Annotated in this window: 52 protein-coding genes, 1 tRNA gene, 1 other RNA gene and 1 riboswitch (1 of these 55 cut by a window edge); of the genes, 27 read left to right on the forward strand and 27 right to left on the reverse strand. The window is 64.9% G+C overall.

Annotation, left to right across the window (positions count from 1 at the left end; all coding sequences use genetic code 11):
• Positions 1–374: 374 nt before the first annotated feature.
• Both F1609_RS31000 and F1609_RS31005 read left to right on the forward strand, forming a co-directional pair.
• A complete protein-coding gene (locus tag F1609_RS31000; protein ID WP_167081272.1) occupies positions 375–3284 on the forward strand; it encodes a response regulator in 2910 nt (969 codons plus the stop codon).
• 2 nt (positions 3285–3286) lie between these two features.
• Positions 3287–5392: a putative bifunctional diguanylate cyclase/phosphodiesterase gene (locus tag F1609_RS31005; RefSeq protein WP_167081274.1), complete on the forward strand. Its 2106-nt coding sequence runs from the start codon at positions 3287–3289 to the stop codon at positions 5390–5392.
• A 63-nt stretch (positions 5393–5455) separates the two neighbouring features.
• Here F1609_RS31005 and F1609_RS31010 read toward each other — a convergent pair whose 3' ends face one another.
• Positions 5456–7855, reverse strand: a complete 2400-nt coding sequence (locus F1609_RS31010; protein ID WP_167081276.1) for a penicillin acylase family protein — start codon at positions 7853–7855, stop codon at positions 5456–5458.
• A 216-nt stretch (positions 7856–8071) separates the two neighbouring features.
• Here F1609_RS31010 and F1609_RS31015 point away from each other — a divergent pair, with 216 nt between their 5' ends.
• Positions 8072–8356, forward strand: coding sequence for a hypothetical protein (locus F1609_RS31015; protein WP_167081278.1), 285 nt, complete (start codon positions 8072–8074; stop codon positions 8354–8356).
• Here the strand turns inward: F1609_RS31015 and F1609_RS31020 are convergent.
• From F1609_RS31020 to ffs, 7 genes are all read right to left on the reverse strand, one after another.
• A complete protein-coding gene (locus F1609_RS31020; RefSeq protein WP_370661694.1) occupies positions 8253–9176 on the reverse strand; it encodes a DUF2334 domain-containing protein in 924 nt (307 codons plus the stop codon). The two genes, F1609_RS31015 and F1609_RS31020, sit on opposite strands and share 104 nt — an antisense overlap.
• The gene (locus F1609_RS31025; RefSeq protein ID WP_167081280.1) at positions 9157–10293 is read right to left on the reverse strand and encodes a glycosyltransferase; all 1137 of its coding nucleotides are present in this window, start codon (positions 10291–10293) and stop codon (positions 9157–9159) included. The genes F1609_RS31020 and F1609_RS31025 overlap by 20 nt, the downstream gene beginning before the upstream one ends.
• A gap of 109 nt (positions 10294–10402) precedes the next feature.
• Entirely contained in the window at positions 10403–11623 is a 1221-nt protein-coding gene (locus tag F1609_RS31030; protein ID WP_167081282.1) for a CaiB/BaiF CoA transferase family protein, read from the reverse strand.
• On the reverse strand, positions 11623–12213 hold the full coding sequence (recR, locus tag F1609_RS31035; RefSeq protein WP_167081284.1) for a recombination mediator RecR: 591 nt from the start codon (positions 12211–12213) through the stop codon (positions 11623–11625). The genes F1609_RS31030 and recR overlap by 1 nt, the downstream gene beginning before the upstream one ends.
• Before the next feature lie 17 nt (positions 12214–12230).
• Positions 12231–12557: a YbaB/EbfC family nucleoid-associated protein gene (locus F1609_RS31040; protein WP_166873321.1), complete on the reverse strand. Its 327-nt coding sequence runs from the start codon at positions 12555–12557 to the stop codon at positions 12231–12233.
• Between the two features lie 44 nt (positions 12558–12601).
• Positions 12602–14770: a DNA polymerase III subunit gamma/tau gene (locus tag F1609_RS31045; RefSeq protein WP_167081286.1), complete on the reverse strand. Its 2169-nt coding sequence runs from the start codon at positions 14768–14770 to the stop codon at positions 12602–12604.
• A gap of 160 nt (positions 14771–14930) precedes the next feature.
• Positions 14931–15029: signal recognition particle sRNA small type (gene ffs, locus F1609_RS31050), an RNA gene on the reverse strand.
• 383 nt (positions 15030–15412) lie between these two features.
• Here ffs and fdx point away from each other — a divergent pair.
• The gene (fdx, locus tag F1609_RS31055) at positions 15413–15751 is read left to right on the forward strand and encodes an ISC system 2Fe-2S type ferredoxin (RefSeq protein WP_167081288.1); all 339 of its coding nucleotides are present in this window, start codon (positions 15413–15415) and stop codon (positions 15749–15751) included.
• Positions 15752–15901: 150 nt separating this feature from the next.
• Here the strand turns inward: fdx and ubiD are convergent, their stop codons facing one another.
• Together ubiD and F1609_RS31065 are read right to left on the reverse strand one after the other, a co-directional pair.
• Positions 15902–17386, reverse strand: coding sequence for a 4-hydroxy-3-polyprenylbenzoate decarboxylase (gene ubiD / locus F1609_RS31060; protein WP_167081290.1), 1485 nt, complete (start codon positions 17384–17386; stop codon positions 15902–15904).
• 354 nt (positions 17387–17740) lie between these two features.
• Complete coding sequence (locus F1609_RS31065) at positions 17741–17920, reverse strand: hypothetical protein (protein WP_167081270.1); 180 nt, start codon at positions 17918–17920, stop codon at positions 17741–17743.
• 34 nt (positions 17921–17954) lie between these two features.
• On the opposite strand from F1609_RS31065, the gene F1609_RS31070 reads away from it, so the two are divergent.
• Complete coding sequence (locus tag F1609_RS31070) at positions 17955–18740, forward strand: lytic transglycosylase domain-containing protein (RefSeq protein ID WP_229422159.1); 786 nt, start codon at positions 17955–17957, stop codon at positions 18738–18740.
• Positions 18741–18872: 132 nt separating this feature from the next.
• Here F1609_RS31070 and nusB read toward each other — a convergent pair whose 3' ends face one another.
• The 3 genes from nusB to ribBA form a co-directional block, all read right to left on the reverse strand.
• Positions 18873–19343 carry a transcription antitermination factor NusB gene (nusB, locus tag F1609_RS31075; RefSeq protein WP_166873304.1) on the reverse strand — a complete coding sequence of 157 codons (471 nt, stop codon included), beginning with the start codon at positions 19341–19343 and terminating at the stop codon, positions 18873–18875.
• A gap of 69 nt (positions 19344–19412) precedes the next feature.
• On the reverse strand, positions 19413–19892 hold the full coding sequence (ribH, locus tag F1609_RS31080) for a 6,7-dimethyl-8-ribityllumazine synthase (RefSeq protein WP_166887694.1): 480 nt from the start codon (positions 19890–19892) through the stop codon (positions 19413–19415).
• Positions 19893–19941: 49 nt separating this feature from the next.
• On the reverse strand, positions 19942–21087 hold the full coding sequence (gene ribBA / locus F1609_RS31085) for a bifunctional 3,4-dihydroxy-2-butanone-4-phosphate synthase/GTP cyclohydrolase II (RefSeq protein WP_167081294.1): 1146 nt from the start codon (positions 21085–21087) through the stop codon (positions 19942–19944).
• A gap of 351 nt (positions 21088–21438) precedes the next feature.
• Here ribBA and F1609_RS31090 point away from each other — a divergent pair, with 351 nt between their 5' ends.
• The 9 genes from F1609_RS31090 to F1609_RS31130 all read left to right on the forward strand — a co-directional run bounded on the left by F1609_RS31090 (position 21439) and on the right by F1609_RS31130 (position 33400).
• Positions 21439–24312 (forward strand): two-component system response regulator, encoded by a 2874-nt coding sequence (locus F1609_RS31090; RefSeq protein ID WP_229422157.1) that lies wholly within the window; start codon positions 21439–21441, stop codon positions 24310–24312.
• A gap of 37 nt (positions 24313–24349) precedes the next feature.
• Entirely contained in the window at positions 24350–27169 is a 2820-nt protein-coding gene (locus F1609_RS31095; protein WP_167081296.1) for a M16 family metallopeptidase, read from the forward strand.
• Positions 27170–27255: 86 nt separating this feature from the next.
• Positions 27256–28497 carry a hypothetical protein gene (locus F1609_RS31100; RefSeq protein ID WP_167081298.1) on the forward strand — a complete coding sequence of 414 codons (1242 nt, stop codon included), beginning with the start codon at positions 27256–27258 and terminating at the stop codon, positions 28495–28497.
• The gene (locus F1609_RS31105) at positions 28484–28987 is read left to right on the forward strand and encodes a DUF6484 domain-containing protein (RefSeq protein ID WP_167081300.1); all 504 of its coding nucleotides are present in this window, start codon (positions 28484–28486) and stop codon (positions 28985–28987) included. Before F1609_RS31100 ends, F1609_RS31105 begins: the two co-directional genes overlap by 14 nt.
• Positions 28988–28999: 12 nt before the next feature.
• A complete protein-coding gene (locus F1609_RS31110) occupies positions 29000–30115 on the forward strand; it encodes a DUF2169 family type VI secretion system accessory protein (RefSeq protein ID WP_167081302.1) in 1116 nt (371 codons plus the stop codon).
• Entirely contained in the window at positions 30112–31188 is a 1077-nt protein-coding gene (locus F1609_RS31115) for a hypothetical protein (RefSeq protein WP_167081304.1), read from the forward strand. The genes F1609_RS31110 and F1609_RS31115 overlap by 4 nt, the downstream gene beginning before the upstream one ends.
• Positions 31189–31214: 26 nt before the next feature.
• Positions 31215–31607, forward strand: coding sequence for a DUF4150 domain-containing protein (locus F1609_RS31120; RefSeq protein WP_167081306.1), 393 nt, complete (start codon positions 31215–31217; stop codon positions 31605–31607).
• 11 nt (positions 31608–31618) lie between these two features.
• Positions 31619–32410, forward strand: a complete 792-nt coding sequence (locus tag F1609_RS31125) for a hypothetical protein (RefSeq protein ID WP_167081308.1) — start codon at positions 31619–31621, stop codon at positions 32408–32410.
• A gap of 9 nt (positions 32411–32419) precedes the next feature.
• Positions 32420–33400 (forward strand): beta propeller repeat protein, encoded by a 981-nt coding sequence (locus F1609_RS31130; protein ID WP_167081310.1) that lies wholly within the window; start codon positions 32420–32422, stop codon positions 33398–33400.
• A 46-nt stretch (positions 33401–33446) separates the two neighbouring features.
• Here the strand turns inward: F1609_RS31130 and F1609_RS31135 are convergent, their stop codons facing one another.
• On the reverse strand, positions 33447–35393 hold the full coding sequence (locus F1609_RS31135) for an alpha/beta hydrolase family protein (RefSeq protein WP_196785512.1): 1947 nt from the start codon (positions 35391–35393) through the stop codon (positions 33447–33449).
• Positions 35394–35444: 51 nt separating this feature from the next.
• Here F1609_RS31135 and F1609_RS31140 point away from each other — a divergent pair, with 51 nt between their 5' ends.
• Positions 35445–35699, forward strand: coding sequence for a helix-turn-helix domain-containing protein (locus F1609_RS31140; protein WP_167081312.1), 255 nt, complete (start codon positions 35445–35447; stop codon positions 35697–35699).
• Positions 35700–35714: 15 nt separating this feature from the next.
• On the opposite strand, the gene F1609_RS31145 is transcribed toward F1609_RS31140, so the two are convergent.
• The 11 genes from F1609_RS31145 to glyA form a co-directional block, all read right to left on the reverse strand.
• The gene (locus F1609_RS31145; RefSeq protein WP_167081314.1) at positions 35715–36173 is read right to left on the reverse strand and encodes a GNAT family N-acetyltransferase; all 459 of its coding nucleotides are present in this window, start codon (positions 36171–36173) and stop codon (positions 35715–35717) included.
• A gap of 61 nt (positions 36174–36234) precedes the next feature.
• A complete protein-coding gene (locus F1609_RS31150; protein WP_167081316.1) occupies positions 36235–36864 on the reverse strand; it encodes a riboflavin synthase in 630 nt (209 codons plus the stop codon).
• 6 nt (positions 36865–36870) lie between these two features.
• A complete protein-coding gene (gene ribD, locus F1609_RS31155; protein WP_187363180.1) occupies positions 36871–37947 on the reverse strand; it encodes a bifunctional diaminohydroxyphosphoribosylaminopyrimidine deaminase/5-amino-6-(5-phosphoribosylamino)uracil reductase RibD in 1077 nt (358 codons plus the stop codon).
• Positions 37948–38128: 181 nt separating this feature from the next.
• The gene (locus F1609_RS31160) at positions 38129–38695 is read right to left on the reverse strand and encodes a GspH/FimT family pseudopilin (protein WP_370661695.1); all 567 of its coding nucleotides are present in this window, start codon (positions 38693–38695) and stop codon (positions 38129–38131) included.
• 8 nt (positions 38696–38703) lie between these two features.
• Positions 38704–39153, reverse strand: coding sequence for a type IV pilin protein (locus tag F1609_RS31165; RefSeq protein WP_167081322.1), 450 nt, complete (start codon positions 39151–39153; stop codon positions 38704–38706).
• A 23-nt stretch (positions 39154–39176) separates the two neighbouring features.
• Positions 39177–42998: a pilus assembly protein gene (locus F1609_RS31170; RefSeq protein ID WP_167081324.1), complete on the reverse strand. Its 3822-nt coding sequence runs from the start codon at positions 42996–42998 to the stop codon at positions 39177–39179.
• Entirely contained in the window at positions 42995–43615 is a 621-nt protein-coding gene (locus tag F1609_RS31175; protein ID WP_167081326.1) for a pilus assembly PilX family protein, read from the reverse strand. The genes F1609_RS31170 and F1609_RS31175 overlap by 4 nt, the downstream gene beginning before the upstream one ends.
• 5 nt (positions 43616–43620) lie before the next feature.
• A complete protein-coding gene (locus F1609_RS31180; protein WP_229422158.1) occupies positions 43621–44556 on the reverse strand; it encodes a PilW family protein in 936 nt (311 codons plus the stop codon).
• 8 nt (positions 44557–44564) lie between these two features.
• Positions 44565–45143 carry a type IV pilus modification protein PilV gene (gene pilV, locus F1609_RS31185; RefSeq protein WP_167081331.1) on the reverse strand — a complete coding sequence of 193 codons (579 nt, stop codon included), beginning with the start codon at positions 45141–45143 and terminating at the stop codon, positions 44565–44567.
• Between the two features lie 206 nt (positions 45144–45349).
• Positions 45350–45817, reverse strand: coding sequence for a transcriptional regulator NrdR (gene nrdR / locus F1609_RS31190; protein WP_167081333.1), 468 nt, complete (start codon positions 45815–45817; stop codon positions 45350–45352).
• Between the two features lie 34 nt (positions 45818–45851).
• The gene (gene glyA / locus F1609_RS31195) at positions 45852–47099 is read right to left on the reverse strand and encodes a serine hydroxymethyltransferase (RefSeq protein ID WP_167081335.1); all 1248 of its coding nucleotides are present in this window, start codon (positions 47097–47099) and stop codon (positions 45852–45854) included.
• 103 nt (positions 47100–47202) lie between these two features.
• Positions 47203–47313: riboswitch (ZMP/ZTP riboswitch) on the reverse strand.
• A 130-nt stretch (positions 47314–47443) separates the two neighbouring features.
• Here glyA and F1609_RS31200 point away from each other — a divergent pair.
• The 9 genes from F1609_RS31200 (at position 47444) to F1609_RS31240 (ending at position 53919) form a co-directional block, all read left to right on the forward strand.
• A complete protein-coding gene (locus F1609_RS31200) occupies positions 47444–48190 on the forward strand; it encodes an SDR family NAD(P)-dependent oxidoreductase (RefSeq protein WP_167081338.1) in 747 nt (248 codons plus the stop codon).
• A 195-nt stretch (positions 48191–48385) separates the two neighbouring features.
• Positions 48386–48790 (forward strand): tol-pal system-associated acyl-CoA thioesterase, encoded by a 405-nt coding sequence (gene ybgC, locus F1609_RS31205; RefSeq protein ID WP_167081340.1) that lies wholly within the window; start codon positions 48386–48388, stop codon positions 48788–48790.
• Positions 48791–48819: 29 nt separating this feature from the next.
• Complete coding sequence (tolQ, locus tag F1609_RS31210; RefSeq protein WP_167081342.1) at positions 48820–49509, forward strand: protein TolQ; 690 nt, start codon at positions 48820–48822, stop codon at positions 49507–49509.
• A gap of 12 nt (positions 49510–49521) precedes the next feature.
• Positions 49522–49956, forward strand: a complete 435-nt coding sequence (locus F1609_RS31215; protein WP_167081343.1) for a biopolymer transporter ExbD — start codon at positions 49522–49524, stop codon at positions 49954–49956.
• A 5-nt stretch (positions 49957–49961) separates the two neighbouring features.
• Positions 49962–51047: a cell envelope integrity protein TolA gene (gene tolA, locus F1609_RS31220; RefSeq protein ID WP_167081345.1), complete on the forward strand. Its 1086-nt coding sequence runs from the start codon at positions 49962–49964 to the stop codon at positions 51045–51047.
• Positions 51040–52305 (forward strand): Tol-Pal system beta propeller repeat protein TolB, encoded by a 1266-nt coding sequence (gene tolB / locus F1609_RS31225; RefSeq protein WP_167081347.1) that lies wholly within the window; start codon positions 51040–51042, stop codon positions 52303–52305. Before tolA ends, tolB begins: the two co-directional genes overlap by 8 nt.
• Positions 52306–52360: 55 nt before the next feature.
• Positions 52361–52885 carry a peptidoglycan-associated lipoprotein Pal gene (pal, locus tag F1609_RS31230; protein ID WP_167081349.1) on the forward strand — a complete coding sequence of 175 codons (525 nt, stop codon included), beginning with the start codon at positions 52361–52363 and terminating at the stop codon, positions 52883–52885.
• Positions 52886–53002: 117 nt separating this feature from the next.
• Complete coding sequence (gene ybgF / locus F1609_RS31235; protein ID WP_167081351.1) at positions 53003–53764, forward strand: tol-pal system protein YbgF; 762 nt, start codon at positions 53003–53005, stop codon at positions 53762–53764.
• Between the two features lie 79 nt (positions 53765–53843).
• Positions 53844–53919 (forward strand) — tRNA-Lys (locus F1609_RS31240).
• Between the two features lie 107 nt (positions 53920–54026).
• Here F1609_RS31240 and F1609_RS31245 read toward each other — a convergent pair.
• Positions 54027–54458 carry a hypothetical protein gene (locus tag F1609_RS31245; RefSeq protein ID WP_167081353.1) on the reverse strand — a complete coding sequence of 144 codons (432 nt, stop codon included), beginning with the start codon at positions 54456–54458 and terminating at the stop codon, positions 54027–54029.
• 252 nt (positions 54459–54710) lie between these two features.
• Here F1609_RS31245 and F1609_RS31250 point away from each other — a divergent pair, with 252 nt between their 5' ends.
• Both F1609_RS31250 and F1609_RS31255 read left to right on the forward strand, forming a co-directional pair.
• Entirely contained in the window at positions 54711–55166 is a 456-nt protein-coding gene (locus F1609_RS31250) for a DUF6932 family protein (protein ID WP_167081355.1), read from the forward strand.
• Positions 55163–56077 (forward strand): hypothetical protein, encoded by a 915-nt coding sequence (locus tag F1609_RS31255; RefSeq protein WP_167081357.1) that lies wholly within the window; start codon positions 55163–55165, stop codon positions 56075–56077. The genes F1609_RS31250 and F1609_RS31255 overlap by 4 nt, the downstream gene beginning before the upstream one ends.
• Before the next feature lie 145 nt (positions 56078–56222).
• Here the strand turns inward: F1609_RS31255 and F1609_RS31260 are convergent, their stop codons facing one another.
• Positions 56223–56486, reverse strand: a complete 264-nt coding sequence (locus F1609_RS31260; RefSeq protein WP_167081358.1) for a hypothetical protein — start codon at positions 56484–56486, stop codon at positions 56223–56225.
• A gap of 225 nt (positions 56487–56711) precedes the next feature.
• Here F1609_RS31260 and F1609_RS31265 point away from each other — a divergent pair, with 225 nt between their 5' ends.
• Positions 56712–57397, forward strand: the beginning of a protein-coding gene (locus tag F1609_RS31265) for a TonB-dependent receptor plug domain-containing protein (protein ID WP_167081360.1). It continues 1339 nt past the right edge of the window; 686 of the gene's 2025 nt are visible here — the first part of the coding sequence; the start codon lies at positions 56712–56714; its stop codon lies beyond the right edge, outside the window.

Genomic DNA, 57397 nt, shown 5'->3' on the forward strand with positions numbered 1-57397 from the left:
CCCAATTCGAGGCCGGAAGCTTCTATTTCATTCGACTTTCGCACGCGAAAGTGAATCGCTATCGACGGCGGCGAAGACGCGCCTGGCATGCTCAGCGAAAAAACTGTCTGCCGCGCAGACTCCTAGGCAAGAAACTCAACTTGTCCGAACTCCAGGCCCAGCTGAAATAGCCATTTCGCAATAAGCAGCGGAGCGCCCGACCGCGGCGCTTCCGGCATTTCCCGCAAAAAACACCGCACACGCACTGTCGCTTTTTTTGACAGCGTCCCGGCACGTTTGTTCCTTATCAAAGTCGCCCCGAATCAATCCCCGTATATTTTTCCTGCGGGACATATTTCCCGGACATTGAACTTCTTTTGCCGGGCCGTCCCATCATGCTGAACTTTGAACGCTCAAGCCTGAACAAAAAACTGACGATCATTTCGTTTTTGTCAACCGGCACCGCGCTGTTCTTTGTGTTCATCGCTTTCGCCGTCACGTCCGTCCTGAGCCACCGCAAGGACGAAGGCATGCAGCTGTCTTCGTTCGCCGGCGTGATCGGCACCAACAGCGTCGACGCGCTCATGTTCAACGACCGCGACCAGGCCACCGCCACCTTGTCCGCGCTCAAGGCCAAGGTCGAAATATCGAGCGCGGTCTTGTTCGACCGCAAAGGCAAGCTGTTTGCCCGCTATGTGCGCAGCGGCCAGGCCGAACCGGAACCGAGCGCGCCCGAAATGAACCTGGACGAAGACGTGCTGGCCGAAGCGAGCCGCCAGGGCAGCCGCTTCTGGTCCAGCCGCATGCGCCTGTACCGCCCCGTCATCAACGCCAACTATCAGGTCGGCATCGTGATGATCGAAGCCGACCTGACCCTGATGTGGCTCGACATCCTGAAAAGCCTGGGCATCATCGCCTGCGCCATGGGCGGCTCGCTGCTGATGTCGCTGATGCTGGCGAGCCGCTTCAAGGCCAGCATCGCCGACCCGGTCGCCAAACTCATCAACGCGGCGCAGAAGGTGTCCGCCAGCCAGAACTACAATCTGCGCATTGCGCACGAGCGCACCGACGAGATGGGTTCGCTGATCGACAGCTTCAACGCCATGCTGGCCCAGATCGAAGGACGCGGCGCTGCCCTCACCCACCACCGCGACGAGCTCGAACGCCAGGTCAGCGTGCGCACCGAGCAGCTGGAAAAGGCCAAGAATGCCGCCGAGGCCGCCAGTCGCGCCAAGAGCGCCTTCCTGGCCACCATGAGCCACGAAATCCGCACCCCCATGAATGGCGTGCTGGGCATGACCGAGATGCTGCTCAGCACACCGCTGAACGATACCCAGCGCAACTACACCAAGCTGGTCAAGCGCTCCGGCGAGCACTTGCTGGTGATCATCAACGACATCCTCGACTTTTCCAAGATCGAAGCCGGCAAGCTGTCGATCGAGTACATCAATTTCAACCTGTGGGATTTGCTGGACGACATCAACACCATCTACACCCCGCAAGCGCAGACCAAGGGCATCGCGCTCGACTTTGCGATCGCCAACGATATCCCGATCGCCATCTGCGGCGACCCCAACCGCCTGCGCCAGATCATGGCTAACCTGATCGGCAACGCGCTCAAGTTCACCGACCGCGGCCAGATCCTGGCCAAGGTGGTCGTCGAAACCGAAGACGGCGCCAGCGTCGGCCTGCGCTTCGAGGTGCACGACACCGGCATCGGCGTCTCGCGCGAGGCGCGCAGCCGGATCTTCGACGCCTTTTCGCAGGCCGACAGTTCGACCACGCGCAAGTACGGCGGCACCGGCCTGGGCCTGGCCATCTCGCGCCAGCTGGTCGAACTCATGGGCGGCAAGATCGGGGTCGACAACGCCTCGCCCCAGGGCTCGATTTTCTGGTTCACGGTCAGCTTCGACAAGCGCCGGGTCGACCCCAATATGCTCGACGCCAGCCTGCGCATGAGCGAAGGGATGCGCGTGCTGATCGTCGACCAGCAGGCCGACAGCCGCGCCAGTCTCGAACGCCAGCTGGCCGAGTGGCAGGTGGCCAGCGACAGCGCCGTCTCGGCGGCGGACGCGGTCGACCGCCTGCTGGAAGCGGCGCGCGCGGGCCGCCCGTACGAAGTGGCGATCATCGACATGGACCTGGAGCGCACCAGCGGCCTGTCGCTGGCGGCCGGCATCAAGGGCGACCCGGCCACCAGCGCCACCCGCATCATGCTTATCAGCGACAACCGCCTGGCGGCCGATCCGGTGCAGCGGCGCGAAGCCGGCGTGGCCTACCAGTTGATCAAGCCGGCGCGCGCGGCCGATCTGTTCGAATGCATCATGACGCGCCCGCGCGGCAAACCGGCCAGCGCGCTGGCGCCGTCCCCGCTGGCGCCGGCACGCGCGCCGCTCACGCCGGCCGGGCGCCGGCTGCGCCGCCAGCGCGTGCTGCTGGCCGAAGACAACCCGGTCAACGTCGAAGTGGCGACCGCCATGCTCGACTCGCTCGGCCTGGGCGTGTACTGCGCCCGCAACGGCGCCGAAGCGCTGGCCGCCGCCCGCACTGACGGCTACGACGTGGTGCTGATGGATTGCCAGATGCCGGTGATGGACGGCTTTGCGGCGACCGCCGAAATCCGCCGCCACGAGCGCGAATGCGGCCGCGCGCGCACCCTGCCGATCATTGCGATCACCGCCAACGCGCTGCAGGGCGACCAGGAAGCGTGCCTGGCGGCCGGGATGGACGACTACCTGAGCAAACCGTTTACGCAGCAGGAACTGGCCACCGTGATCGGACGCTGGATCACCTTGCCGCTGCCGGCCAGCGCCCATCACGACGAGCGTCCGGCGGCGCCACCGGTGCCGCCGGCGCCCCTGGCAAAGCCAGCCCCGAAGGCGCCCGCACCCGCGCCCGCACTGGCGGCGCCCGCGCACGGCGCCGTACTGCGCGCAGGCGCGCCGCCGCGCGACGCCATCAACCGTCACGCGCTGGAGAACATCCGCGCGCTGAGCAAGGAGCGCGGCGACGCGCTGGTGCAGCGCGTGGTCACCGCCTACGTCGACGACACGCCGCAGCACCTCAAGACGCTGCGCCAGGCCATTGCCGGAGTCGATCCCGGCAACCTGCGCAAGATCGCGCACAGTCTCAAGTCGAGCAGCGCCAACGTCGGCGCCGAGACGCTGGCGCAGATGTGCAAAGACATGGAAACGCTGGGCCGCACCGATACCACCGAAGGCGCGTCCGGCATCCTTACCGACATGGAGCGGGAATTCAAGGCCGTGTGCCACTCGCTGCATGCCCTCCTAGAGAAGGAACACTGAAAATGGCTGCTACCCCAATCAAACGCGGCGTCGTCCTGGTGGCGGACGACGATCCGGTCATGCGCCTGCTGATGCTCGAAATGCTCGGCCAGGTCGGACTGGACGCGATCGAAGCGGAGGACGGCCTGCAAGCGCTGGCCCTCTACCAGAGCATGGCGCCGGACCTGATCCTGCTCGACGTCGACATGCCCAACATGGACGGCTTTTCGGCCTGCCGCGAGATCCGCCGCATCGAGACCGGCGCGCCGGTGCCGATCATCATGGTCACCGGCGGCGACGACATCGAAGCGGTGACCAACGCCTACGAGGCCGGCGCCACCGATTTTGTGTCGAAGCCAATCAACTGGCCGATCCTCGGGCACCGCGTGCTGTACGTGCTGCGCGCCAGCGACGCCATCGTCCGCCTGCGCATCGCCGACGCCCACAACCGCGCGGTGCTGGCCGCCATTCCGGACACCTTTTTCCGGCTCGGCAAAGACGGCGTGTATCTCGATTACGAACAAGGCCATGACACCTCGGCCGCGATCCCGGCGGAGCTGTGCGTGGGCAAGCACATCACCGAAGTGCTCCCGCGCGACATCGCCGAGCGCCTGCTCGAACAGATGCACTGCGTGCTCGATACCCAGCATGTGCGCTCGGTCGAATATGAACTGGTCAGCTTCGGCATGGTGCAGCACTTCGAAGCACGCCTGGTCGCCACCGGTCCCGACGAAGTACTTGGCCTGGTGCGCGACATCAGCGAACGGCGCCGCACCGAAGAACAGATCCGCCGCCTGGCCTACTGCGACAGCCTGACCGGCATTCCCAACCGCCAGGCGTTCCTGGAGACGCTCGAACGCGAACTGCACCGCTCCAAGGTCGGCAAGAAAAAGTTCGCGGTGCTGTTCATGGACCTCGACGCCTTCAAGCGCATCAACGACACCCTGGGCCACAACGTGGGCGACCATCTGCTCAAGATCGTCTCGGAGCGGCTGCGCGAAACCATCCGTCCGAGCGACCTGGTCTCGCGCGGCGACCAGTCGCATAACCTGGCGCGCCTGGGCGGCGACGAATTCACGATCCTCATTCCCGACCTGGAACGGGTCGAGAACGCGCTCAATGTGGCGCACCGGGTCAAGGAGGCGATGCGGCGGCCCTTCCTGATCGAAGGGCACGAGATTTTTGTCACGGCCAGCATCGGCATTTCGCTGTTCCCGGAAGATGGCGACGATTGCGACTCGCTGCTCAAGTTCGCCGACACCGCCATGTACCACGCCAAGAACTGCGGCAAGAACAACGCCAAGCTATACAGCTCGTCGCTGACGATGCAGATCATGAGCCACGTGAAGCTCGAAGTCGGCCTGCGCAAGGCGCTGCGCAACGAAGAGCTGTATCTGCTGTACCAGCCGCAGATCGAGGTGCGCTCGTCCGGGATCGTGGGCGTCGAAGCGCTGGTGCGCTGGCGCCATCCGGAGCGCGGCATCATCTCGCCGACCGAATTCATTCCGCTGGCCGAGGAAACCGGTTTGATCGTGCCGATCGGCGAATGGGTGCTGCGCACCGCCTGCAACCAGGCCAAGGCCTGGCAAAAGGCGACCGGGCAGTCGATCCGCATGGCGGTCAATCTGTCGGCCAAGCAGTTCAAGGATGAAAACCTGACCCAGATCGTGCTCTCGGCGCTGCACGATTCGGGGCTCGACCCGAAGATGCTGGAACTGGAGCTGACCGAAGGCACCTTGATGGACGACGCCAAGGCGACCATGGCCACGCTCGAACAACTACGCGGGATCGGCGTGTACCTGTCGATCGACGACTTCGGGACCGGGTACTCGTCGATGAACTACCTCAAGCGCTTCGACGTGCGGGCGCTCAAGATCGACAAGAGCTTTATCTGCGGGCTGCCGCAGGATTCGGAAAATGCGGCGATTACGCGCGCCATCATCGCCATGGCGCACGGCTTGAAGATGGTGGTGGTGGCCGAGGGCGTGGAGACCGATGAACAGCTGGTGCTGCTGGAGGAATACGGGTGCGATCTGGTGCAGGGGTTCTATCTGGGGCACCCCTCGCCGCATGAATCGATTACGCTGATGCTCGATAAGGCGGGGACGCTGGCGCTGGCGATGAAGTAGGCCTTTTCCCTATGCTCCGTCGTCCCCGGCCTTGGCGCCCCCCCTTGGCGGGGACGACGGAGCTCACTTGAACGTCAGCGTATGCCGCGCCGCCCCCGGCAGCAAGGGCGTCGGCGTCCCCGCCACCCACTCGGCGTGTCCATCCATAAAATACGGCGACAGCGGATGCCCGCTCTGCCCACCCGGCATGTTGAACACGCCCTGCTCCTCCTTGCCCGGCGAGACCGTCAGGCGCTGCGACTGGCCGAAATTTTTGCCCGACACGCGCGGCATGTTGGCGTCCCCCGGCAGCATATCGGGCGGCGCGCTCAGCCAGCGAGCCAGCACCGGCACGGCTGCGGCGATCGGATGCGAAATCGCCGCCGTATTGCGCTCGCCCCACGTGGCTTTGTCCAACGGCAGGCCATCGGCCGCCAGTTCCGCAATCACCCGGTCGATGGCCGCCAGCTGCACCGACTGCCAGGTCGCATGTCCCGGCGGCAGCCAGGCCGCCGGCTGCTCGTCGAGCAAGCGCGCGACCACTTCCGGCCAGCGCGAGGTGGCCAGCGCCATGGTCGACTTGGGATGGAGCTGCGCCAGCTCGCCATTGACGCCGCCGAACAGCACATCGCCAAGCGCCCACATAAAGTGGCGCGCGAGCCGGTAGCCGCTTGACTCCACGCTGGCGCGCCCGCTCCAGCGCTTGTTCAACAGATCCAGGAATTGCGCCCGCTGCGGGCGGCCCTTGAGCGCCTGCGCATCGAGCACCTTGATGGCGCGCTCGCGCCACGGCGCCACGAACAGCGCGCGGTCGTCGAGCGCCACGCCGTACACGCCCGCCACGTCGGTCGCCGCTCCCAGCGCCGCCAGCGCATCGCGTATCTGGCGGTTGCGCGCGCCGATATCGAAGCCGCCGTCCCCTAATATCTGCGCGCCGGCGCCATTCAACTGGCGCGCATTCGCGGTCGACAGCTGGCCACCGGACGGATTAACCACGCGCGGATAGTCGCTTGGCGCCAGCGCGCCGTCGAAGCTGGCCTGGCCGCCGTCGAGCGCCAGCGGAAAGGTGGCGCCGCTGCCAGGCTGGCTGCGGCGCGGCAGCGCGCCGGAGATGGTCCAGCCGATATTGCCCTTGTCGTCGCCGCCCACGAAATTCTGCGACGGGATGCCGATGGTGGCCGCCACCGCCAGTGCTTCATCGAGCGTGTCGACCGTCTCGAGCCGGATCGGATTGAGGTTGAGCGAGGCCGGTGCATGCGCCAGCCAGTGGATGGCGTACGGCTTGCCGCCGGTTTCGCGCAGCGGTCCGAGCGAGCTTTCGGACACCGTCATCTGTTCGGCGGGCGCGCCCTTGACCAGGATGGTTTCGACTACGGCAACCGGCTTTTCCCAGCCGGCCGGGGTGCGCACTTCGCCCGGGCGCTGCGCGTCCTGGCCCAGCATCACCAGGTCGAGCAGGTCGGCATAGCTGTTGGTGTAGCCCCAGGCCACGCGCCCGTTGCTGCCGGCGATGATCACCGGCGGCGCGCCCGGAAGGGTAACGCCGACGATGCGCCGTGGCGCGCCGGACGCGTCGGGATACTGGATCGCCAGGCGGTACCAGGTATTGGGCAGCGACAGGCCAAGGTGCATGTCGTCCGAGACGATGGCCGCGCCATCCTTGCTGCGGCTGCCGGCCACGGCCCAGTTGTTGCTGCCGACCGAGTCGATAAAGTCGGCCGAGGCCAGCCTGGGCGCATCGTCCTTGCGCGGCTTGCCCCACCATGCCGGCGGCGCGGGCGGAATCGGCGCCGCCTCGAAAGCGACGCCGGCGGCATCGAGCGGGGCGTCCCACTTGCTGGCCTCGGGCAGCAGGAAGGCCAGTTGCGCGGCGTCGCTGTGGTCGCGGATCCAGCCGCGCGTCAGTTCGCGCGGTTCGACCGTGCCTTGCAGGTCGAAGTACATCGCGCACACCACCAGCAGCGAATCGTCGACCGTCCACGGGCGCGGCTTGACGCCGATCAGCGCGTATTCGAAGGGGTTGGCGCTGAGCGAATCAAGGCCGGCGTTGACGCCAGCCACGTAGCGATCGAGCAGCAGGCGGTCGGCGGGATTGAGCAGCTTTAGCGAGGCGGCCACGCGCGCGCGGAAGCGGTGCAGGCGGTTGGCGCGGTCGCGCGGCAAGGCGCGCGCGCCGAACAGTTCCGACAACTCGCCCGCGCCCACGCGGCGCAGCAAATCCATCTGGAAGAAGCGTTCCTGCGCATGCACGAAACCGGTGGCGTAGGCCACGTCGGCGCGGCGCTGGCCGCTGATCAGCGGCACGCCGTGCGCGTCGCGCGCGACCGTCACCGGGGCCGACAGGCCGGGCGCCTTGACCTCGCCATCGAGCCGGGCCAGGCTGGCGCGCAGGTACAGCCACACGGCAAGCGCGGCCAGCACCAGCAGGACAAGAAGGCCGAACAGCAGCCGCAACGACCAGACTTTGATTCCACGCGTATGCATAACTTTCCCCGAATTGATTTCGCAAAGCATCTTGCCAGATAAATCATGATTGGCGCAAACATTGTTGGCGGTCCTCGCTCGCGACGAGACTAGAACAACTAAGAGGTTCCCCGGAGTGGTTTGATGTGGATCACACCCCTACCCTGCGGCGCTTTTAAGCTATATCAAGGACTTACACGGCCGCGCGCAATGTGGCCGCGCATATAGGAGATGTCGATGCATAAGTTGATGACGGCGTGGATTGGCGTGCTGCTGCTGGCAGGCTGCACCACGCCACAGCAAAGGGCCGCCGCCGCGCAGGCGGACATGGAGCGGACCATGGTGGTGTACGGGCCGGCATGTTCGAAGCTCGGCTATCCGGCCAACTCGGATACCTGGCGCAACTGCGTGCTCCAGCTTAGCGCGCGCGACGATCTGCAGCGCTATGGCTATCCGCACTACTATGGGGCGCTGGGGCGCTCGCACTGGTCGCTGGGCGGGTATTGGGGGCCGTACTGGTAGCGGCAAGCCACTGATGGGCGAAGCCGGCCTTGGTCAGGGCCGCGCGCGATTGCAGCAGGTGTTCGATGAGTTTCTGGGCGTGGCGCAGCAGCGCGGGATGATGTGCGTCGCGCGGGTGCAGGGCCAGTCGCACCAGCGGGGCGTCGCGCAGCAGCCAGGCGAGCATTGACGCAGCGGGCGGGGTGACGATGCGTCCCGTGCGGTTGCGGGCGGCGTACACGAGGGAAGGCGATAGCAAGGCAGCGTGGTGCCCCGCCGGCATCAGGCAGTGAAAATGGCTCCAGGTGGTCGTGTAAACAAACGGATGGCCGCGCAGCGCCTCCCAGGCGCCAGCGCCCAGCAGCCACGCGGGCGCAACAAAACCGTCCACGGGCCAGCCGCGCTCGTCGAACCAGGCCAGTCCCAGTGCCATGCGGCGGCGCGCCTCGTCCACGCCCAGCGCGGCGAACTCGCCCTCCCCCTCGGTGTAGACGCTGCGCAGGAAACGGCTGCGCCAGGTGCTGGCCGGCGCGGCGGTATCGAGATGGGTGTAGCCATGCAGGGCCAGTTCGTGTCCATCGGCCAGCAAGCCGCCGAGCGCCGCTTCGACAGCCGGCAAACGCGCCGCGCTGCCGTGCCAGCGCGGCACCACCAGCCACGTCAAGGGAATGTCCGCCACCTCGCGCACGGCCTGCGACAGGCGCAGGCAGTCGGGCCAGGTGGCCGGCGCCACGTCGTGGATGACGACGCACAGCGCGGGCCGCTCCTCCAACGATGCAGCCTCGCACACAGCGTGCACGCCAGCCCACACGCGGTGCGGCTCATTCGGTGGCGCAGACACGTTCGGCCTCCAGATCGGCGCGGGCGCGCGATGCCAGCAAGCCGGCGTAGCGGTTCATCAGCTGCGGCATGATGCGGTTCCAGTCGTACTGCTCGCGCGCCTTGCGCGAGGCCGCGCGCGCCATGCCGGCCAGGTCCCTGCCGTAGATCGCTTCGATGCCGGCCGCCAGGCCATCAACGCTGTTCGGCGGCACCAGGATGCCGGTGCCCTCGTCGATCAGTTCGGCCACGCTGCCGCCGCGCGTGCCCACCACCGGCAAGCCGCAGGCCATGGCCTCGGGCACGATCAGGCCGAAGGTTTCGCAGTCGCCGGGATGGACCAGCACATCGCAACTGGCCAGCAGGCGCGCCAGCACGCACTGGTCGTGCTGGAAGCCAATCACGCTGGTGTGGGCGCAGCGCGGCACCTCGCCGCCGCCGCCGACCAGCAGCAGGTGATACGGCGGCCCGAGTTTGCGCACCGCGTCGACCAGCACCGCCAGCTTTTTCTCGGCGGTGAAGCGGCCGGCGTAGACCAGCAGGCGGGTGTCGGGCGAGAGCCCCAGCTGCTGCCGCAGCGCCTCGCTGCGGCGCTGTGGCGAGAAGGTGCGGATGTCGATCCCGAGCGGCTGGTGCAGCGCGCCCTGCACGCCGATGGCGGCCAGCTGCTGCACCATCAGCCGGCTTGGCGCGAGCACCAGGTCGAACTGGCGATACAGCTGCGCCAGGTAGGCGCCGGCGGCGCGCCGCGCGCTGTGGCCGAAGCGTTCGTGCACCAGGCGCGCCAGGTCGGAGTGGTAAAAGGCCACCGCCGGCACGCCCAGCCGGCGCCGCACGCGCAAGGCCGCCCATGCGGCGTGGAAGGCGTCGCCCGCCTCGATCAGGTCGGGCTGCAGGCCGAGCATCAGGCGCGCGGGAGCGCCGACCGTGAGCGGCACGCGGTAGCCGTGCATGCCCGGAACGGCCACGGCGGGCACGCGCAGCAACGCCGGCGTGCCGGCGCGGTTGTCGACGTTGGTGCTGAGAATGGTGTGGCGGACGCGGCTGCGCTGGGCCAGCCACGCGGCCTTGGCGTTGAGATAGGTGCTCACGCCGCCGCCTTCCGCGGCATAGAACATGGTGATGTCGACGAGGTGCATGCTGGCGCGCTCAATTAAGAGAGCCCACCTTAGCAGCCGATGCGAGAGGAAGTTTGAGCGCGCGCAAACGGACGGCGCGCCAGGTGGAGACGCGCTTGCGGACGCGCCTTTACAGCACTTGCGCCTGCCTCAAGGCCGCGATCGCCTCGGCATCGTAGCCGAGGCTGGCAAGAACTTCATCGGTGTGCTGGCCCAGCGCCGGGCCGAGCCAGCGCGTCTGGCCGGGCGTGGCCGACAGCTTGGGCGTGATGGCCGGCAGCTTGACCGGCGTGCCGTCGCTGAAGTGGTGCTGCTCGAACATCTCGCGCGCGAGAAATTGCGGGTCGCTCATCATGTCGCGCACCGAATAGATCTTGCCGGCCGGGACATCGGCCGCCTTCAGGGTCGCCAGCGCGCTGTCGATGGTGTGGGTGGCGCACCAGGCGGCAATGGCGTCGTCGATCTCGGCACTGCGCGGCACCCTGCCATCGTTGCGCGCCAGTTGCGCGTCGCCCGCCATGTCGATGCGGCCCATGGCCAGCATCAGGCGCTTGAAAATGGCGTCGCCATTGCCGGCGATGACGATGTTCTCGCCGTCGCCGGTGGTGTAGGTATTCGACGGCACGATGCCCGGCAGCGCGCCGCCGGTGCGCTCGCGCACCACGCCGGCGTGGTCGAACTCGGGCACCAGCGACTCCATCAGGTTGAACACGGCTTCGTACAGGGCCACGTCGACCATCTGCCCTTCGCCGGCCACGCGCCCGCCGGTGGCGTCGCGGTGGCGCAGCGCCATCATGGCGCCGATCACGCCGTGCAGCGCGGCCACCGAGTCGCCGATCGACACCCCCACCCGCACCGGCGGGCGGTCGGCGTGGCCCGACACGTAGCGCAGCCCGCCCATCGACTCGCCAATGGCGCCGAAGCCCGGCTGGTCTTTCATCGGCCCGGTCTGGCCGAAGCCGGACAGGCGCACCATGATCGCGGCCGGGTTGAGGGCCTTGATCTGTTCATAGCCGATGCCCCATTTTTCGAGCACGCCGGGGCGGTAATTTTCGATGATGATGTCCGCTTCCAGCGCCAGCTGGCGGGCGATGGCGCGCCCGCGCTCATCTTTCATGTTGAGGGTAATGCTTTTCTTGTTGCGCGACTGGACCGACCACCACAGCGAGGTGCCGTCCTTGAGGATGCGCCACTGGCGGATCGGGTCGCCGCCGCCGGGCGCTTCGACCTTGATCACGTCGGCGCCGAATTCGGCCAGCATGCGCGCGCAGAACGGGCCGGCGATCAGGGTGCCCAGTTCGAGCACCTTGATGCCGGCCAGCGCGCCTGGCGTGAGCGGCGGCGCCGGCATCAGGTGCTGCGCCGGTCCAGCATGGCGCGCGCGATGGTGCCCGGGTCGACGTATTCGAGTTCGCCGCCGACCGGCACGCCGCGCGCCAGGCGGCTCACCGTCAGGCCGCGCGCCTTGAGCATCTCGCTGATGTAGTGTGCGGTCGCTTCGCCTTCGTTGGTGAAGTTGGTCGCCAGGACCACTTCGGCCACCACGCCGTCGGCGGCGCGCACCAGCAGTTTTTCGAGATGGATGTCTTTGGGGCCAATGCCGTCGAGCGGCGACAGGCGGCCCATGAGGATGAAATAGCGGCCCTTGTAGGTCAGGGTCTGCTCGATCATCATCTGGTCGGCCGGGGTCTCGACCACGCACAGCAAGGTGGTGTCGCGCTGCTCGTCGAGGCACAGGTCGCACACCTCGGTTTCGGAGAAGGTATTACACAGCGCGCAGTGATGCACCGCGTCGACCGCCTGGTACAGCGCGCGCGAGAGCATGGCTGCGCCCTCGCGGTCGTGCTGGAGCAGGTGGAAGGCCATGCGTTGCGCCGACTTCGGGCCGACGCCGGGCAAACGGCGCAGCGCTTCGGTCAGGAAGTCGAGCGATTTGGACATGGGCTCTTGATGCGCTCTTAGAACGGCATCTTGAAGCCGGGCGGCAGCTGCATGCCGGCGCCCAGGCCACTCATTTTTTCGGCGGACGTCGCTTCCGCCTTGCGCACGGCGTCGTTGAAGGCGGCGGCGACCAGGTCTTCCAGCATGTCCTTGTCGTCGGCCAGCAGCGACGGGTCGATGGTGACGCGCTTGACGTCGTTCTTGCAGGTCATGACGATCTTTACCAGGCCGGCGCCGGACTGGCCTTCGACTTCAACGCTCGCCAGCTGCTCCTGCGCCTTCTTCATGTTGTCCTGCATGGCTTGCGCCTGTTTCATCAAGCCTGCGAGTTGGTTCTTCATCATGGTGATTCTCCGGGATTTTAAAAAAGAGTTAAATAGGGGGCGGTCTAGGCGGACGCGCTTGGGGCCGGACGCACCGAGCCGGGCACGATGAACGCGCCGAGGTCGCGCATCACGTCCTTGACGAAAGGATCGTTGGCCACGGTTTCCTCGGCCACGCGCTGGCACTCCTCGCGCCAGGCGATCGCTTCGGCGCTGGCGGTGTACCACACCGGGCCGATGTCGATCTCGAGGTGGATCTTGGTCGCGGGGAAGCGCTCCTGCAGCGCCGTGCACAGTTTTTCGGTATTGCCGCTGGCGCGCAGGGTATCGATCGGCACGCGCAGGCTGAAGGTAGTGACGTTACCGTCGACCACGCACGACACCAGTTCCGTTTGCAGCGCCAGTTGCTGCGACACGCCGCGCAGCACCAGGCCGGCGGCCAGCGCCGGCCAGTTGCCGTCCCAGTCGATAGCGGGAACCGGGGTGATGACGTAGGCGTGGCGCGGACGCGCCGGTGCGCGCGCAGCTGCTGCCGCTGGCGGAGCCTCTTGCGCAACGGCGGTGTCGTCGGAAAATTCGGTGACCCAGGATGGCGGTTCGCCGTCATCGTGGGTGTCGGGATAGTGCGCTTCGGGCATCGGCGGCGGTGGCGCGGGCATGGCCTGCGCTGCGGGCGCGGCGCCCTGCGGCTCGCCCTGCTCCCATGGCGGCGGCGGCTTGGGTGCGGCCGCGGGCTCGGGCTCCGTTGGGGGAGCCGGCGGCGCGGCGGCGGCGGCGCTGGCGGCGGCCTGGTTCGACATCGCGGTCGGACGGCGCGGCGGCGAGTTCTGTCCGCGGCTGGCCGAGCGTGCCGCTTCGAGGGCGGCATTGATGGCGGCGCGCGCCGAATTCATGGCCGGCACGCTGGCCGGCGGCGCTCCCTGCGGCACGGGTGCGGGCGGCGCGGCTTGCTGCACCGGCGCCGGCGGCATGCGCGGCGGCGGTGGCGCGCTCACGGCCGTATGGCTGGCGACAGCGACCGCCGCAGAGGCGGCGCGCGCCGGTGCGGCCGCTGCGGCGGCAGCGGCTGCGCGTGCCGGCGCCGGCGAACCGGCAGCGGACGACCCGCCCGGCGGCGCGCCTTCGCCACCACCGTTACCGGGACGGAAAGCGAGCATGCGCAGCAAGGTCATGGTGAAGCCCGCGTATTCGTCGGGCGCGAGGCCAATCTCGTTGCGGCCGTGGACGACGATCTGGTAATACAGCTGCACTTCCTGGGCGTCGAACGCTTGCGCCAGGCGCAGGATGTCGGCCAGTTCGGGCAAGTCTTCCGGCACGGCGGACGGCACGCTTTGCGCCAGCGCGATGCGGTGCAGCAAGGTGCCGAGGTCTTGCAGCGCGCCGTTGTAGGACAGGCTGCGGCTGGCCATTTCGTCGGCCACCGCCATCAGGTCGGCGCCGTCTTGCGCGAGCAGTGCGTCGAGCAGGCGCACCAGGTAAGTCTGGTCGAGCGCGCCGAGCATACCCTGCACCGCGTCGAGCGTGACTTCGCCGGCCGCGTAGGCGATGGCCTGGTCGGTCAGCGAGAGCGCGTCGCGCATCGAGCCGTGCGCGCCCTGGGCCAAGAGGCGCAGCGCGGGCTGCTCGAAGCTGATGCCTTCCTGGCCGAGGATGTTATCGAGGTGGCTGATGATATGCCCCGGCGGCATCTGCTTGAGGTTGAACTGCAGGCAGCGCGAGAGCACGGTGACGGGAATTTTTTGCGGATCGGTGGTCGCCAGGATGAACTTGACGTGCTCGGGCGGCTCTTCCAGCGTCTTCAGCATGGAGTTGAAGGCGTGGTTGGTCAGCATGTGCACCTCGTCGATCATGTAGACCTTGAAGCGCGCGTTCGATGGGGCGTACACGGCCTGCTCAAGCAGCTGGGCCATTTCGTCGACGCCGCGGTTCGATGCCGCGTCCATCTCTATATAGTCGACGAAGCGGCCGGCGTCGATCGCGGTGCACGCTTCGCACACGCCGCACGGGTTGGCGGTGATGCCGCCGTTGCCGTCGGGGCCGATGCAGTTGAGCGACTTGGCCAGGATGCGCGACAGCGTGGTTTTGCCGACACCGCGTGTGCCGGTAAACAGATAGGCGTGGTGCAGGCGGCCGGTTTGCAGCGCGTGCGTCAGGGCGCGCACCACGTGCTCCTGGCCGACGAGCGTGTCGAAATTCTTGGGACGGTATTTGCGGGCGAGGACTTGATAGGACATGCTGAATTTTACCGTAGATAGCGAACGCAGGGGCTTCCCGCTGCCCGAAAAGGCAATTGTAGCAAGAGTGCGCGAGAATGCGAAACCGCCGCTTGTGCAAGCGCTGTTTTACAAAAGAATGTGGAAGGGCGAACGAGGTAGGACGGACTGGAAGATCGAAAGAGGCGAGCCTGATCTGCGGCACTTATGGTTAACGGCCGTGGCTGCTTCGTTCCCGACCTGACCAGGTTAGCCATGCCACAATGCGCAGGGGCCCGCCAGCGACAATTATAACCGACCGGGCCGGGTTGTGGGGAACACGATTGACTGTAAAGTGCGATCAATTCGGCGTCGCGAGTTGATCGCACGTTTTCGCTTGACCCTCCCACTGCAGGAATGCCTACAGTGAACACATCGAAACCGAGGAGGACATGATGTGCGACAGTAAACCGGACACCACTGACATATCGGCGTTTGCGACAGCCGACCATTTCCCGAACGTCAATCGCGCTGTCCCCGCCGCGTGCCGGCAGACCTTAGTCCGCGCAACAGACGGCACAGACGTACCACATGGGGAAGTAGCCGACACGGGCGCATCCAGAGCGCAAAGCTGTCTTTTTTGTCGTCATCGCAGAGCGAGGCACCGGCTACCGGGGAGCGCAGATGCCTAAGATCACGATTATTCCGCATTCCGAACTGGCGCCAAGCGGAGCCGAACTGAGCGTGCCGGCCGGTACCAGCATGTGTGATGCGCTACTGGACAACGGCATCGACATTGAGCACGCCTGCGGAAAGGTTGGGGCCTGCACGACGTGCCATGTCATCGTGCGCAACGGCTTTCCTTCCCTTTCCGCGGCAAGCGAGCAGGAAGAAGATATGCTCGACAGGGCTTGGGGAGTCGAACAACGTTCCAGATTGTCCTGCCAGGCGCTGATTGCCGATTCCGACCTGACAATTGAGCTTCCCCGGTACTCCGTCAACCACGCGAAAGAAAACGGTTAACGTAGGCGTTCGCGCCGTACAGTCGATGTAGCAGGGATTACCGCCCGAAAAAGAAAACCAGGCCCGCACAGTTGAACAGGACATTGCCGCCGAAGTCGGCCACAACCGCGATCGCCGCATGCCTGCGCGCCCATTCGTCAGCCGGCTTCTTTATATCCCCAGATCCTGCCAGATCGAATCGATCTTCGCCCTCACCTCGGGCGTCATGCTGATCGTGGTGCCCCATTCGCGGTTGGTCTCGCCCGGCCACTTGTTGGTGGCGTCGATGCCCATCTTGCTGCCCAGCCCACTGACCGGCGAGGCAAAATCGAGGTAATCGATCGGCGTGCTGTCGACCATCAAGGTGTCGCGCATCGGATCGACCCGGGTGGTAATGGCCCAGATGACTTCTTTCCAGTCGCGGATATTGACGTCTTCGTCGACCACCACGATGAACTTGGTATACATGAACTGGCGCAGAAAGCTCCACACCCCGAACATGACGCGCTTGGCGTGGCCGGCATACTGCTTTTTCATCTGCACCACGGCCATGCGGTAGCTGCAGCCTTCGGGCGGCAGGTAGAAGTCGGTGATTTCGCTGAACTGCTTTTGCAGCAGCGGAATGAAGACTTCATTGAGCGCCACGCCGAGCACGGCCGGCTCGTCGGGCGGCTTGCCTGTATACGTGGAGTGATAAACCGGGTCGCGCCGCATGGTGATGCGGTCGATGGTAAACACCGGAAAACTGTCCTGCTCATTATAGTAACCAGTGTGATCGCCAAACGGCCCTTCCAGCGCATGCTCGTAGCCGGTCGGATGGCTCGGATCGGCGTAAATATGGCCTTCCAGCACGATCTCGGCCGAGGCCGGCACGCGCAGTTCGCTGCCGATGGCGCGGGTTAACACCGTGCGGCTGCCGCGCAGCAATCCGGCGAACTGGTATTCGGACAGGCTGTCCGGCACCGGCGTGACCGCCCCGAGGATGGTGGCCGGGTCGGCGCCCAGCGCCACGGCCACCGGATACGGCTGGCCCTTGGTGGCAATAGCGTGCTCGCGGAAGTCGAGCGCACCGCCGCGGTGCGCCAGCCAGCGCATGATGACCTTGTTCGGGCCGATCACCTGCTGGCGGTAGATGCCCAGGTTCTGGCGCTTCTTGTTAGGGCCCTTGGTGATGACCAACCCCCAGGTGATCAGCGGGGCGATGTCGCCCGGCCAGCAATGCTGGATCGGCAGGCGCGCCAGGTCGACGTCGGCGCCTTCCCAGACGATATCGTGGCAGGCGGCGCCGCGCACTTCCTTGGGTGACATGTCCCACACGGCCTTGACCAGCGAGCCGAGGCCCATCAGGTCCTTGAAGCCCTTGGGCGGTTCCGGCTCCTTGAGGCGCGCCAGGACATGCCCAATCTTGCGCAGCTCGCTCACATCGTCGGCGCCCATGCCGAGCGCGACCCGGCGCGGCGTGCCGAACAGATTACCGAGCACCGGAATCGTATGACCGGTCGGTTTTTCGAACAAAATGGCCGGTCCGGCGGCCCGCAAAGCGCGGTCGCACACCTCCGTCATCTCCAAATAAGGCGAAACAGGCACGGAAATGCGCTTCAATTCGCCCATTTCTTGCATTTTCGACATGAAATCGCGCAAGTCTACATAGTTCATCGGTTTTTAATTCTTTTTTTCATGTAAGCATGGTTGTTGAATTCGCCATGGCAAGTTGTTGATTTCATAGGGCTTTGCTGCAATGCAGCACAAAAAGCTAGATCTAAAAGTAATATAGAATGTTTGTGTTAGTATTGACTTAGTATATACCCGCTTCTACAATTCGCCCTACTTGATGAGCGGGCACTGTCCACGGACACGATTCTAGCCTGTCTCATAACTTCACGGGGTCGGGGCCCCAATGACATTTTAAGGAGTGTTTTCAATAGGCGTCTGCCTTCTCCCCCGAAAAAGTTGTTTAGCTACTGGTCCAATACCACAGGGAACGACCAGCCCAAGCGAGCAATGACGGCGTTAATCGCGTGCCCGAGCGGCGGCGATGGACGATATTTCTGATGCACGGCATTTGTCGGTCCGCTGCGCCAACGCGCGGTATTGGACGGCTTTTTCCGCGACAAAGGGGAATTCGATGATACATCGTTTCAACGGGGCGACAGCAAAGCTCGCCCAAACCATGGCCAGCCAGCCAGTCACGTGGTCTTCCGTGAGCAAAACGGCGCGTGGTCTCCTGACCACGATGCAACACACACTGACGTTCTTTGGTGTTTCCGCACTGGCCATGATGGCCTTGCTCTACCTGCGTCCTGAACTGGCGCATGAAGCCTCGCAGTTGCTGGCCCAGCCAGTCAAGCCGGCGCCGCTTGTGGCGCGCGCGCCCGTGCAGGCGCCCGCGCTGTCGGCCCTGATGACGGCACCCGCTCCGGCGGTGCTGGTTGACAACCAGCCGCCGATCCTGGCGCTGGACGACAAAGCCATCAAGGCCAACCGCAAGCAGCAGGAGTTCGTGACCACCTGGCTGTCCAAGCGCTACCGCGTTGCCGGCGACGCTGCCGATATGCTGGTCTCGACCGCCTATTCGACGGCGCGCGAAATCAAGCTCGACCCGCTGCTGATCCTGGCAGTCATGGCGATCGAATCGGGCCTCAATCCTTTCGCGGAGAGCCCGGTGGGCGCGCAGGGGCTGATGCAGGTCATGTCGAAGATTCACCACGAAAAGTTCCAGGACATGGGCGGGACCCGCGCTGCGCTCAATCCCGTGGCCAATATCCGTGTCGGTTCGCTCATTCTCAAGGAATACGTGAAACGCGGCGGTTCGGTGGAAGCCGGCCTGAAGACCTATGTGGGCGCTGCGGCGTTTGAAACCGACCAGGGCTATGGCTCGCGCGTGATGAACGAGTACCAGAAGCTCAAGCTGGTCGCCAGCGGCAAGAAAGTGCCGACGTTCACGTCGCCGGCCGCGCCGAAACCGGTCATGGTCGAGAAGGCATCGCAGGAGCAGATCGCCGGTTTGTGATTGCCGTACACTATATATAGTGTGAGATGTGAAAAAGCCCGATGCTTGCATCGGGCTTTTTTGTGGGGGGAACGCTTGCGGCGGAGCTAGCACCGGGGTCAGACCCCTAACTGAAAAACCGGGGTCAGACCCCTAGCGGCGGGTGTCGCCCGCGACTTCGTCGGCGCGCAGTTTCGGGGCCAGCTTGTCGAGTACGCCGTTGACGTACTTGTGGCCGTCGATACCGCCAAACGACTTGGTCAGCTCGACCGCTTCGTTGATGACAACGCGATAAGGAATATCCAGGTTGTTCTTCAGCTCGAACGCGCCGATCAGCAGCACGGCGTGCTCGATCGGGGACAGCTCGGCCACGCCGCGGTCGATCAGCGGCGCAAACGCTTCGCGCAGGGCCACCGAATCCTTGATCGCGCCATACAGCAGCACCGCAAAGTGGTCGGCGTCGGCTTTTTCGAAGCCGTGCGCCGCGCGGATGTTGTTCACGACCGTGGTGGCGTCTTCATTGTTCAGCAGCCACTGGTACAGCCCCTGCAAGGCAAACTCGCGCGCGCGGTGACGCGGCGTGCGGTTCTTGCTGGGATTGGCGTGCAAAGTTTTCTCTGTCATGTTCTTACCTTCTTCTTACCGTTTATTCTTAACAACGTGTTCTTGACGATGTGGTGCCGACTGCCCGAATCAGTCTTCGTCGGCTTGCAGCTCTTCGAGCGCGATCAGCAGGTTGGCCATTTCGACGGCGCAGCGCGCAGCTTCGGCGCCTTTTTCCGCCATGCGCACTTCAGCCTGCTCGTCGTTTTCGGTGGTCAATACGGCATTGGCGATGGCGATGCCATAGTCCAGGCCGATGCGGGTGATGCCGGCGCCCGATTCGTTCGACACCAGCTCGAAGTGATAGGTTTCGCCGCGGATGACCGCGCCGAGCGCGACCAGCGCATCGAACTGCTGGGTTTCGGCCATCTTTTGCAGCGCCAGCGGGATTTCCAGCGCGCCCGGCACGGTGACGTGCAGCACGTCTTCGTCGGTCACGCCCAGGTGCTTCAGTTCGGCCAGGCAGGCCGACAGCAGGCCGTGGCCCACATCGGCGTTAAAACGCGCCTGGACGATTCCAACGCGCAGGCCTGCACCGGTCAGATTGCTTTCATAAGTTCCTACGGTCATGGCAGACCCCTTCTATATATAGGTGTGATTGATTATGGAGTGTACCGCTTCAGGCGGCTGCCTTGGCGGACGACTCGCTCTGCGCCGCACTGTCCGGCTTGGCGCGATAGCCGGTCACTTCCAGGTCGAAACCGGTCATCGATGGCATTTTGCGCGGGCTGGCCAGCAATTCCATCTTGCCGACGCCCAGGTCCTTGAGGATCTGGGCGCCGATGCCGTAAGTACGCAGGTCCATGCTGGCGGCGCGCCCGGTCGGCTTGCTGTTGGCGTCGAGGGCGGCGAACTGGGCGAACAGCTGCTCGGCCGTCTCGCCGCAATTGAGCAGCACCATCACGCCACGGTCGGATTGCTTGATCGCCTGCATCGACGAGGCCATGGTCCACGAGTGGGTGGTCGCTTCGCTGTCGAGCAGGTCGAGGATGGAAACCGGCTGGTGCACGCGCACCAACGCGTCCAGGTTCGGCGCCAGGTCGCCATGCACCATGGCCAGGTGGGCCGAGCCGCTGGGCTTGTCGCGGAAGGCGATCAGGCGGAATTCGCCGTAGGCGGTCTGCATGGTGCGCTCGGCAATGCGCTCGACCAGGCACTCGTTCTGCCCGCGATAGTGGATCAGGTCGGCAATGGTGCCGATTTTCAGATTGTGTTCCCTGGCAAATTCGAGCAGGTCCGGCAGGCGCGCCATGGTGCCGTCGTCCTTGAGGATTTCGCAGATGACCGAGGCCGGGGTCAGGCCGGCCATCTCGGTCAGGTCGCAGCCGGCTTCGGTGTGGCCGGCGCGCATCAGCACGCCGCCGCGCTGGGCCTTGAGCGGGAAAATGTGGCCTGGCTGCACAATATCGGCCGGGCTGGCGTTCTTGGCCACCGCCACCTGGATGGTCTTGGCGCGGTCGGCCGCCGAAATGCCGGTGGTCACGCCTTCGGCCGCCTCGATCGACACCGTGAAGTTGGTGCCGTAAAAGGTGCCGTTGCTCGACGTCATCATCGACAGATTCAGCTGCTTGCAGCGTTCTTCGGTCAGGGTCAGGCAGACCAGGCCGCGCGCGTGCTTGACCATGAAATTGATGGCTTCGGGCGTTACGAAATCGGCCGCCAGCACCAGGTCCCCCTCATTTTCGCGGTCTTCTTCATCGACCAGGATGACCATGCGCCCTGCGCGCAATTCTTCGACGATTTCGGGGGTACTGGAGATTGACATGACTTGATCCTCGGATACGGAAAGCTGCTGGAGCGTAATCCGCTATTTTAAAGGATTTACCCGACTTCAACTGACCTAAGCTTGGTAAGAGTTTGGCGCCGCACTGCGCCGGCACTTGCCGGGAAGTCAATTCGTTGCACTGAGACAACAATATGCTTGAAATGATAAGGGAATGTTACGCTTTTCAAAACGATCCGAAACAAATTTCCGGAGCGCGCGCCGACCTGCATTATCATCACTGCAGGCCTCGCCTTCCGTCTGTTGACTGCCGGAGCGCGGCCCGGAGCCACTAATGCCAGTACGTTTTCACGACCACCAGCGCGCACTATCCTGGCAACCGGAGCCTGGCCTATGTCCACGATCCTGATTGTCGACGACCGGCCGTCGAACCGGCGCTACCTGAGCGCCCTGCTCGGCCACACCGGCCACCGCCTGCTCGAAGCCTACGACGGCGCGCACGCGCTGGCGCAGGTGCGCGCCGAGCGTCCCGACCTGATCATCACCGATATTCTGATGCCGGCCATGGACGGCTACGAATTCGTGCAGCAGCTGCGCGCCGACCCGGAGCTGGCCGCCACCCGCGTGATCTTTTACTCGGCCATCTACGCGGTCAGCGAAACCATGGCGCTGGCGCGCAGCTGCGGCGTCGAGCGGGTGCTGGCCAAGCCGGCCGACCCGGACGACATCCTGGCCGCGGTGCACGGCGAACTGGGACTGGCGCACCAGGCGCCTGAGCACAGCGACGCCCAAGCGGCCAGCGCGCCGCTGAACATGGACATGGGCACGGACCTGCGCGGCAGCATCGACGACGCGCTGGTCTCGGCGCGCCAGGCGCTCGGCGCCCTGCTCGAGCGCCATGAAGTGGCCAATCCGACGTTGGGAGCCGACCTGGCCACCCTGCTGGGGGAGCGCATGAGCGGCCTGCGCAGCCTGGCCGCGCGCCTGGGCGCCCTCGAAGAAATGGGCCTGCGCCTGACCGGCGAACGCAATCCCGACATCATGCTCAGCGTATTCCTGCAAGCGGCCGGCGCCATCCTGGACGCCGACTGCATGGCGGTGTGCCTGCTCGACAGCGGCGAACAGCGGGTGCGCCACCTGGGCGTGCTCGGGGTCGCGCGCGATGTGCTCAGCGAGACGGCGCTCGAGCGCGAGCGCCTGCCCGGCTGCCTGCTCGACCAACCGCTGGCGCTGCGCGTGCAGGGCCAGGCCGCCCTGCCGGCCGGCCATCCGCCGGTGGGCGCTTTTTTAGGCCTGGCGATCCGCGACCGCAACCAGCTGTATGGCTGGATGTACTGCACGCGCGGGAGCGGAGCCGAGCCGTTCAGCCACGAAGATGAACGCATCGGCGTCACGCTCGGCGCGCAGCTGGCGGTGGCCTACGAAAACCTGTGCCTGTACGAAGTGGTGCAGCGCCACGCCGCCCAGTTGCAGCTGGAAGCGGCCGCGCGCCAGCAGGCCGACCGCGCCCTGCACGACAGCGAACAGCGCCTGCGCCTGTCGGCCCGCATCCTCGAGAGCACGCAAGAGAGCATCATGATGACGGACGCGAACGCCGACATCATCGCCGTCAACCCGGCCTTCGAACAGATTACCGGCTACAGCGAAGCGAGCGTGTTGGGCCGCAATCCGCGCCTGCTGCGCTCAGGGCGCCACGACGGCGCTTTCTACCGCGCGATCTGGGCCAGCCTGACCAGCACCGGCCAATGGCGCGGCGAGATCTGGAACCGCCGCAAGAACGGCCAGGTGTACCCGGAGCGGATCAGCATCAACGCGGTGCGCGGCGCCAGCGGCGAGGTCGATGCCTACGTCTCGGTATCGAGCGACATCAGCGCGCTCAAGGCGGCGCACCACCAGGTCGACTTCCTGAGCAACCACGATCCACTGACCCTGCTGCCGAACCGCTCGGTGCTGACCGAACGGATGCAGCAAGCGATCGCCTCGGCGCGCCACGGCGACCGCCAGATCGCCCTGCTGCTGTTTAACATCGACCGCCTGCAACGCATCAACGACAGCCTGGGGCACGAAGCCGGCGACGCCCTGCTGCGCGAAGTGGCGCGCCGCGCCGGCCTGCTGGCCGGTCCGGCCGACTCGCTGGCGCACCTGGGCAGCGACGAATTCGTGCTGCTGCTGACCGAATGCCTGGACTCGGACGCCATCATCGTGGCGGTGCGCCGCCTGATCGACGAAATCGCCCAGCCGTTCCACGCCGGCGGCCATGAACTGATCGTCACCACCAGCGTGGGCATCAGCATCTACCCGCGCGACGGCGCCAATCCGAGCGAATTGCTGAAAGCGGCCGACGTGGCGCTGTCGCACATGAAGGATGCGGGGCGCAATGGCTTTCGCTTCTTCAAGGGCGAGATGAACGCGCACGCGCTGCGCTGGATGGCGCTGGAAACGCACCTGCGCCGCGCCATCGAACGCAACGAACTGTCGCTGCACTATCAGCCGCAGGTGTCGCTGGCGGACGGCCGCATCTGCAGCATGGAAGCGCTGCTGCGCTGGAGCAGTCCGGAACTCGGCCAGGTCGGCCCGGGCGACTTCATCGCGCTGGCCGAGGACACGGGCCTGATCCTGCCGATCGGGAACTGGGTGATCCGCCAGGCCTGCCTGCAAAACAAGGCCTGGCAGGATGCGGGCCTGGCGCCGCTGCGGGTGGCGGTCAACGTCTCGGCGCACCAGTTCACCGCCGGCACGGTACCGGCCGTGGTGCGCGAGGCGCTGCGCGAGTCCGGCCTGGCGCCGCAGTATCTGGAGATCGAACTGACCGAAAGCGTCATGATGCGCGACAGCGAAGCGGCCGAAGTGCAGCTGGCCGAACTGACCGGCATGGGCGTGTCGATCTCGCTCGACGACTTCGGCACCGGTTACTCCTCGCTCGGCTACCTGTCGCGCTTCATGCTCGACAAACTGAAGATCGACCAGAGTTTTGTGCGCAATATCATCACCGACCCGCGCAGCGCCGCCATCGCCCAGGCCACCATCGCCCTGGCGCACGGGCTGTCGCTGTCGGTGGTGGCCGAGGGTGTGGAGACGCAGGAACAGCTGGCCTTCTTGCAGCGCATCGGCTGCGACGAAGTGCAGGGCTACCTGTTCAGCCGTCCGCTGGCGGCCGACGCCATGGCCACGCTGATGGCGTCCGGTGCGCGCCTGGCGCTGCCGGCGCCGGCCGATACGCTGCCCCCTTCGCTACCCGCATCCCTACCGGCGTCACCAAAGGAGTAGAATCCGCGCTCTACTAAAAAACATTGCAGAGACGCTAATGACCAAGTATTCCGTTCGATCCGCTTGTGCGGCCACCTTCCTGATGGTGTTCGCGCTGAGCGCCCAGGCAGCCATCAAGCTGGACGACGCGATACCGGCAGGCCCGCAGGTCAAGGTTGGCAAGCTGGCCAACGGCCTGACGTACTACATCCAGAAAAACGGCAAGCCCGAGAAAAAGCTCGAACTGCGCCTGGTCGTCAAAGCCGGCTCGATCCTGGAAGACGACGACCAGCTGGGCCTTGCCCACTTCACCGAGCACATGGCCTTCAACGGCTCGACCAACTTCAAGAAGCACGAACTGGTCTCATACCTGCAGTCGATCGGGGTAAAGTTCGGGGCCGACCTGAATGCCTACACCAGCTTCGACGAGACGGTCTACATCCTGCCGATCCCCACCGACAACCGCGACAACATCGACAAGGGTTTCCTGGTGCTGCAGGACTGGGCGGGCGGGCTGACCATGAACGCGGCCGACATCGACAAGGAACGCGGCATCATCCTGGAAGAACTGCGGCTTGGCAAAGGCGCGGCCGACCGCATGAACAAGGTCATCATGCCCAAGCTGTACAACGGTTCGCGCTACGCGCAGCGCATGCCGATCGGGCAGGAACACGTGATCAAGGGATTCAAGCACGAAGCGATCCGGCGCTTCTACAAGGACTGGTACCGGCCCGACCTGATGGCGGTCGTGGTGGTGGGCGACATCGACCCGGTCGACGCCGAGCGTCTCGTCAGGCAGCACTTCGGGCAGTTGAAGAACCCGGTCCGGCCACGCGCGCGCACCTACGCCGCCATTCCCACGCGCGCCCATACCGAAGCGCTGGTGGTAACCGACAAGGAAGCGTCGTCGAATGCGCTGCTGATCCGCTATCCGGTGAAGGAATCGGTCGACAAGGGTACTTTCGGGGCCTACCGCGAAAAGCTGGTCGAAGCGCTGTTTGCCGGCATGCTGGGCCAGCGCATGCAGGCACTGGCCCAGCAGGCCAATCCGCCGTTCATGGCCGGCTCAAGCTCGGTCGGCAAACTGACGCCGCGCTACACCTCGTTCAACGCCTCGGCGGCCTTGGGCAAGGGTGGCGCCATGCCGGCCATCGACGCGCTGGTGCAGGAAAATGCGCGCACCCGCCAGTTCGGTTTCAGCGCCCAGGAATTCGAACGGGCGCGCAAGAACATGATGCGCCAGTACGAACTGGCCTACAACGAACGTGACAAGACCGACTCGGGCAGCTATGTCGGCGAATACGTGCGCAACTTCCTCGAGCAGGAAAGCATCCCCGGCATCGTCAACGAATTTACCTACGTGCGCGAACTGCTGCCGGCCATTACCCTCGACGACATGAACCGCTACGCGCGCGCCACCATTCCCGCAGCGTCGGCCAAGCTGGTGGTGTACATGGGCAGCGCCAAGGAAGACAGCCCGGCGCCGACCAGCGCCCAGCTGCTGGAGGCAGTGGCCGCGGCCGAAAAAGTGACGGTGCACGCGCAGGAGCAAAAGACGCTGGCCACGGAATTGATGGACAAGCCGCCTGCCGCAGGCAGCATCGTCGCCCAGAGCGAAGACAAGGCGCTCGGACTGACCCGCCTGACGCTGTCGAACGGCGTGAAAGTGATCCTCAAGCCGACCGACTTCCGCAACGACCAGGTGATGATGAGCGCCGTGCGCTTCGGCGGCCAGACCCTGTTTGGCGACGCCGACATCATCAACGCGCGCTACGCGAACGCGGTGGTGGCCACCATGGGCCTGAAAGACTACTCCCCGCTCGACCTGCAAAAGATCCTGGCCGGGAAAGCGGCCACGGTCAGCCTCTCGCTGGGCAACCACATCGACGGCATCACCGGCAGCGCCGCCAACGACGACATCGAAACCATGCTGCAGCTGGTGTACCTGCGCATGACGGGTGTGCGGCGCGACACGGATTTGTACAAGTCCTTCATTGGCAAACAGGTCGAAGCGGCGCGCAACGCGATGGCGCAGCCGGAATCGGTGTTTCGCGACACCCTGGTGAGCACCCTGTACCAGGACCATCCGCGTGTGGCGCGCACGGCGCGCCCGGGCGACTTCGACAAGCTCGATCTGGAGCGCGCGCTGGCGGTGTACCGCGCGCGCTTTTTCAGCGCCAGGGACATGACCTTCATCCTGGTCGGCAGTTTTGACATGGCCAAGGTCAAGCCGCTGCTGGCGACCTACCTGGGCGCGCTGCCGGTGGGCGAGATCGAGGTGGGCTACAAGGATGTGGGCGTGCGTCCGGTGCGCGGCGTGGTGAAGAAAGAAGTGCGCAGCGGGTCGGAAGCGAAAAGCAGCGTCTCGCTCAACTTCAGCGGCGAGGCGCCGTATTCGGACGACGAAGCGATGCGCTTCCAGGCGATGCTGGAAGTGATCAACATCCGCATCACCGACATCCTGCGCGAGAAGCTGGCGCTCATCTACGGCGGCGGCATGAACGGCAGCTTGAGCAAATACCCGTATGAGAATTACGTGGTGTCGGCAGCGCTGCCGACTGGCCCAGAGAATGTGGACAAGGTGATCGCCGCCACGATGGCCGAGATTGTGCGCATGAAGGAACAAGGACCGGACCTGGCGGACCTGAACAAGGTCAAGCAGAACTGGCTGCAGAATCACCAGAAGTCGCTGCGCGAGAACGGCTACTGGCTCAACCGCCTGCAAGCGGCGCAGCTGCAAGGGAGCGATCCGGCCGAGATCCTGGCGTACCCGCAAAAGGTCAAGGCCATCACCCCGGAGCAACTGAAACAGGCCGCCCGGCGCTACTTCGACATGAACAATTATGTGCAGTTGGTGCTCTACCCTGAAACCAAATAACCCCGGCGTTAGTTTTACCCAGTACTCCTGTTAGTGGCGGTGCGCTGTGAAAGGTTTATCTTACGATATGCTTTCACGGTGCCAATGTGACCAATCCTACGATCGTCGCGCAACACGTTACCGATGTGGCCACGACATGGTGGCGGCGACGCCGTGAGCCGGCCGATGTGCGGCTGCGCTTCGGTCAACTGGTCGATATCGATAGCGCCATCGATGCCCATCTGGACGGCCTGTACGAAGCGGGCGACGCCGCCATGGCGCTGGCCAACGCGGCGTACGACAAGGCCGCCGGGCGCCGGTTCTTCGATGTCGGCGCCGATGCGTTTGTCGTCTTGTCGATCGCCTTCCTCGACGACGAGCGCAAGGCGATGGATGACGCCATCGCCAGCCTGGCCGGCAAGCCCGGTTTTTGCGAAGCCGTTCACGGCGTCCTGGGCTGGTTCGATTCGGCCACTGTCGCCAGCCTGATTGCTGAAAAAGTCAGGTCCCCGGAGGGCGACCTGCGACGCGCCGCCCTCGCCCATGCTCACCTTCATTCCACGATCGCGGACGATGCCCTCCTGGCCGGCACCGCCTCGCCGGGCGCCGCCGAATTCGATGCGATCGCACACTGCGGGAGAGTCGGCCTGTTACCTGGCGTTGCCAACTTCCTCGACACAGCCGCGCCCGAGGACCCAGCCTTTTTCAGTGCGGCCCGCTGCGCATTGCTGCTCGACGAGCGCGAGATGTCGATTCCGTCCTTGCGGTCCTATGCGGCATCGGAAGGCGCGCATGCTTCGGAGGCCGTCAAGCTGCTTTGCCTGGCACTATCGGGCAGCCAATTACAAGAACACGTGGCGCGATTGACGCACTACCCTCATTCGCGCGCGCTGCCGATTCAGGCGGCCGGATGGAGCGGCGACCCGGCCCATATCCCCTGGCTGCTTGCGCAGCTCGACGACAGCGCCGAGGCCAGGCTGGCCGGCGAGGCGATACGCCTGATTACCGGCCTCGATCTGGATGCCAACAAGATGGTGCGCGAAGAACCTCGGCCGGGTGCCGGCAGTGCGCCCCCGTACCCGCTGCCGGATCGCGCCCGCTTGACAGCCTGGTGGGACGCCAACGGGCAGTTTTACCCGGGCGGTGTGCGCTATCTGTTGGGCCGACCCGTATCCGATTCCTGGCTTGTGCATATTCTGTCCACCGGTGAACAGGCGCATCGCGCGCTGGCAGCGCTTCACCGCGTACTGTCGCACCCGGGCGAGCCGGCCTTTCCGCTACGCGCCAGCGCGGCGATTCAATTACGGCGTCTCGAACGCCTTCGAGGAGGTGATGATGACCGTTGCTAATCCACCGAGATCAATCGACGCGCCGGCCGCAAAACGAAGCGACGCGGCTAGTGCGCCTGGCATCGTCATTGGCACGCTGGCGGGATTCGATGCCGAGGGTGCGCCCCTGGTTCACGCCGGCGGGCGGCCCGCGATCGCGGCGCTGACCCTGGTCGAGCTTGGGCATGAACATATCGGCGCACGCGTCGCCTTGCAGTTCGAAGGCGCCAGCCTTCGCTCGCCCGTCGTGATGGGGATTGTGCGGGCGCCGCGCGCTCCAGCGGATCGCGCCGGTGGCGAGGCGCCGCCCGCCTTGGCGGGAACGCCATTGCTGGTATCGGCCGATGACGAGGACCTCGTGCTGGTCGCGCTTCGCCGAATTACGCTCGTGTGCGGCGCGGCCTCGATCACGCTCGACGCGCAAGGCAATATCGAAATCAGGGGCAAGCATATCCTCTCCCGCGCGGCGGGTCAGAACAGGATCAAGGGCGCGTCCGTTTCGTTGAACTGATCAGGGGTTGGCATGAACCTCACCAATCACACCAGGTTCGCCGCAGGCTATACAACGATGCACGACAAGGCGGGAAGCGAGTGCCTGGTGGTGGTGGTCAAGGCCACGTTTCGCTTGCCCTGCGCTGGCAAGCCGCCGGAGCCGATGGATGAACAGGTACCGGTCACCCTGGCCGACACGGCGACCGGCGAACCCGGTGCGAGCGCGCCGGAGTACGAGTGCGATTACTGCCTGGACAAGCCGATGGTCGATGTTCTTCTGCTGGGCAGCGCCTACGCTCCACGCGGTGTGGCGGCGGACATGGTGCCGGTCGGGCTGCGGGTCGGGAGCATGTCCAAGGCATTCAATGTGCTCGGCAAACGCCAGTGGCGCGCCCACCTGCGCGGCGCGCTGGTCGGCATCGGCAAAGCGGAGCCGTTCATCAGGCAAGCCATCAGCTACGACATCGCGTACGGCGGAACGCAGACCGGTCGCGAAGGGGCAGCCGGTCGCCCGGCCTATGCCCGCAACCCGGTTGGCTGCGGCTATCACCCGCAGCGCGCCTCCGCGCACGGAATGCCGGTGGCGCGCACGGAATCGCCGTCCGACCCGGTCACCAGCCCAAGGGGAACGTATGCGCCACTGAGTTTTGGCCCGCTGGGCCGCCATTGGGAGCCACGCGTGAAATACGCAGGCACGTACGACGCGAACTGGCTGGAACAGGTCTTTCCTTTTTTGCCGCCTGATTTCGACGCCCGCTATTTTCAGAGCGCGCCGGAAGATCAACGCTTAGCGCAGCTTGACGGCGGCGAGTCGGTGATCCTGGTGAACCTGACGCATCCGGCGTTGACGCCATCGGGCCGGCTCGAATTCACGCTTCCCGACTTGGCCATGTCCGTCACGCTGACAGCGCGCGAGGGAAGCCCTGAACGCGTGGCCGCTCGTGCCGACACGCTCGTTTTCGAGCCGGACCGGCAGCGCTTCACGGTTGTGTGGCGCGTGGTCAGGCAGTTGGACAACGATATCCTGCGGTTTAGCGGCATCGAGATCGGCGAGCGTGCGCCAGGCCACGTCGTCAAGATTGCTCTGGAGGTGTTGGCCGGTGCCTTGCCGTCCCGGCGGCGCGACATTGCCGGGGACGCGCCATGACCGAACCGCTTGCCCTGCTGCGCACCGGCGCGGTGACCTGCGTGGGACTGGACGCGCCGTCCACCTTTGCGGCATTGCGCACGCGGCTCAATCACTTTTACGACCTGCCATTCGTCGACACCCGTGGCGAGCCGATCACGGCGGGACTGGTCACGCTGGGGCAGGACGCCGACCGGGCGCCGCCCATCGACAAGCATGCGGCGATGCTGGCGCGCGCAATCGGCGAATGCCTCGACGGCCTGGCGCTTCCGGATACGCGCGACATCCCGCTGCTGCTATGCGTTGCCGAAGTGACGCGGCCGGGACGCATCGCCGCGCTCGACGCCGGGCTGCGTCCAGCCCTGGAGAGAGCGCTGGAGCGGGGCTTTTCGCCGCAGTCGCGGGTGTATGCGTACGGCCAGGCCGGCGCCGCGATTGCCCTCAACGACGCGTTCGCGCTGGCCGGCTCGCATCCATTCGTGCTCATTGCCGGCGTCGATTCGTATGTCAGCGCGGGGACTTTGCTGGCGCTGCATGGCGCCGGACGGGTGCTCTCGTCGGTCAATACGCACGGCTTCATTCCGGGCGAGGCAGCGTGCGCGGTGCTGGTAGCGCGGCCCGGCCAGGTATCGCATGCGCCACGATGGAGCAAGCGGCAGCGGGCGCGTTCGGCGGCGCCTGGCGCGACCTTGTTTTGCACGGGCCTCGGGATCACGCGGGAAGTGGCGGTTATCGGGAGTGCGGCACCGAACAGGGCGATCGCCCTCAGTGACGCGATCAGGACGGCGCTGGGTGGACTGCCGCCGGATTCGGGTGCGGTGGGACTGCGCATCAGCGGCCAGTCCAGCGAAGACTTCTATGCGAAAGAGTTCGCGCTGGCGGCAGCGCGCACGAATCTGAGCGCCACGCCGTTGTGGATGTTGGCCGACAGCCTTGGCGAGACCGGGGCCGCCGCGGGACTGCTGGCGCTCGCGTGGGCCTACGCCGCCGCGCACAAGAGCTATACAGCGTCGTTCAACATGCTGTGCCTGATGGCGGGCGACGAAGGTGAGCGCAGCGCCGCCCTGCTCAGTTTCGGCGAGTTTTCAGCCTGATCATAGCGGAGGAATCGAGGATGGCCATGTTCCGGATTTACGCCAACCGCATGTCGATCGCGGGCAAGGCTTCCAAGGCTGGCATGAGCACGGCGGCCTTTCCCGATGTGTGCGGCAGCCCGCCGGCGCCGGCCAGGATCGGCGTGCCGGTCCCCTACCCCAACACGGCCAGGATCAGCGATCTGGAAAACGGCTCGACCAGCGTCTTCATGTACGGCGAGCCGGTTGCGCTGCGCGACAAGAGCCGGATCGCGACCAGCACCGGCAACGAGCCTGCCACCGAGGCGTTCAGGAAGGGGATCAAGAGCGGCGCCATCAAGGGCAAGGCTTACTTTCTGTCGTGGTCGCCGAACGTGTTCGTCGAAGGGTACAACGTGCCGCGACATCTTGACCTGATGAGCCATAACCATAAAACTTAAGGGCGGCGAACATGTCTATCCTCAGTCGTGGGGCTGTCGGGCAGCAGGCGGGAGCCGGGGTGCTGGTGCGAAAAGCACCGCCGAGATTGCCGATGCCGCAGCCGCCGGGCGGCTTTCCGATAGACGAGCTGCCTGCCGGCCCGGGGGAGCCGCCACGGGGACCGCTGATGCTCGGCCCTCCGGAATATTATGCGGCGCTGATGAGTTTGTTGAATATCCTCACCAACCGGCTCAAGGATAATCAGAACGATCAGGAAGACGACAAGTGCAAGATCTATTCGTATAGAGACAGGGATAAGGAGTGTCCCGGCGGACGATCGCACCACATCGTTCCGGACCGCTGTTGGAGATCGCCCGGCACCCGTAGACAGCGAACCGGGATCATATCGTATGGAACTGTGATCGATCAGCTTCTGGACAAATATCTGTCAAGTCGGGGTGGCGGGTATTATTATGCGAAAAAAATGGATGACGAAAAAGGACAGTGTATTTGCGTTTCGGAAGAACAGCATGCTGCCATACACAAAATCTACGATTCCAACGAAGAAATCGTCGGCGAGAATGCCGATCCACAATGGACATCCACGCTGGAGAATCTTGAGGCGATCGGATCAGAAGCAGCATCGACCGTTACAGGTTGCAACGTGCTTAAAATCAAGACTACGTTGCGAACGCGGCACGACGCTCTCGGCTTAGATAAAGATCTGCTACTTAGAGCTGACCCACGCGGAAAGAGCGGACTGACAATGCAAAAGTTTGGGGAAGCACTTTCACGCGCCAGCAAAATGAAACCGTCCAACTAGGAGACTATTTTGGTAAAAAGCGCAGCATCATTGGAATTCCTGGACGGTTGCATTATCGAAAAAGACTATTTTTTCTTCTCGACCCGACTGGATGCCCAACCGCTGGATGAGTACGATCACGGCCGCATCATGTGGTTCGAATCCGGGAAATGGTTCTATCAGGACAGAAACTGGCAGGTAAGTGCAGTCTGCGTGTTGGCACATGCGGCCTCGAAAAAAGACCGCGCCTATGTCGCTCTGGAAGAAGGAAGCGGGATCGTTGGTTTTTACATTCCAGGCAGTGGGAAGGATGTGATCGACGAGGCTTTGCCAAGGGGGGAACATGGACAAGGGATCGCTTCTTTGACGGATATCGCCCAAATCGGTGGACATCTTTATCTGTGCGGTTACGGCGGCAAAGTAATGCGTCGCGCAGACGGAAAATGGGAGTCCTTTGACAACGGGCTAAAAGCGTTGACCTTAAGGGATTTTCTGCAACGAGGAATGAGCGTTTCCGATGCGCTACAAGCAGCCGCCCCCACTCAGCGCGACATGATCGCAATCAACGGTTTTTCCGAAGAAGACATTTATTGCGTTGGCCGCGAAGGATTGATTTTTCATTTCGATGGATCTATTTGGCATCAAACAGAAAAGGCGACGAATGTAGACTTGAATTGCGTTCACTGTGCCGCCGATGGCTTTGTCTATACGGCAGGAAATAGGGGTGTGCTAATCCAAGGAAAGGGTAACGATTTCCACGTTTTGATTAGTGGCGTGGATGACGATTTTTACGCCGCAACATGGTTTGACGGCCACCTTTACGTCGGCGGTCTGAAAGGCCTATACCGTCTCGAAAAAGACGGATTGCGCTATGTCGACACCGGCGAGGGAAGCTTCAAATGCAGGGCGTTGGATTCCTGCGCTGGCCAGCTGTTAGTGATTGCCAAGCGCTGGCTGGCGGTGTTCGATGGACTGAACTGGAAGCGCATCGACCATCCCGATAATATCTGACTTCGCCGTGCCGGGCTTCGTACAAACCCGGCACGCGCACCCTTCCCTATTTCAGATAGCGCTCGAACCACCCCACCGTGCGCGCGCGCTGGTCGCGCTGGTGCTCGGGCTTGCGGATCGCGTGGCCTTCGCCGTCATAAATCACCAGCGCGGTCGGCGTGCCCATGGCGCGCAGGCCGTGCCAGAACTCCATCGATTGCACCGCCGGCGTTTCCACATCGCGCTCGCCCACGTACAGCAAGGTCGGCGTCCTGGCGGCCTTGATCGACTCGATCGGCGAAGCCGCCCGGTACACCGCCGGATCATCGTAGGCCGAGGCGCCGAAGAAGGGAATCATCCACTGGTCGATGCCGTTCTGGCCGTAGTAGCTGATCCAGTTGGCGATGCCGGCGCCGGCCACCGCCGCCTTGAAGCGCTGGCTGTGGGTAACGCCCCACATGGTCATGAAGCCGCCGTAGGAGTGTCCCATCAGGCCGAGACGGTCGGTGTCGACCGGCGCGGTCTTGGCGGCGGCGTCGATGCCGGCCAGGATATCGCGCCAGTCGCCACCGCCGAAATCGCGCTTGTTGGCGCTGCTGAAGGCGATGCCCTGGCCAAAGCTGCCGCGCGGGTTGGGCAGGAACACGTAATACCCTTTGCGCGCGAGGTCGCGCAGCAGCGGGTTGGCCTGCTCGCCGTTCGAGACGAAGCGCGGCGACGCGGCCGACGCCGGCCCACCGTGCACCTGCACCACCATCGGATATTTTTTGCCCGCTTCGATCGCCAGCGGCGCGAGCAGCCAGCCCTGCATCCTGAAGCCGTCATTGGTCCATTCGACGCTGCTGGCGCGCACCTGCGGCGCGAAGGCGTCGTTGTCGCGCGTGATGGCGGCCAGTTGCGGCAGGCGTCCGGCGACGATACGCGGGGCGCGCGCGAAGTCTTCGTGCACCGAGGCGGCGACGGCGCCATCGGCGCTGAAAACAAAGCGTCCCTGGCGCGAGCCGGCCGCGCCCACTGCGCCCGACCAGAGCGTGCGGGTGCTGCGCTTGACCGGGTCGATCGTGAGCACCGCGTGTTCGCTGCCGACCAGCGCCGAGGCGATCAAGTGCTTGCCCTGCCAGGCCAACCCGTTGAAGGAGCCGGCGAAGCGCGGGGTGACGTTGTGCGGTTCGCCGCCGGCCAGCGGCACCGTAAACACGTCGCCGCCAACCGAGCCGAAGTCGCTCATGAGACCCGCGATGAAGGCGACGCTGCGCCCGTCCGGGGCGACGCGCGGAATGTTCATCTGCATCCTGGGAGCGGCCAGTACACGCAGCGCGCCGCTGGCAATGTCGACGTGGCCGAGCGTGGCGACCCACCAGTTGTTGTCGCCATTACCCTTGGCGCTGGTGACGGCGAAGCCTTTGCCGTCGGGGGTCCAGTCGTATTCGTAAATATAGCTGTCCGGTGGCGAGACCATGGTCAGTTCGCCGCCGTTGGCGGGGACCAGGGCGAGGCGCTGGGCGTCTTCCTGCACGCCGATTTCGCCGACCTGGCGCGCCCCGGCTTCGACCGCGCCGGCCAGCTTTTTGGCACCCGGGGTGGCGAGCAGCGCAATGCGTTTGCCGTCCGGCGACCAGCGCGCGGTGCTGGCCACGCCCTTGATGACGGCGGCCGGCGCGGCGCCCGCCGCTGCGGCGATGTACAGCGTGGCGGTGCCGGCCTTGGCGTCGGCGCTGATGAACGCCAGCGATTGCTGGTCGGGCGACCAGGCGGGATGGTCGTAGATGCAGGTGGCGCACGGGTCGTACTGGGCGACGATGGCGCCGCTGGCGGCGTCGCGCACCACCACGACCGCGTGCGGACGCAGCGGCAGGCCGCCCGGGTCGAGCGCTTCGAGGGCGGCGATGCGCTTGCCGTCGGGCGTGATCGCCAGGGCGCGGTAGTCGCGCAGGGCCGCCGGCTCGGCTGCCAGTGCGGGTGTGATGGCGCCGGCCAGCATGGCCGAGAACAGGACTGTGTGGAGTTGTGACATAGTGAGTTTATGTAGGTGAGATGTCTGCCGGCTCTTTGTAGGAGTCAGACAATGATCAGCCAGGAAGCCTGGGTCGATGCTTTCAGCGGCTTCAATATATACGATTGCGCGCTGCACAAGCGCACCCTGCGCCGGCGCTTTCTGGAGCAAACCGGGACGTCGACATGGCTGGAAACGAGCGCGCTGTCAGTGGAACAAGTGGCCAACGCGACCGGATTCGGCACCAGCGCGGCGTTGCGCGCTTGTTTCGGCAGGCAGGTCGGGACCAGTCCTCAACAGTATCGGCAAAGTTTCCGGCCGCGTTGACTGGCGGCCCCGCTTTCAGGCGCGTTCGAGGCGGATTTCCGCATACATCTCGCCATCTTCGTCCAGGCCGGTTTCGACGAACCCAAAGCTGGCGTAGAAATCTTTTGCCACCGGGTTGCTCGGCCAGTAGCAGATCTGGATGACTGTGGCATCGGGACGGCTGCGGATCTCGTCGAGCGCCAGGGCGAGCGCGCGCCGGCCGTAGCCTTTGCGCTGCAAGCCGCTGTCGATCATGAAACGGTAGATGGCGTACTCGCCCGGCTGGCCTTCGTCGGCCAGCGACACATACATCAGGAAGCCGATCGGCTTGTCGTCGGCATAGATGGCGCGGGTGAAGAAGCTGCCGGGATAAAAACTGGCCTGGGCGATGGAGTAGGCATTGCTGGCAAGGTAATCCTGCTGCTCCGGCAGCAGGGGCAGTTCGATAATGGCGTCGAAATTGTGTTCGGTAACGGCTTGCAGGGTGATCGTCATGCTTCGACTTTCTGTGGCGAAGGAATGGCGGCGCGCGCTGTGCGCCGCCGGAGGGAGATGCTCAGGCCTTGCCGACCGAGAGCATGCGCTCGACGTAGCGGGCGATCAGGTCGATTTCGAGGTTGACCTTGCTGCCGGCGCGCAAGTGCTTGAGCGTGGTGACCGAGATCGTGTGCGGAATCAGGTTGATCGAGAAGCGGCACAGCTTGCCCGAGGCGGCGTCCAGGTCTTCCACCCGGTTCACCGTCAGCGAGACGCCGTTGACGACCACCGAGCCCTTGAAGGCGAGGAACCTGGCCAGGTCGTGCGGGGCGTCGATGACCAGTTCCCACGATTCGCCCACGGCCTCGAAGCGGTGCACCTGTCCCAGCCCGTCGACGTGGCCGGAGACCAGATGCCCGCCCAGGCGTTCGGCCAGGGTCAGCGCTTTTTCAAGGTTGACTTCGCCCGGGGCGTCGAGGCCGGCGGTGCAGTTGAGGCTTTCGCGCGAGACATCGACGCTGAAGGCGCTGTCGGTCCTGGCGACCACGGTCATGCATGCGCCGTTGATGGCGATGGAGTCGCCCAGGGCAACGTCGCCCAGCGGCAGGCCGCCGGCGTCGATGTCGAGGCGCACGCCTGCGTCGAGGCCGCCTTCAAGTGGTTGGACGGTGCTGATCTTGCCGACGGCGGCGACGATTCCTGTAAACATACTGGTCTATTCCTTGGTGTGAGTAAAGCGGGCGAGGATGCGCAGATCCTCGCCCATCTGTTGAATGTCGTGAAAACGCAGGCGTTTTTGCTGGTCGAGGCTGGTCAAGGCGGGCAGCGCGAACATGCCCTGGGCTTCACCCAGCAGGCTCGGCGCAAGGTAAACCAGCAGTTCGTCGACGCAACCCTCGCGGATCATCGATCCGTTGAGCCTGGCGCCGGCTTCGACGTGCAGTTCGTTGATGTCGCGCCGGCCCAGCTCGCGCATCAGGGCGGGCAGGTCGACCTTGCCGCTGGCGTTGGGCAGCAGGATGACGTCGTGGCCAGCGGACCGCAGCACGGCTTCCTTGTCCGGGTCGGGCACGGCGGCCACGATCCAGCTTGGCGCGCCGGCCAGCACGCGGGCGGCCGGATCAATCTCGAGCTTGCTGTCGACGATGACGCGGCGCGGCTGGCGCGTGGTTTCCACGGCGCGCACGTTCATTTGCGGGTCGTCGGCCTTGACGGTGCCGATACCGGTGAGAATGGCGCAGGCGCGGGCGCGCCAGGCGTGGCCGTCGGCACGTGCTTGCGGCCCCGTGATCCACTGGCTGGCGCCGTTGTGCAGGGCCGTCATGCCGTCCAGGCTGGCGGCGGTCTTGAGGCGCACCCACGGCAAGCCGCGCTGCATGCGCGACAGGAAGCCGATGTTCAGTTCACGCGCCTCGGCTTCGTGCAGCCCGGCACTGACGGCGATGCCGGCGGCCGCCAGCTTGGCCAGCCCTTGGCCGGCGACCAGCGGATTGGGGTCGACCATGGCGGCGACGACGCGGCCCAGGCCGGCACGCACCAGGGCGTCCGAACACGGTGGGGTGCGTCCGAAATGGTTGCACGGTTCCAGGGTCACATAGGCGGTGGCGCCGCGCACGTCGTTGCCGCGGGCCTCGGCGTCGCGCAGGGCCTGGATTTCGGCATGGGCCTGTCCGGCTGGTTGCGTGTGACCGGCGCCGATAACCACGCCGTCGCGCACGATCACGCAGCCGACACGCGGGTTCGGCGAGGTGGTGTACAGCCCTTTGGCGGCCCAGTCGAGGGCCAGGGTCATGGCTGCTGAATCAGTAAGTAATTGCACAAGTGTCCCAGCGAAAATGGCTGACCGCGATTTTACGCCAAGACAGCCGTTCCCGCCCGGGAGGGTGCAATGCCGGCGTTCGGGCAGGCTGGCGGCGTGCGCCTTCGCCGCGCCGGTCATCATGCAAGTGCCCCGCCCACTTTCACCGTGATCGCTACGGTTCCTCCTCTCCTTCGCACGTGGCGCCATCGCGCGCCGGATTGCAAACGCGGGCGCGGCCGAGCATGTTAATGATGATGCGGCGCGTCTGTTCGCCCTGGAACAGCGACAGCGTGCCCCAGCGCGCCGCCGCGCTGCTGGTCGATGTACAGCTGCGTCCGGCACTGTTGTAGGCCAGGTAATCGGGCAGCTTCTGGCTGGAAAACACGGCGCTGACGACGATGCCCTTCCCCACCGGTCCGTGCGTGGAGATCAGCTCGTCGGACGCACCCGGCCGGCGGTCGCCGTCGTGGTCGACAAACGCCACCCAGCCCAGGCTCCAGTCGGCACCGCCGGGTTCGAGCGGCGCCAGAACGACGCGCTGGCCGCGTGCCATCGCTTGCGCGCGCGTCATGCCGATGGCGCCGGACAAATCGTTCACGGCGGCATTGAGCTGGTACAGGCGGATCATGGCGCGCATGTCCGGCACCGCGACGGCCAGCGCAATGGCGGCGATGAGCAGGACCGCCATCAGCTCGACCAGCGAAAACGCGCTCGCGCGCAGCGGCGTTGCGTGCCTCACTGCGCGCCTCATGGCCAGCAACCGGCGGCGCTGCCGCTGGCCGTGTGTTCGCCGGCACTGTTGAGCGTGAGGGTCTGGCATTCGCCATCGCGGAAGGTGGCGTCGACCCGGTCGGTGCCGGGAATGGCTTCGATGACGATGCAGCGCGCGATCTCCTGGCCGGCGCAGGGCTTGCCGCGCAGTTCGTAGGCGCTCGACTGCGCGCTGCTGCCGGACCACCATTTGACATGCTCTTGATCCGCCCCGCCCTGCCCGGCCGCGAACGCCAGGTAGCGGTTGTGCTGCGTGTAATAGCGCTCCTGCTTTTGCATCAGATCGAGCAGGGCCGCCTGGGCTTCGGCGCGGCGCGCCTTGACCACGAAGCCCTGGTAGCCAGGGTAGGCCAGCGCGGCAAGCAGCGCGATGATGGTCATCACGATCATGGTTTCGATCAGGGTAAAGCCTCGACTGGTTTTCATTGCCGCTTCCTTTCGCTGGGTGACTATTTTTCCTTTGCCGCATCGTGCAGGTCTTGCCAGTTGTGCACCTCGCGCCAGCCGAGGCGGCGCGACGGGTAGCGGATGCTCACTTGCTGGGCCGGCGCCGCCTTGCCGCCGTCTTGCGGACGCACGATGGCGTAGCTGTGCGCCGCCTCGGCGCGGCCGCTGGAGGTGCGCGGTCCGGTGCCGGTGCGCGTTTCGATCAGCAGCGGCGGCACGCCGGCCAGCGTGGGGTAGCGCTCGCCGGTGCTCTCGCCCGAGCGCACGCGGCCGTCGGCGCCGATGGCCAGGCCGCTCAGCGCGTCGAGCACGTAGCTGCGCGACGCCGGCGCAGTGCACGCATCGGCGCCAGGGAGCAAGCTGTCGACGATCAGGGTTCCGCCCCTTGCCACCGGGCTGCCTGCGGCGCGCTCGCCGTCAATGGCGCTGTTGGGGAAATCGAAGAACCAGCCTTTCGACGCACTTCCCCCCTCTTGCCCGTCCAGCTCGACGGGTGCGCCCGCCACCGCATAGCGCGCCGTGCCGCTCAGGATGCGCGGCACGAGCCGTGCGCGCGAGAACGGCGGCTGCTTGCCCAGGGAGTCGTGGACGGCGTAAAACGATTGCGGCAGAAAGCTGCTGCGCTGCGTGTCGGCCAGTTCGATGAACTTGCCGGTGCCGAACAGCACGAGGTAGCCGCCACCGGGCGCGAACACGATGCGGGGCGCGTGGGCGATGGGCTGAGGCCTGCCGCCGGCGTCGCGCGCATCGAACAGGGGCGACAGCGCCGAGCCCCATGGCGCCGCTCCGGTAAAATCAAAGCGCCACAGCCGCCCCTGCAAGTCGCCCGCGTAGGCATAACGCACGCTGGCGTCGCCCGCCAGCGCCAGCGCCGGGGGCGAAAGCGCGTTCGGCTGCGACGCCTCGGACGCCGGCGCGAGGAAGCGGTAGTAATTGACGCCGCGCTGCCAGCGCGCCGAGGCCGGCTTGTCGAGCGCGAGCAGGAACAGCGCGCCGCCGCTATCGTCGGCGCCATTGTTGATGCCGCTGGCGACGACGACAAAGTCGCGGTACTGCGGCACGCCCTCCTTGACGGCGGTCCTGAACCGCGCGACCAGCGGCGGCGCGGCGACATGCCCCATGGCCGGGTCGTCGTGCCCGGTGAATTCCCACAGCGCGCCCAAGCCGGTATGAAAAGCAGCCGGATCGGAGATGTCGAGCGCGAACACGCCGCGCGCGCCCATGCCCATGCCGGAGGCCAGGATGGTGCGCCAGCGCCCCTCGACCAGTGCGTCGCCGCTGCCGGCGCTGGCGTCGACAAACGGCCGGTGGCGGTAGCCGGGGTCGGCCAATTGCGCCAGCAGCGGCGTCAAGGCCTGCGGCACGTAGGCAAACAGTTCGGCGCCGCTGGCGGCGTCGAACGCGTGCAGCATGCCGTCGTTGGCGCCCACATAAGCGACGGCGGGCCGCTCGCGCTGGCGCTTGTAGAAGTCGAGGTAGGCCAGGTCGCCGCGCGACGGCGGCGGCGGCCCGACCAGCAGGGGCACGCTGTGCACCACGTCGCCGAGCACGCTGGTGCGGCGCCGCAAGACGCCGCCCGGCTGGCCGGCCTCCCTGTCGCGCCCGCCGCGCAAAAAGGCCGTGCGCGCTTCGCCCAGCCCGTCCGGCGCGCCGCCGGCCACGGCAACGTCCAGCAAAGCGCGCGCTTCCTGCGGCAGACTGGGCCAGTCGAACCGGATGGTGACCGTTTTATCGGGCAGGTAGGCCAGGGTGTAGATCTTGCGCGCCGCCGGCGCCATGCGGGGCGGCAGCGCTGGCCGCGTGCCATCGTTACCGGTCAGCAGTTCGGCGGCGTCCCAGTCCACTTGGTCGGAGATGGACGGTGCGCCGCCCTTGCCCACGGTGAGCGCGCGCCGCCGCAGGCTGCCGCTGGCCCTGGACAGGTCGCCGCTGGCCTGGAGCACGAAGCCGCGCCCCTTGCTGACGGGGCTGGCCACCAGCGCACCGGGCGTGTCGCCGCCGCTGTGAGCCGCTGCGGCGAACAGGGCGTTGATGGCCGGCCCGATCGCAAACGCGTCCCTGGCGGCAAAAAAGCCTGCCGGGCTGCCGCCGGCACCGCGCCACTCGGTATCGTCGCGCCGCTCGCCCTTGCTAATGAAGGGATTGGCGTCGCCGTTGCGGTCGTCGAAGGCGCCGTATTTGGCGGCCAGGTACAGCGCGCTGGCGCCCTCGCGTTCCGGCACGCCGAGTTCAAGCGCCATGCTGGTGACAGTAACCGGCTTGTCGCGCCGGATCGGGTTGGTGTGCGCCCACCAGGCCGCGCCGGCCAGGTACAGGCTGCCAGCCTTGTTCGGCCCGTCGTTGCGCAGCTCGAGCTCGCCCAGATCGGAGCGGGGCGCGCTGTTGCCATAGGCGCCGCCGCGGTCGGCTTCCATCTCGCCGACGCGGCGCGTGGCCTGCATGACGTCGAAACGAACCGGGGCGAAGGCGTCGGCGGCGCGCGCGGCATCGTTGCGCCCGGTCTGCGTATTGCCCGGCACGTGGCGGTCGTCGATAAAGGCCGGGTGGCCGATGGTGGCGATCAGGTTGCGCTGGCAGGCGGCGGTTACCGGATCGGTGCGGCTCGACCAGACCGGCAAGCCATCGGGTGCCACGCCCCCCGCTGGGGCGCTCGCTTCACGGCCCTGCAAATAGCGCAGCGCTTCGTAAAACAGTTCCGCGCCCGGGTCGCTGGCGGCGTAGCTGCCGGCGCTGGCCGGGCGGCTCCTGCCCATCAGGTTGATGGCGGCCATGCTGCCGCTGGCCGCGCCGCTGCCACGGTCGGGATTGGGGACGAACACGCCGGTCTTGCCGCTCCATTCGGCGCGCGGGTTGGGCTGCGCCTCGTAGCGCGGGGCCTCGCTGGCCTGGACGCCAAGGAACTTGAGCGGTGCGCGCAGCACGCCGCCATCGGGCGCGCCGCCCTGCTCGCGCTCGCCAGCGGCGTAGGCCATCACCCCGATACGTCCACTTCCCGCGTGCCGCTGCAACGCGCCTTCCGGTTTGAATGCGTCGCCGTAGGCCCGGCACAAGGCCGGGCGGCCGGCGCTATCTTCCGGGGTGCAGACGCGCACCCGCGCCAGGAATTCGCCGTGGGATTGATCGGATACCAGCCGGGTCCCGCTCTTGCCGTAGCGCGGTGCGTCGCAGCTTTTGCCTTTCTGGGTGCCGCTGAACAGCACGCGGTTGCGGCAGGACACGATGTACAGGTCGGTCTTGCCGAACGGGGTCAGCCCGGCGCTGTCGGCGGCGGCCAGCATCTTGCGCGGAAAATGCTGGGCGTTGGCGTAGAAATCGACATGCGCCGCCCCGTCGGGCAGCCAGGCGCGCTGGAGCACGGTGATGCCGGGCTCGTCAATCACGCGGTCGCCGCCGGTCAGGCCGAGGCGCACCAGGTCCAGGGTCGAGGCCGTGGCCCAGTTGAGCAGGTTGCCGCTGAAGGCATCGGCGCCGCAGCCACGGTCCGCCGCTACCGGGCCGGCCGGCGCAAAATGCCCGAGGCGTTCGTCCAGGTCGGGCTCGCGTACCGAGCGCGAGTGCACCTTCATCGGATACCGGTAGCACAGGCGCGGGTTGAAGTAGCCGGGATAATCGGTCGCGCGCGCAAAAACGCCGCGATACGCCGCGCCGGCATCGTCGAAGCTGAGCGACAGGTTGAGCAGCAGGTTGGGCGGAATCTGTCCGGGTGCGCCGAGCACGCCGTCGGGCACCTGCAGGAGCGGCGGCGCGGCGCCGGCCACGCAGGCCCAGCAGACGAGCAAGGGCGCGAGCAGCAGCGCCGGCAAGCGCCCAAGAAAGGCGTTCATGCCCCCTCCTCCGGCGCCGCCTTGAGGTAGAACGCTTGCAGCACCACGCGGGTCGTATCGAGCGCGCCAAAGCCGATGGCGGTGATGCGGTAAAAGTTGCCCGGTGGACGGGCGGCATCGGCGCCGGCCTGGGTGTGCGGCAACAGTTCGATCAGGTAGCGCGGCGCGCGCAGCGGCAGCGTTCCCTTGCCCGATGGCAGTTGGGCACCGGTGAAGCGGCCGTACGCCACGCCGCCCGCCTGCGGCCCGTCCTTGCCCGACAGATCGACACGCTGCCACGCCGGCTGCCCGGCCAGGTGCAGGCACAGGCCAGCATTGATGTCAGTCTGTGCGCCGCAGCCGTCCACGAAGCCGAGTGCATTGCCCCGCGCAAACAGCGCGGCGCGCCGGGACGCGGGATCGGCGCCGCCCTCGATATCGTGCTCGGCATCGGCCAGCGCCGCCTCGGCCGCAGCAAAGGCGATTTGCCGGTCGCGCTCGTGGCGCGCCGATTTTTCGCTGCTCAGCGCGCTACGGGCGGCGGACACGCCGAGGATCATCAGCGCCAGCAGCACGAACAGCGCCGTCAGCAGAACGGCGCCCTGCTGGCGGTCGATTTGGGGCGGAAGTGCGTGCATGGGATTCACATAGCCGCGTTGCGCAGCACGATGGTAGTGGCGAAGCTGCGCCGCTCGCGCCAGCGCTGCGCCGGCGCCAGGCGCGCTTCGTCGATCCGCGTGCCGGGGTCGCCGGCGCTGCTGTAGCCGGGGCCGAACAGCTCGTAAATGAGCGGTTCGCGCCCGCCAGCGCCGCCGGCTGCGCCATGCAGCAACAGCGCCACCCTGACGCTGGCGACCCGCTTCCAGTGGGTCTTGCGGCGCAGATCGCGCTCGCGTTCGCCTGGCGTCGCGCCATCGAGCACCAGCGCGGCATCGAGCGCGTTGACGGCCCCGGCGGCCAGGTACTGGTTGGGCAAGCCATCGCGGGGCTCGTCGGTGTCGAGTCCGTACAGCACCTGGAAGCTATCGACTCCACCCACCAGCGCATCGCTGCGCCAGTTTTTCTGGCCACGGTATTTGCAGCGCAGTTCGGCGACGCCGGCGGCGTCGACCGCGACATGGAAAATGCTCCAGCCCTCGTTGCCGGCGCCCACCGCGAACCCAGCGCAGCTGAGTACGCTGCCATCGCCGTCCGCTCCGGCTCCCGCGCCATCGAAGCGCAGCGCCAGCACGTCGCTGCCGTTGACGCCGCCCGGGCGGGCATTGTCGGTGCCCGGCCCGCCGCCCGCCAGCATATGGTTGTCCAGTCCACCGATGCGGGCGGCCGTCGCGGCGGGCGCTGGCGGCGCGTCTTCGCGCTCGAGGTCGACCCAGGCGCTCTGGCGAACCGCCCGTTCGATGGCCTCGAGCGCGAAGCGGCCGGCGTCGTCGGTCTGCGCCAGCTGGTCCTGCGCGGCGTAGCCGGACTGGGCCGACAGCAGCAGCGTCGCCGCCGCCAGGCTCACCAGCAGGCCGAGCACCAGCGCGACCAGCAGTTCGACCAGGCCCAGTCCGGCCTGCCATGGCCTGCACAAGCCCATGCGCGCTCTCATGGCGCGCCCGTCCCGAGCATCACCGCCAGCGCCGGCGCGGACGGCGTGGCGGAGCCGGCCCCGGCGCGCTGCCCACGCCGCCCCTGCCAGCCGAGCTTGATGACCACCGGCGCCCCGGCCGCGCCCGCGCATTCCCACGCCAGCGCCCGGCCCGCATCGTCCCAGACGACGGCGTCGCGGCACACCGCAATGCGCCCGCCCGGAAAGCCGGCGTGCAGCGCGGCCAGCGTATCGGCGATATCGAAGCGCGCCAGTTGCGCACTGTCGCAGCGGCCCGCGCCATAGCATTCGGCCGGCGCGGGCGGCGGCACGCCCTCGCCCGCCTGGTAGCGCAGCTGCAAATACGGATTGATGGCGTCGCTCAACTGCATTTGCGCGGCATTGGCGCGCATGCGTTCGGCCAGGCTGCTGGCCAGATGCACCCCGCGCGACATCAGGTTTGACTCATGGCGGGTGCGCAGCGCCGCCACCTGGGTGCCAAGTGCGCCGAGGATGCCGACGGCCAGCAGCAGTACCGCAACCAGCACTTCGATGAGCGTGAATCCGCCGCCGACATGGTTCCGCTTTGACCGCATGACACCCCCGCAACGTTAGACGACGCGTTAGACGACGCGTTAGACGACGCGTTAGACGACGCATTAAGCGACGCGCCCGGTCATGCCGCCGCAGCCTGTCAGCAAGGGCTGCAAGGTCGGTGAGCTGTTGATCTGGATCGCTTGGGAGTTACGTTAACAGCGCTGCATGCAGGCGCGCATGGCCTGCCTCAAACGTGTGAGCTGAACTATTTACGCGGTTTGCGTTCGTGGCCTACTTCGGCAATGGCTTCCTGGAACTCGGCCAGGTCTTCGAAGTTTTTGTAGACCGACGCGAAGCGGATGTAGGCAATCTTGTCGAGGCGTTTCAGTTCCTGCATGACCAGCTCGCCCACGTGGCCGGTATCGACCTCGCGCTGTCCGCTGGTAAGCAGTTTTTCCTCGATCGACGCGACGGCCTGGTCGATGGCCTCGGCCGACACGGGCCGCTTGCGCAGCGCCAGCATCAGGCTGCCGCGCAGCTTGACCGAGGCGTACTCGGTGCGGCTGCCGTTTTTCTTGACAATGATCGGCATCGACAATTCGATCCGTTCATACGTGGTAAAGCGCTTGTCGCACCTGGCGCAGCGGCGCCGGCGCCGGATTGAATCGCCCTCCTCGGATACGCGCGTATCGAGGACCTGCGTATCTTCATGCTGACAGAAAGGACATTTCATGGGGCGCCGGCCGTTGCTGTGATGTGAACTTAGATCAAGCCGCGTAGACCGGATACTTGTCGGTCAGCTTCTTGACCTCAAGCTTGACGCGCTCCACGACAGCGGCGTCGTTCGGGTTGTCGAGGATGTCCGCGATCAGGTTGCCGACCGTGGTCGCATCTTCTTCCTTGAAGCCGCGCGTGGTGAAAGCCGGGCTGCCGAGGCGGATGCCGGAGGTCACGAACGGTTTTTGCGGGTCGTTCGGGATGCCGTTCTTGTTGCAGGTCATGTGGGCGGCGCCCAGCAAGGCTTCGGCTTCTTTCCCGGTCAGGTTCTTGGCGCGCAGGTCGACCAGCATCACGTGCGACTCGGTACGGCCGGAGACGATGCGCAGGCCGCGCGCGATCAGCGCCTTGGCCAGTGCGTCGGCGTTTTTCACGACCTGCTTCTGGTACTCGGTGAACGATGGCTCCAGCGCTTCCTTGAAGGCAACGGCTTTACCGGCGATCACGTGCATCAGCGGGCCGCCCTGGATGCCAGGGAAGATGGCCGAATTGATGGCTTTTTCGTGCTCGGCCTTCATCAGGATGATGCCGCCGCGCGGGCCGCGCAGCGATTTGTGCGTGGTCGAGGTGACGAAGTCGGCGTGCGGCACCGGGTTCGGGTACACACCGGCGGCGATCAGGCCGGCGTAGTGCGCCATGTCGACCATGAAGTAAGCGCCCACTGCCTTGGCGACCCTGGCGAAACGCTCGAAGTCGATTTTCAGCGAGAACGCCGATGCACCGGCGATAATCATTTTTGGCTTGTGCTCATGCGCAAGACGCTCCATGGCCTCGTAGTCGATGTCTTCCTGTTCGGTCAGGCCGTACGACACCACGTTGAACCACTTGCCCGACATGTTCAGCGCCATGCCGTGGGTCAGGTGGCCGCCTTCGGCCAGCGACATGCCCATGATGGTGTCGCCCGGCTTGAGCATGGCGAAGAACACGCCCTGGTTAGCCTGCGAGCCGGAATTGGGCTGCACGTTGGCCGCTTCGGCGCCGAACAATTGTTTGACACGGTCGATCGCCAGTTGTTCCGCGACGTCGACGAATTCGCAGCCGCCGTAGTAGCGCTTGCCTGGATAGCCTTCGGCATATTTATTGGTCAGCTGCGAGCCCTGGGCTTGCATGACCGCTGGCGAAGTGTAGTTCTCGGACGCGATCAGCTCGATGTGATCTTGCTGGCGTGCGTTTTCCTTCTGGATCGCGCCCCACAATTCCGGGTCAACGTTGGCGAGCGTGTGTTCTTTTGAAAACATGAAAAAACTCCAATCGATAAGAGTGCGAGGCACCTGATATGCAAGAATCGAATGAGGGGAGCCGTCGGGAATGGAACAGGCAGCCTCATCGTGCGCTTCCATCGGTGGCTGCCCAGGCGAACGGCTGATGAAATCTCACGTTCCCCGGTGGATGCCCACCTTTCGCCGCCAGGCAGCTATGCGCCGCGACTTTTCGCCAGTTACGTGAGACGTAATGGAGCCCAAATTGTAAGTTAAGTCCTTGATTAGGGCAAGGAATGGGATTGCCTAAATGGCAGGTGGCGGTCAATCTGGTCACTTGGGCTACAATCCGGCACAGCTTTGCACTTCTCCAGGACACTACTATGATCGTCTTCATCACCGGCGCCTCGGCCGGCTTCGGCGCCGAAATGGCCCGTACCTTCGTCAACAACGGCCATCAGGTCGTCATCAGCGGACGCCGCAAGGACCGCCTGGACGCCCTCGCGGCTGAACTGGGCGACCTCGCCTTGCCCATCGTCATGGATGTCACCTGCAAGGAATCCATCAACGAAGCCTTGTCGATGCTGCCGCAATCGTGGCGCCAGGTCGATGTGCTGATCAACAATGCCGGCCTGGCGCTGGGCACGTCGCCCGCGCATGAAGCCCCGCTGGAAGACTGGGAAACCATGATCGCCACCAACTGCACCGGGCTGGTGACCATGACGCGGGCGCTGCTGCCGGCCATGGTCGAGCGCGGCAGCGGCTTGATCATCAACCTGGGATCGGTAGCCGGCAACTATGCTTACCCGGGCGGCAATGTGTACGGCGCCACCAAGGCCTTTGTCGACCAGTTCACCCTGAACCTGCGCGCCGACCTGGTCGGCACCGGCGTGCGCGCCACCAACCTGGCGCCGGGCCTGTGCGGCGGGACCGAGTTTTCCAACGTGCGCTTCAAGGGCGACGACGACAAGGCGGCCAAGGTGTACGAAGGGACCGACCCGCTCACCGCCAAGGATATCGCCGCCACCGCGTTCTGGATCGCCACCTTGCCGCCGCATATCAATATCAACATGATCGAGATGATGCCGACCTGCCAGGGCTTCGGGCCGTTCGCGATCAAGCGCAACTGACCCGCAGCGGCGGCGCCTGCGTAACAAGACTACTTGCCCATGTAAGCGTTTGTTACAGAACTTGGCACTTCGGCATGGCTCACGTCTACTTGTGCGCCATCCGGGCCGCCGGGCGCCGATCTTTATGTACGCTTGCGTACATTTACAGCAAAAAACCGCGTAAAATGTTTCCGATATTCACTTATGGCAAATGAAATGCCCTCAGTATTCAGTTGGCCGGTTCGGGTCTATTACGAAGACACCGATGCCGGCGGCATCGTCTTTTACGCGAACTACCTCAAATTCTTCGAACGCGCGCGCACCGAATGGCTGCGTGCGGCCAAGGTCGGCCAACAGGCGCTGCGCGACGAACACGGCGCCATTTTCGTCGTCAAGAACGCCAGCATCGACTATCACGCGCCAGCGCGGCTCGATGATGCATTAAACTTGACATTGAGTATAGAAAAACTGGGGCGCGCATCGGTCCAGTTCATCCAGCAAGCCTGGCACGGCGATGTATTGCTGGCCAGCGCGAGGGTCAAAGTGGGCTGCGTCGACGCAGTCACCCTGCGTCCACGCGCCCTGCCCGACGCCACCGCTGCTAAAATGCGTGCCGCCTGACACTTCACACCTAGAAAAATCCAACGCCAATGAATGCAGCCCAAGACCTTTCCTTTATCGCCCTGATCGGTAACGCGCACCTGATCGTGCAATTGATCATGGCACTGTTGCTGGGCCTGTCCATCATGAGCTGGACCTATATCTTCCGCAAGGCCTTCGCGGTGCGCGCCGCCCGCCAGCAGACCGAACAGTTCGAACGCAGCTTCTGGGCCGGCGGCAACCTGCACACCCTGCACCAGAACGCCAGCACCACGCGCGAACAGAGCGGCGCCCTGGCGCGCATCTTCGAAGCCGGCATGGGCGAATTCATCAAGGGCAAGCAAGCGTCGCCGCAGCGCGATCCGCTCGAGACCGGCGCCGTGCTCGACGGCGCCCGTCGCGCCATGCGCGCCGCCTTCCAGCGCGAACTCGATGCGCTCGATTCGCACCTGAACTTTTTGGCCTCGGTCGGTTCGGTCTCGCCGTACATCGGTTTGCTGGGCACCGTGTGGGGCATCATGAACGCCTTCCGCGGCCTGGCCAACGTGCAGCAGGCCACCTTGGCCGCCGTCGCGCCCGGCATTGCCGAAGCGCTGATCGCGACCGCCATCGGCCTGTTCGCAGCCATTCCGGCCGTGGTCGCCTACAACCGTTTTACGCACGATATCGACCGCCTGGCCATCCGCTTCGAGAGCTTCGTCGAAGAATTCTCGAACATCTTGCAGCGCCAGTCGCGCTGATCGGAGGCACTCATGGCATCGTTTTCCAGCAGCCTGCGCGGCGGACGCAAACGCAAGTTCAAGTCCGAAATCAACGTCGTCCCCTACATCGACGTGATGCTGGTGTTGCTGATCATTTTCATGGTCGTGCCGCCGGCAAACAGCCCGAGCGTGATCAACCTGCCGAGCGCGGAAAAATCGGCGCTGCCGCCGGACGACTATATCCAGATCGTGCTCAAACCGAATGCCACCTTGAGCATCGGCATCAACGGCAAGAACAGCGTTGCGCCCGAAGAACTGCCTAACCGCAACGCCGTGATGCGCCGCCTGCGCACCCTGCACGCCGAGCATCCCGAGTATCCGGTGATGATTGCGGGCGACCGCGACAGCAAGTACGACGACGTGATCCAGCTCGTTTCCGAAGCGAAAAAGATGGGCATTAACCGGGTCGGCCTTGCCACCAAGTGAAGACGATGGCGCCCCTGACTCCCGCCGCCAATCCGGGCGGCCCCTACACCGTGCCGCCCGAGCCGAGCCGCGTCCCCTCGGTCGTGCTGGCGCTGGCCGTGCACGCCGGTCTGTTGCTGTTCCTGTGGGCTGGCATTAACTGGCAGAACGTGGCGCCGACCACGACCGAGGCGGAACTGTGGGACCCGCAAGTGCAAGATGCCGCGCCGTTGGCGCCGGCGGAAGCGCCGCCGCGCGTGGTGAAACCGGTGACGCCGCCAAAGCCGGTCGAGAAACCGGTCGAGAAGCCGGTCGAAAAACCGATACAGAAACCGGTCGAAAAAGCGGTCGAAAAAGCGCCTGAGAAGCCGGTGGAGAAGCCGCCCGCCGTCAAGCCGCCCGACATTGCGCTTGAACGCGAGAAGAAACTCAAGCAACAAAAGCTCCAGCAGGAGCAGCGCCTGGCCGAGGAAAAGCGCGCGCTGGAACTGGCCCGCAAGGAATTGGCCGAGCAAAAGAAACGCGAAGAGAAAAAACTCGACGACCAAAAGAAATTGGCCGATCAGAAGAAGCTCGACCAGAAAAAGCTCGAACAGCAAAAGCTCGACCAGCAAAAACTCGAGCAACAAAAGCAGGAACAGGACAAGCTGGCGGACAAGCAGGCCCAGGACAAGGCGGCCAAGGCCGACAAAGCCGCCAAGGACAAGAAACTGGCCGAGGAACAGAAAAAACTCGACAAGCTGCGCGAGGCCGAAATGCGCCGCATCACCGGCGACACCGGCGGCAACGGCGAGGCCGACAAGCGCAGCGCACCGAAAGGCGACCCGAGTTATTTCGGCGCGATCGGCGCCAAGATCAAGAGCAACCTGAATTACACGGGCAGCACCAGCATGCCGGGCGATCCGCAAGCGGTGTACCAGATCGAACAATGGCCGACCGGTGAGATCAAGTCGGTCAAGAAGATCAAGAGCAGTGGTGTACCGGCGTACGACCAGGCGGTCGAGAACGCGATTGCCAAATCGTCACCGCTGCCGAAGAAAAAAGATGGTACGGTAGACCCGTCAGTTCCCGCCGCATTCAAATTGAAGGAAACCCAAAAAAGCCATGACTAAACTCAGCACATTGATACTGACCGGTGCCCTCATCACCGGTTCCTCGGCCTACGCGCAAATGCGCGTGGAAGTGGTCGGCGTCGGCAGCAACCAGATTCCCATCGCAATTGCCGCGTTTGCCGAAGAAGGCGTGGCGCCCGCGCAGGTCTCGGCCATCATCCGCGCCGACCTCGAACGCAGCGGCATGTTCAAGATCATCGACGCTGGCAGCACCCTGTCCGAATCGTCGCCGGTCGACTACGGCCAGTGGAAGTCGCGCGGCGCCGATGCGCTGGTGGTCGGCAGCGTGCAGAAACTGGCCGATGGCCGCTTCGAAGTGCGCTACAAGCTGCACGACACCATCAAGACCAATCAGCTATCGAGCATGAACCAGTCGGTGCAGCCGAAATACGCGCGCCTGTCGGCTCACAAGATCGCCGACGACATCTACGAAAAACTGACCGGCAGCCGCGGCGCCTTTTCCACCCGCGTGGCCTACGTCAATGAAAACCGCGCCGCGCGCGACTACCGCCTCGAAATCGCCGACGCCGATGGCGAATCGGTGCAGGTGGCGGTGCGCTCGAACGAACCGATCATTTCGCCATCATGGTCGCCGGACGGCGGCAAGGTAGCCTATGTGTCGTTCGAAAAGCGCAAACCCATCATCTACGTGCAGGACCTGGTCACCGGCTCGCGCAAGATCGTAGTCAACGAAAAAGGCAGCAACTCGGCCCCGTCCTGGTCGCCCGACGGCTCGCGCCTGACGATGGCCTTGTCGAAAGACGGCCACACCCAGGTGTATGTGGTGGGCATCGACGGCAGCGGCCTGCGCCGCGTGTCGAACAGCAACGGCATCGACACCGAGCCGCAATTTTCGGCCGATGGCCAGACCATCTATTTCACCAGCGACCGCAGCGGCGGTCCGCAAATCTACAAAATGCCGGCGGCCGGCGGCAACGCGCAACGCGTGACCTTCAATGGCAGTTACAATATCAGCCCGCGCGTCTCCTCGGACGGCAAAACCCTGGCCTGGGTCTCCCAGCGTGACGGTGGCTATTCCCTCTATGCGATGGACCTGGCCAGCGGCCAGGAACTGCGCCTGGCCGATGCGGCCACCGAACCGAGTTTTTCGCCCAACGGCAAATACATCATGTACGCAACCAAAGGCGGCGGTCGCACTTCGCTGGCTGTGGTCTCGGTCGATGGAAGGGTCAAGCAGCGCTTAACAACCCAGGCAGGAAACATCAGGGAGCCCAACTGGGGTCCCTTCATGAAGTAATCGCAGTAACAACGTCGTTCACGTTATTTTTAACACCGTCCAGGAGAAAACACCCATGCGCAATTTTAAAACCCTCGCATTCATCGTCAGTGGCGCCGCTTTGCTGTCGGCTTGCAGCACCCCGGTCAAAGATGCACCGGCGCCAGTGACCGAAGTACCGGTTGCCAACAAGACCGTCGTTAAAGACGACGCGCGCGAAGTCAAAATGGAACAAACCGGCTCGGTCGATCCGGTCAACGATCCAAAAGGCGTGCTGGCAAACCGCAGCATCTACTTCGACCTCGACAGCTACGTCGTGCGTGAAGATGGCAAGCCGGTGGTCGAGAACCACGCCGGCTACCTGACCAAGAACAAGACCCGCAAAATCATCATCCAGGGCAATACCGATGAACGCGGCGGCACCGAGTACAACCTGGCGCTGGGCCAGAAACGTGCCGAAGCCGTCCGTAAATCGATGGCTTCGCTGGGCGTAGCCGAGTCGCAGATGGAAGCTGTCTCGCTGGGCGAAGAAAAGCCGAAGGCAACCGGTGGTGGCGAAGCCGCATGGACCGAAAACCGTCGTGCCGACATCGTCTATTAATCGCTTGCCGTAAGCGGCATCCGGACCACCGGGGCGGCGCGCAGTGCGAACTGTGCCCGCCCCGCTGACCTTGTGCCACGGTGTTGTAGTTTCAACGGTTTTGAAAGAGTCACGATCATGATCACACTGTCCAAGTCCCGCATCGCCAGCGCCTGCCTGGCGCTGGCCGCCTGGGTGCCGCTGCAGAGCCACGCCGGCCTGCTTGACGATGATGAAGCACGCAAGGCCATCCTCGAATTGCGCGCCAAGGTCGACACCATCGCGCGCGAGGTCAATGCCCGCATCGACACCAAGTCCGACCGCAGCAGCGCGCTCGACATGGTGAACCAGCAGGAGCAGACCCTGTCCGAGATCGCCAAATTGCGCGGCCAGGTGGAAGTGCTGACCAACGAACTGGCCAATGCGCAGAAGCGCCAGAAGGATTTTTACAGCGACCTCGACGAGCGCCTGCGCAAGCTCGAGCCGCGCCAGGTGACCATCGACGGACGCGAAGCGGCGGTCGATCCGAACGAGCAGCGCACCTACGACGCGGCCATGGCCATGTTCAAGGGCGGCGACTACAAGAGCGCGGCGTCGGCCCTGGGCGAGTTCGTGCGCCGCTATCCGGCCTCGGGCTACGCCGCCAACGCGCAATACTGGCTGGGTAACGCCTACTACGCGTTGCGCGACTACAAGAACGCGATTTCGGCCCAGGAACTGGTGGTGAGCCAGTACCGCGACAGCGCCAAGGCGCCGGACGCGATGCTCAACATCGCCAGCAGCTACACCGAGCTCAAGGACACCAAGAACGCCAGGAAGGCGCTCAAGGACCTGGTCGCCAAGTATCCGGAGTCGAGCGCGGCGCAGGCGGCCAAGGACCGGCTGGCGGTGCTGAAGTAAGGTGGGTCACACCACGGTAAAAAATGTGTGCTGGGGCATTTGACAGAAGCGCGGATGCCCCCTATAATCTTGCTTCTTCGGGTCGTTAGCTCAGCTGGTAGAGCAGCGGACTTTTAATCCGTTGGTCGCAGGTTCGAATCCCGCACGGCCTACCACGAATACAGCAGTACAGAACAGGGTTTCCCGCTTCGGCGCGAAACCCTTTTTTGCGTTCGCGTGATCCTGTTCCGTGATGGCCGGTTGGCGCGGCACGTCGTGTCGGTCAGCGCGTCTGCTTCACGGCGTTCAAGAAGTAGCCTTCCCAATACAGCACCAGCTGTTCCCTGTCCCGCACATAGATAAAGTTGATACCCACCGGTTCGCGGCACGTGACCGTGATCTCGCGAACCTTGTCGGTCAAGGGCAGCTTCTTCGGTTCAAAATTATATTGCTTCACGAAGTAAGGATAGAAGCGGCGCTGCACCACCTTGAAAGAGGGATTCATGCAATCAGCCTTCCCGAAGCGAACCCTGTCCGGCGCGATCACCAGCCGCGTACCGACCAGCTTGCCCGCCTCGTCATCGGACAGCGAGGTGGACTCCTGGCTGTCCAGCACCGCCGTTATCTTCCACTCCCCGTAATAGTGGCGATCCAGCCGGGCCGCGTGCGTGGCTTGCGACAGCAAGAGTGCGAAACAGAGCACGATCGGCTTCATCAATTCTCCTTGCGATGCTGATGTTGACTGAACCAACCGCCCGCCTCCCCGGGGCGCTCGACCATGTTGCTCGGGCGCCTGCCTGTCGTCCGATAACGACAACAGGTTACAGTTGGCGTAAAATAGTTGGTCAATCCGATGGCAGGCGAGAGCGCTGCCGGCAAGATTGAGCGATACGCCGCCGTATCAGCCGCAGCTTCGACAACCGAGCCGGATTTTCGCCCCTGATCATCGTTGATATAGGAATGCGCGTTGGCAAAAATAGACTACCCTCCCATCCTGCGGCCGGGCATCCATGTCATGACGCTCGACCAGATCCGCGACACATTTGTTGCGCCCCTTCGGGAGGCTACCCCAAGGCTGCGCATGTTTTCCCTGTTCGATCAGTGGGTTGCGCGGCTTCGCCAACTGAACGTGACAGGAACCTTATGGCTGGACGGTTCCTTCGTCACCCGCAAGCCGGATCCAGGCGATCTGGACTGTGTCCTGTGGAACCCATCGTTTACCGGCCCTATTTCTGAAGAGAGTAAAATCGAAGTGCGTACGATGACTGATTACGCGTCGGCCAAGGCACTGTATGGTATTGATCTCTACATCGCAACTCCACTTCCGAATAGAAAGATGGCTTCTGAAGCATACTGGCGCGGGATATTTGGCTTCCAGCACGACGGTAGAAGCGCCAAGGGGTTTGTGGAGTTGAAAATATGAGTACCGGTTTTCTTGAGCGTCACGCCAACGAACTACAGCGCGAAGCGCAGCAAACAGCTGAGCGAAGTGCCGCCGCCCCTGACGATTTCTGGCTGAACGCCGCTGCGGATAATCAACGGCAGGCCGCGCGCGAGGCTTTCCGTGAACTGGAACTGGTCTATGCGCGAGAAAGCGGAGAGCTGCTCGATATGCGCTTTTCAGGCCCGAAAGCCAATGGTTCCATTTCCCTTGATGCATTTCTCAAGATCACCGAGCCGCTCAACAAAGCCTGGAAAGCGGCGGCCTTCCGCCTGCGGCACGGCGTTGTCGACGGTCGGATTGGACATGACATCGGCGATATCCTGAATCTGAAGTTGGCTGGCATCGCTCATGGTTCAACCCATATCCTGCTGACCGGAAACGGGGCCACCGACCTGGCAGGCGAGAGCCTGTTGCGGGAAACACTGACCCAGACTTTCCGTCTGCTTTCCTCACACAACGACGACTTCTACGATGCGGTCGATGCCATGGGTGGACGTGCGGCTCAGTATGTCGGTGAGGCTCTCAAGGCAATCGGTACAGCCGGACTTTCCGCGCAGTTTACGTGGCAGGACAGGGGCACCGTGAATTTCTGGAACGGCTCGACTGGGGAGGTCTCAAGAATCCGTGCCCTGTTGGCCAGCGTGTCGCAGCCTCAAGTATATGAGGAAACATTATCCGGTACCGTTGCGGGCATTTTTGATAGTGGACGCCTCGATCTCCGGACCGCTGCCGGCAAAGTCCGGATTCGGTTTCCACTCGACATGATTCCACTAGTTCAGAGATTTCAGATTGCCTCTCAAGCGTCCATCCAGGTGCAGACAACGCGTTTTTCAGACCCGGTAACAAAACGCGACGTGGTCACCTACCAGATGCTTCGAGCGGACGAGTAAGCGCCATGTGCCGGCGATGATCTTGCCATGCGGTGTTCACGCAGGCCCTGCCCAGACACCAAAAGCGCCCGGCCAGCCTCCCATCTGGCGCCGCTGATCTGAACCGGCGCCTCCGGCCCCATCAGCGTTCGACCGCGGCCGGCGCTTACCGGCGCAGCCAATACGCGTAACACCATACCGGCACCGCGCCCATCAGCCAGAGGATGGGCGTGTTTAAGCTATTCTGGACCGGCTCCGGCAGGAAGGCGTCGATCAGGCCGATGATCGCCAGGACGGCCAGGTTGATCAGCACCGCGATGCCGAACGCATTGAACTTGCCCCACCAGCTGCGCTGGCGCTTGAACAGCACCGACAGCATCCCGCCGACCATCAATATCAGCAAGCATCCGGCGTAAAGTAACACTTCCATCGCACTCCCCTGTTATTCGCTTCTTCGCGTCAGGCGCGGCCCGCCTGCGCCGCCCCTGTTGCAGCAATCCCACCCCGCACTCCCATGCTTAACATTTGTCAACAGGCCGCGTGTCGGACAATCTTACACTGATTCACTAAGTTAACCAGTAGAAACATTCCCGCACCAAGCACGCGGGCCTTCCGTCCCGGCCATCGCCTGGCGGCCACCGCGCAGGACCTGGACATGATGCCGACACCGAACCATCCCCTGCGCGCCGCCGCGCTGGCCGCCGCGCTGGCCAGCCTGGCCCCGCCCGCCATGGCCGGCCCCGAGCACCAGCAAGACCTGAACGCCCTGCCCATCGAACAATTGCTCAACCTGGAAATCATCACCGCCTCCAAGTTCGCCCAGCAGATCAGCGAAGCGCCCTCGTCGGTGTCGGTGATCACCGCCGACGACATCCGCCGCTTCGGCTACCGCTCGCTGGCCGACATCCTGCGCAGCGTGCGCGGGGTGTATGTGACGGACGACCGCAACTACAGCTACGTCGGCACGCGCGGCTCCGGGCGCCCGGGCGACTTCAACACCCGCCTGCTGATCCTGGTCGACGGCCGCCGCCTCAACGACATGGTGTACGACCAGGGCGCGGTCGGCACCGAATTTCCCATCGATACCAGCCTCATCGAACGGGTCGAATTCGTGCCCGGACCGGGCTCGGCCATGTACGGCAGCAGCGCGTTTTTCGGCGTCATCAACGTCATCACCAAGACCGGCGCCGCGCACCAGGGCACCACCCTGGCCGCCAGCGCCGCCAGCGCCGGCGCGCGCAAGGCCCGCATCGCCACCGGCTTTGGCTACGCCAACGGGCCCGACCTGCTGCTGGGCGCCTCCTGGCTCGAGCGCAAGGGCGGCGACCTGTATTTTCCCGA

Source organism: Massilia aquatica (genome assembly GCF_011682045.1).
Classification (GTDB): domain Bacteria; phylum Pseudomonadota; class Gammaproteobacteria; order Burkholderiales; family Burkholderiaceae_D; genus Telluria_A; species Telluria_A aquatica.

Bases quoted from the DNA above. Each gene is read 5' to 3' on its own strand.
- F1609_RS31170 (WP_167081324.1), bottom strand. From the start codon at position 42,998: ATGAACGCCTTTCTTGGGCGCTTGCCGGCGCTGCTGCTCGCGCCCTTG.
- pilV (WP_167081331.1), bottom strand. From the start codon at position 45,143: ATGCGGTCAAAGCGGAACCATGTCGGCGGCGGATTCACGCTCATCGAA.
- F1609_RS31015 (WP_167081278.1), top strand. From the start codon at position 8,072: ATGCATAAGTTGATGACGGCGTGGATTGGCGTGCTGCTGCTGGCAGGC.
- F1609_RS31215 (WP_167081343.1), top strand. From the start codon at position 49,522: ATGGCATCGTTTTCCAGCAGCCTGCGCGGCGGACGCAAACGCAAGTTC.
- tolB (WP_167081347.1), top strand. From the start codon at position 51,040: ATGACTAAACTCAGCACATTGATACTGACCGGTGCCCTCATCACCGGT.
- ubiD (WP_167081290.1), bottom strand. From the start codon at position 17,386: ATGAACTATGTAGACTTGCGCGATTTCATGTCGAAAATGCAAGAAATG.
- F1609_RS31110 (WP_167081302.1), top strand. From the start codon at position 29,000: ATGAACCTCACCAATCACACCAGGTTCGCCGCAGGCTATACAACGATG.
- F1609_RS31040 (WP_166873321.1), bottom strand. From the start codon at position 12,557: ATGATGAAGAACCAACTCGCAGGCTTGATGAAACAGGCGCAAGCCATG.
- nrdR (WP_167081333.1), bottom strand. From the start codon at position 45,817: ATGAAATGTCCTTTCTGTCAGCATGAAGATACGCAGGTCCTCGATACG.
- F1609_RS31025 (WP_167081280.1), bottom strand. From the start codon at position 10,293: ATGCACCTCGTCGACATCACCATGTTCTATGCCGCGGAAGGCGGCGGC.
- fdx (WP_167081288.1), top strand. From the start codon at position 15,413: ATGCCTAAGATCACGATTATTCCGCATTCCGAACTGGCGCCAAGCGGA.
- F1609_RS31090 (WP_229422157.1), top strand. From the start codon at position 21,439: ATGTCCACGATCCTGATTGTCGACGACCGGCCGTCGAACCGGCGCTAC.
- F1609_RS31030 (WP_167081282.1), bottom strand. From the start codon at position 11,623: ATGCCGGCGCCGCCGCTCACGCCAGGCGCGCTGGCCGGCATCAAGGTG.
- F1609_RS31140 (WP_167081312.1), top strand. From the start codon at position 35,445: ATGATCAGCCAGGAAGCCTGGGTCGATGCTTTCAGCGGCTTCAATATA.
- ribH (WP_166887694.1), bottom strand. From the start codon at position 19,892: ATGACCGTAGGAACTTATGAAAGCAATCTGACCGGTGCAGGCCTGCGC.
- F1609_RS31165 (WP_167081322.1), bottom strand. From the start codon at position 39,153: ATGAAAACCAGTCGAGGCTTTACCCTGATCGAAACCATGATCGTGATG.
- ybgC (WP_167081340.1), top strand. From the start codon at position 48,386: ATGCCCTCAGTATTCAGTTGGCCGGTTCGGGTCTATTACGAAGACACC.
- recR (WP_167081284.1), bottom strand. From the start codon at position 12,213: ATGTCCAAATCGCTCGACTTCCTGACCGAAGCGCTGCGCCGTTTGCCC.
- F1609_RS31175 (WP_167081326.1), bottom strand. From the start codon at position 43,615: ATGCACGCACTTCCGCCCCAAATCGACCGCCAGCAGGGCGCCGTTCTG.
- F1609_RS31115 (WP_167081304.1), top strand. From the start codon at position 30,112: ATGACCGAACCGCTTGCCCTGCTGCGCACCGGCGCGGTGACCTGCGTG.
- tolQ (WP_167081342.1), top strand. From the start codon at position 48,820: ATGAATGCAGCCCAAGACCTTTCCTTTATCGCCCTGATCGGTAACGCG.
- F1609_RS31245 (WP_167081353.1), bottom strand. From the start codon at position 54,458: ATGAAGCCGATCGTGCTCTGTTTCGCACTCTTGCTGTCGCAAGCCACG.
- F1609_RS31105 (WP_167081300.1), top strand. From the start codon at position 28,484: ATGACCGTTGCTAATCCACCGAGATCAATCGACGCGCCGGCCGCAAAA.
- ribBA (WP_167081294.1), bottom strand. From the start codon at position 21,087: ATGTCAATCTCCAGTACCCCCGAAATCGTCGAAGAATTGCGCGCAGGG.
- F1609_RS31255 (WP_167081357.1), top strand. From the start codon at position 55,163: ATGAGTACCGGTTTTCTTGAGCGTCACGCCAACGAACTACAGCGCGAA.
- F1609_RS31045 (WP_167081286.1), bottom strand. From the start codon at position 14,770: ATGTCCTATCAAGTCCTCGCCCGCAAATACCGTCCCAAGAATTTCGAC.
- F1609_RS31095 (WP_167081296.1), top strand. From the start codon at position 24,350: ATGACCAAGTATTCCGTTCGATCCGCTTGTGCGGCCACCTTCCTGATG.
- glyA (WP_167081335.1), bottom strand. From the start codon at position 47,099: ATGTTTTCAAAAGAACACACGCTCGCCAACGTTGACCCGGAATTGTGG.
- pal (WP_167081349.1), top strand. From the start codon at position 52,361: ATGCGCAATTTTAAAACCCTCGCATTCATCGTCAGTGGCGCCGCTTTG.
- F1609_RS31010 (WP_167081276.1), bottom strand. From the start codon at position 7,855: ATGCATACGCGTGGAATCAAAGTCTGGTCGTTGCGGCTGCTGTTCGGC.
- F1609_RS31200 (WP_167081338.1), top strand. From the start codon at position 47,444: ATGATCGTCTTCATCACCGGCGCCTCGGCCGGCTTCGGCGCCGAAATG.
- F1609_RS31005 (WP_167081274.1), top strand. From the start codon at position 3,287: ATGGCTGCTACCCCAATCAAACGCGGCGTCGTCCTGGTGGCGGACGAC.
- F1609_RS31260 (WP_167081358.1), bottom strand. From the start codon at position 56,486: ATGGAAGTGTTACTTTACGCCGGATGCTTGCTGATATTGATGGTCGGC.
- F1609_RS31120 (WP_167081306.1), top strand. From the start codon at position 31,215: ATGTTCCGGATTTACGCCAACCGCATGTCGATCGCGGGCAAGGCTTCC.
- F1609_RS31180 (WP_229422158.1), bottom strand. From the start codon at position 44,556: ATGGGCTTGTGCAGGCCATGGCAGGCCGGACTGGGCCTGGTCGAACTG.
- ribD (WP_187363180.1), bottom strand. From the start codon at position 37,947: ATGACCCTGGCCCTCGACTGGGCCGCCAAAGGGCTGTACACCACCTCG.
- F1609_RS31145 (WP_167081314.1), bottom strand. From the start codon at position 36,173: ATGACGATCACCCTGCAAGCCGTTACCGAACACAATTTCGACGCCATT.
- F1609_RS31125 (WP_167081308.1), top strand. From the start codon at position 31,619: ATGTCTATCCTCAGTCGTGGGGCTGTCGGGCAGCAGGCGGGAGCCGGG.
- ybgF (WP_167081351.1), top strand. From the start codon at position 53,003: ATGATCACACTGTCCAAGTCCCGCATCGCCAGCGCCTGCCTGGCGCTG.
- F1609_RS31150 (WP_167081316.1), bottom strand. From the start codon at position 36,864: ATGTTTACAGGAATCGTCGCCGCCGTCGGCAAGATCAGCACCGTCCAA.
- F1609_RS31000 (WP_167081272.1), top strand. From the start codon at position 375: ATGCTGAACTTTGAACGCTCAAGCCTGAACAAAAAACTGACGATCATT.
- nusB (WP_166873304.1), bottom strand. From the start codon at position 19,343: ATGACAGAGAAAACTTTGCACGCCAATCCCAGCAAGAACCGCACGCCG.
- F1609_RS31135 (WP_196785512.1), bottom strand. From the start codon at position 35,393: ATGTCACAACTCCACACAGTCCTGTTCTCGGCCATGCTGGCCGGCGCC.
- tolA (WP_167081345.1), top strand. From the start codon at position 49,962: ATGGCGCCCCTGACTCCCGCCGCCAATCCGGGCGGCCCCTACACCGTG.